Raw genomic sequence first — 56887 nt, forward strand, 5'->3', positions numbered from 1 at the left:
CATGAGCGAGGCGAAGTCGAACGCTGCAACCAGCGAAACGCTGGTCAGCTTCCGTGGTGTGCAGAAGAGCTACGACGGCGAGTCGCTGATCGTCAAAGACCTCAACCTGGATATCCGCAAGGGCGAGTTCCTCACCCTGCTTGGCCCGTCCGGCTCGGGCAAGACCACCAGCCTGATGATGCTGGCCGGCTTCGAAACCCCCACCGCCGGTGAAATCCAGCTGGCCGGGCGCTCGATCAACAACGTGCCCCCGCACAAGCGCGACATCGGCATGGTGTTCCAGAACTACGCGCTGTTCCCGCACATGACCGTGGCCGAGAACCTGGCCTTCCCGCTGACCGTGCGCAACCTGAGCAAGACCGACATCAGCGAGCGGGTCAAGCGGGTGCTGAACATGGTCCAGCTCGATGCCTTCGCCAAGCGTTACCCCGGCCAGCTGTCCGGCGGCCAGCAGCAGCGTGTGGCCCTGGCCCGCGCACTGGTGTTCGAGCCGCAGCTGGTGCTGATGGACGAACCGCTGGGCGCGCTGGACAAGCAGCTGCGCGAGCACATGCAGATGGAGATCAAGCACATCCACCAGCGCTTGGGCGTGACCGTGGTGTACGTGACCCACGACCAGGGCGAAGCGCTGACCATGTCCGACCGGGTGGCCGTGTTCCACCAGGGTGAAATCCAGCAGATCGCCGACCCGCGCACGCTGTACGAAGAACCCTGCAACACCTTCGTCGCCAACTTCATCGGCGAGAACAACCGCATCAACGGCACCTTGCTGGCCAGTGATGGCAAGCGCTGCCAGGTGCAGTTGCCGCGCGGCGAGCGGGTCGAGGCGCTGGCGGTGAATGTCGGCCAGGCCGGCGAGCCGGTGACCCTGTCGATCCGCCCGGAGCGCGTGCGCCTGAACGGCCACAGCGAAAGCTGCGTGAACCGCTTCTCGGGCCGGGTGGCCGAATTCATTTACCTGGGCGACCACGTGCGGGTGCGCCTGGAAGTTTGCGGCAAGGGCGACTTCTTCGTGAAACAGCCGATTGCCGAGCTCGACCCGGCCCTGGCCGTGGGCGATGTGGTACCGCTGGGCTGGGAGGTGGAGCACGCCCGCGCGCTCGATCCTATTGCCGAAGCCCATTGATGGATTGCTTCACCAACCCTGTACTGTGGAGAGAATAATAATGCGCAAGCAGTTGAAACTGACCGCCCTGGCCCTGGGGTTGTTCGCCGCTGGCCAGGCCATGGCCACAGACCTCACCGTGGTCTCGTTCGGCGGTGCCAACAAGGCGGCCCAGGTCAAGGCGTTCTACGAACCGTGGGAGAAGGCCGGCAAGGGCAAGATCGTTGCAGGCGAGTACAACGGCGAGATGGCCAAGGTCAAAGCCATGGTCGACACCAAGAGCGTGTCCTGGAACCTGGTGGAAGTTGAGTCGCCAGAATTGGCCCGCGGCTGTGACGAGGGCATGTTCGAAGAACTCGACCCGGCCCTGTTCGGTAATGAGGCCGACTATGTGCCGGGTGCCATCCAGCCATGCGGCGTGGGCTTCTTCGTATGGTCCACGGTGCTGGCCTACAACGCCGACAAGCTGAAGACCGCACCGACCAGCTGGGCCGATTTCTGGGATACCAAGAAATTCCCGGGCAAGCGCGGCCTGCGCAAGGGCGCCAAGTACACCCTGGAATTCGCCCTGATGGCCGACGGCGTGGCGCCGAAGGACGTGTACCAGGTGCTGGGCACCAAAGAGGGCGTGGACCGCGCCTTCAAGAAACTCGACGAACTCAAGCCAAGCATCCAGTGGTGGGAAGCTGGCGCCCAGCCGCCGCAGTACCTGGCCTCGGGTGACGTGGTCATGAGCTCTGCCTACAACGGCCGCATCGCTGCGGTGCAGAAAGAGAGCAACCTGAAGGTGGTGTGGAACGGCGGCATCTACGACTTCGACGCCTGGGCCATCCCGAAAGGCGCCAAGGATGCCGAGGAGGCGAAGAAATTCATCGCCTTCAGCGTGCAGCCCGAGCAGCAGAAGACCTACTCCGAGAACATCGCCTACGGCCCGGCCAATTCCAAGGCCGTGAGCCTGCTGTCGGACGCGGTGAAGAAGGACATGCCGACCACGCCTGAAAACATCGCCAACCAGGTGCAGATCGACGTGGCCTTCTGGGCTGACAACAGCGAGCAGCTGGAGCAACGCTTCAACGCCTGGGCGGCGAAGAAGTAAACGACCAGTGTGTGGGGCTGCATTGCAGCCCCCATTTCAGCCTGTATCGCGGAGTTCGCCATGGCCATTGCAGTGCCCCTCAAAGAAGGCGCAGGTCCAAGTCTCAAGCAGCGCCTCAAGCACGCCGAGCGGGTCAACCGCTGGAAGGCGCAGGCGTTGATCGCGCCGCTGGCGCTGTTTCTCCTGCTGGTGTTCCTGGTGCCGATCGCGGCGCTGCTGTACAAGAGCGTCGGCAACCCGGAAGTGGTTGGCGGCCTGCCGCGCACCGTGGGCGTCATCACCCAGTGGGATGGCAAGAGCCTGCCGGGCGAGGACGTGTACAAGGCGTTGAGCCAGGACCTGGCCGAGTCGCGCAAGAACCAGACCCTGGGCGACCTTTCCAAGCGCCTGAACATGGAGCTGGCCGGTTACCGCAGCCTGTTGGCCAAGACCGCGCGGGCGCTGCCGTTCAAGAGCGAACCCGCTTCCTATAAAGATGCCTTGCAGGCCCTCGACGAGCGTTGGGGCGACCCGGCCTACTGGCAGGCGATCCGCCGCAACACCAGTACGGTCACCTCGTTCTACCTGCTGGCTTCGCTCGACCACCGCATCGATGACCTTGGCGAACTGGCCAAGGCCACCCCGGACCAGGCCATCTACCTGGATATCTTCGCCCGCACCCTGTGGATGGGTGTGGTGATTACCGCCATCTGCCTGGTGCTGGCCTACCCGTTGGCCTACCTGCTGGCCAACCTGCCGACCCGGCAGAGCAACCTGCTGATGATCCTGGTGCTGCTGCCGTTCTGGACCTCGATCCTGGTGCGGGTGGCGGCGTGGATCGTGCTGCTGCAGTCGGGTGGCCTGATCAACAGCGCGCTGATGGCCATGGGCATCATCGACCAGCCGCTGGAACTGGTGTTCAACCGCACCGGCGTGTACATCTCGATGGTGCACATCCTGTTGCCGTTCATGATCCTGCCGCTGTACAGCGTGATGAAGGGCATTTCGCCAAGTTACATGCGTGCGGCGATCTCGCTGGGCTGCCATCCGTTCGCCAGTTTCTGGCGGGTCTACTTCCCGCAGACCTACGCCGGGGTTGGCGCTGGTTGCCTGCTGGTGTTCATCCTGGCCATCGGCTACTACATCACCCCGGCACTGCTGGGCAGCCCGAATGACCAGATGGTCAGCTACTTCGTGGCCTTCTACACCAACACCAGCATCAACTGGGGCATGGCCACCGCGCTGGGCGGGCTGTTGCTGCTGGCGACCGTGCTGTTGTACCTGATCTATAGCTGGCTGGTCGGCGCCAGCCGCCTGCGCCTGAGCTGAGGAGCCTTGTCATGCTGAGCCCTTACATGTCGCCCGTGGAGCGGGTGTGGTTCTACAGCCTGCGCATTCTTTGCGGCTTGATCCTGCTGTTCCTCATATTGCCGGTGCTGGTGATCGTGCCGCTGTCGTTCAACAGTGGCAGTTTCCTGGTGTACCCGCTGCAGGGCTTCTCGCTGCAGTGGTACCAAGACTTCTTCGGCTCGGCCGAGTGGATGCGGGCCTTGAAGAACAGCATCATCGTCGCCCCGGCAGCCACGGTGCTGGCCATGGTGTTCGGCACCCTGGCGGCCATCGGCCTGACCCGTGGGGACTTCCCGGGCAAGTCGCTGGTGATGGCGCTGGTGATTTCGCCGATGGTGGTGCCGGTGGTGATCATCGGTGTGGCCAGCTACCTGTTCTTTGCCCCGCTGGGCATGGGCAACAGCTTCACCTCGCTGATTCTGGTGCATGCGGTACTGGGCGTGCCGTTCGTCATCATTACCGTGTCGGCGACCTTGCAGGGCTTCAACTACAACCTGGTGCGCGCGGCAGCCAGCCTGGGCGCCTCGCCGCTGCTGACTTTCCGCCGGGTGACCCTGCCGCTGATCGCGCCCGGGGTGATTTCGGGGGCATTGTTCGCCTTTGCCACGTCGTTCGACGAAGTAGTGGTGACCCTGTTCCTGGCCGGGCCGGAGCAGGCGACCCTGCCGCGACAGATGTTCAGTGGTATTCGCGAGAACCTGAGCCCGACCATTGCCGCGGCGGCGACCTTGCTGATTGCCTTCTCGGTGGTATTGCTGCTGACCCTGGAGTGGTTGCGTGGGCGTAGCGAGAAGCTGAGGACCCAGCAGCCTGGTTGACCGGTGGGAGGGCTTTGCCCTCCTTTCGCGACACAAGGCCGCTCCTACAGGAGGCCGCGATCCCCTGTAGGAGCGGCCTTGTGTCGCGATCGGGGCGCAAAGCGCCCCCCCATGTGTCGGACACCAATTGATACCAATCAGCCTTCATCCGCTTCCCTGGGTTACAATGCGCGCCACCGTGATTCTGCCAACAGGTGCGCCATGCAGCCCTACGCTATTGCCCCCTCCATTCTCTCCGCCGATTTCGCCCGACTGGGCGAGGACGTCGACAAGGTATTGGCCGCGGGTGCCGACATCGTCCACTTCGATGTCATGGACAACCACTACGTCCCCAACCTGAGCATCGGCCCGATGGTCTGCACCGCCCTGCGCAAGTACGGCGTCACCGCCCCGATCGACGTGCACCTGATGGTCAGCCCGGTCGACCGCATCATCGGCGACTTCATCGAAGCTGGTGCCACCTACATCACCTTCCACCCGGAAGCCTCGCAGCACATCGACCGTTCGCTGCAGCTGATCAAGGACGGTGGCTGCAAGGCCGGCCTGGTATTCAACCCGGCCACCAGCCTGGACGCGCTGAAGTACGTGATGGACAAGGTCGACATGGTGCTGCTGATGAGCGTCAACCCGGGCTTCGGCGGGCAGAAGTTCATCCCTGGCACCCTCGACAAGCTGCGCGAGGCGCGTGCGCTGATCGACGCCAGCGGCCGTGATATCCGCCTGGAAATCGACGGTGGCGTCAACGTCAACAACATCCGCGAGATCGCTGCCGCTGGCGCCGACACCTTCGTGGCCGGCTCGGCAATCTTCAACGCCCCGGACTACCAGGAAGTCATCGCCAGGATGCGTGCCGAACTGGCTCAGGCCCGCCCATGAGCGGCTTCGAGCAGCTGTTCCCGGGGGCGCTGCCCAGGCTGGTGATGTTCGATCTGGACGGTACCCTGATCGATTCCGTGCCAGACCTGGCCGCCGCCGTGGACCGCATGCTGCTCGAACTGGGGCGTCCGCCTGCCGGCCTGGAGGCGGTGCGCCACTGGGTGGGCAACGGTGCCCAGGTGCTGGTGCGCCGGGCGCTGGCCGGTGGCATCGACCACGCTGCCGTGGACGATGCGCTGGCCGACCAGGCGTTGGCGCTATTCATGGACGCCTATGCCGAAAGCCACGAACTGACCGTGGTCTACCCCGGTGTGCAGGACACCCTGCGCTGGCTGCGCAAGCAGGGCGTGGAAATGGCGCTGATCACCAACAAGCCCGAGCGCTTCGTTGGCCCGCTGCTGGACCAGATGAAGATCGGCAACTACTTCCGCTGGATCATCGGCGGTGACACCTTGCCGCAGAAAAAGCCCGACCCTGCGGCGCTGCTGTTCGTCATGCAGATGGCCGGTGTCACCCCGCAGCAGTCGCTGTTTGTCGGCGATTCACGCAGTGACGTGCTGGCGGCCAAGGCGGCTGGTGTGCAGTGCGTGGGCCTGACCTACGGCTACAACCACGGCCGGCCGATCCACGACGAAGCCCCCAGCCTGGTGATCGACGACCTGCGCGCATTGCTGCCCGGTTGCGCAGACCCGGCCACTGGGATAACGTTGGCGGACCTTCAAGCCTCACAAGACAGAGAGTCCACCGTGGCGGTTACCGGCAAATTCTGGATGAAAGTCATCAAGGCCCTGGCCCGTTGGCGTTGGCGCGCCTGACTTCAGCCTGCCGGCGCGTGCCGGCCCGTCCGTTTGCCTGACCTATTGCTGCTTGCCACGAGGCTACCCATGACCCGCGAAGAATTCCTGCGCCTGGCCGCTGCCGGCTACAACCGCATTCCCCTGGCCTGCGAAACCCTGGCCGACTTCGACACGCCGCTGTCGATCTACCTGAAACTGGCCGACCAGCCCAACTCGTACCTGCTCGAATCGGTGCAGGGCGGCGAGAAATGGGGCCGTTACTCGATGATCGGCCTGCCATCGCGCACGGTGATGCGTGTGCACGGCTACCACGTCAGCATCCTGCAGGATGGCGTGGAGGTGGAAAGCCACGATGTCGAAGACCCGCTGGCCTTTGTCGAAACCTTCAAGGACCGTTACAAGGTCGCCGATATCCCTGGCCTGCCGCGCTTCAACGGCGGCCTGGTCGGCTACTTCGGCTACGACTGCGTGCGCTATGTGGAAAAGCGCCTGGGCGCCAGCCCCAACCCAGACCCGCTGGGTGTGCCGGATATCCTGCTGATGGTGTCCGATGCGGTGGTGGTGTTCGACAACCTGGCGGGCAAGATGCACGCGATCGTGCTGGTCGACCCGGCTGAAGAGCAGGCTTTCGAACAGGGCCAGGCACGCCTGCAAGGCCTGCTGGAAACCCTGCGTCAGCCGATCACCCCACGCCGTGGCCTGGACCTGAGTGGCCCGCAGGCTGCCGAGCCGGAATTCCGCTCCAGCTATACCCGCGAGGATTACGAGAACGCCGTCGGCCGCATCAAGGAATACATCCTGGCCGGTGACTGCATGCAGGTGGTGCCGTCGCAGCGCATGTCGATCGACTTCAAGGCTGCGCCAATCGACCTGTACCGCGCGCTGCGCTGCTTCAACCCGACGCCGTACATGTATTTCTTCAACTTTGGCGACTTCCATGTGGTCGGCAGCTCGCCCGAGGTGCTGGTACGCGTCGAGGACAACCTGGTCACCGTACGCCCGATTGCCGGCACCCGCCCGCGTGGCGCTACCGAAGAGGCCGACCGTGCGCTGGAAGACGACCTGCTGTCGGACGACAAGGAAATTGCCGAGCACCTGATGCTGATCGACCTGGGCCGTAACGACGTCGGTCGCGTGTCCTCGACCGGCAGCGTGCGCCTGACCGAGAAGATGGTGATCGAGCGTTACTCCAACGTGATGCACATTGTGTCCAACGTCACTGGCCAGCTGCGCGAAGGGCTGACGGCGATGGACGCACTGCGGGCGATCCTGCCGGCCGGTACGCTTTCGGGTGCGCCGAAGATTCGCGCGATGGAGATCATCGACGAGCTGGAGCCGGTCAAGCGTGGGGTTTACGGTGGTGCCGTCGGTTACTTCGCGTGGAACGGCAACATGGATACCGCCATTGCCATCCGTACCGCGGTAATCAAGGACGGTGAGCTGCATGTGCAGGCCGGGGGTGGCATCGTTGCCGACTCGGTGCCGGCGCTGGAGTGGGAAGAAACCATCAACAAGCGCCGGGCAATGTTCCGCGCGGTGGCGTTGGCTGAGCAGACTTCGGCCAAGTAATTCAGTGGGCATTGGGGCTGCTTTGCAGCCCATCGCGACACAAGGCCGCTCCTACAGGGAAACACGATCGCCTGTAGGAGCGGCCTTGTGTCGCGAAGGGCCGCAACGCGGCCCAATCAATTCAAAAGTCGACGCTGACGCCCAAACTCACCCCCTGCTGCGTCAACTCATCACTCTTGCGCCAGTTGTAGTTACCGCGCAAATGCACCCCCGCCACCACTTCATGGCTCACCCCCAGGCTCGCCCGGGTCAGGTCGCTGTGCGGCGTATACCCGGTCAGGGTGAAGTCATTTGCCGGCAGGCTGGTCAGGTGCATCGTCACATCCTGCTGGTCATCCTCGAACTCGTGCTCCTGCGCCACCTCGGCGAACAGCCGGGTACTCGGCAGCACCTGCACACTGCCCAGCAATCCCACACCCAAACGGCGTGATGTACGTTCCTGGTCATCGAAGCCCAGCGCCGTCGAGCGCCCGCTTTTCTCGTCATAGCCATCCACCTTCACCCGCGCATAGTCGGCGCTGATGAACGGCGCCAGCTGCCAGCTGCTGCTCTCGGCCGCCAGGTTGTAGCCCAGCCGCCCCGACACCGCCCAGGCCTCGCCATCGGTATCGCCCTTTTCGCTGCGGTCGTTCACGCCAAGGGCGAAGGTGCGCTTGAGGTCGCTGTAGTCCAGGTGCCCGGCGGTCAGCGCCGCGTCGGCCCACCAGCGGTCCTGGCGGTATTGGGCGAAGGCGCTGGCAAGGTAGCTGTCCAGCTTGTAGTCCGAGTCCTGTGCGCCGGCTTCCAGCTTCTGCCGGTACACGCCGCCGGCCAGGCCCAGGCGCCATGCATCGTTCAGGCGGTAGCTGCCGCCCAGGGTCAGGTTGTAGCCGCGGCCATCGCCGCTGGCCGCGCTGCGCTGGCCGTCGAAGTCCAGGTCCTGGGCGCCGGTGGCAACGAAGGCTTGCCACTGGCCAACTGCCTGCCAGGGTGTCTGCCACTGGTTGCGCAGTTCGTCCTGGTGGGAACGCAGGCTGGCGTGGGCCATTTCCGGAAGCAGGGTCAGTTCCCAGGGGGCGGCGATAATCGAATAGGCGTAGTCGGCAATCAGTTGCTGGCCGGCGATGGTCGGGTGCACCGAGTCGTTGAACAGCAGCTTGGTCGGGTCTGGCGTGGCGCCGTTGATGCCATACACCGGGTTTTCCACGCAGCCTTCGCCGCTGTAGCAGGTGCCGACCAGGTTCTGGCCGCTGGCCAGGCCGAACTGCTCGGGGCTGGCCAGCGCTTCGCTCAGCAGCACGGGAATGTTCAGCGGAATGATTTCGGCATCGATCTGCCCCAGCTGGCTGAGCAGGGACTGGTTGAACGCGCCGGATAGCAGCGACAGCGGGTTTTGTTGCGGCGTACCGCTGAAGTTCGGTGTCTGCCCGAGGTCGGGCAGCAGCCAGACCATGATGTAGCGGGCGCCGCCTTGCTGCAGGGCCTGGGCGCTGGCAGCCAGGCGGGCGCCAGCGGCCACGGCATCGGCCGGGCTGTTGACCAGGCCTTGCAGGAAGTCATTGCCGCCGCCAGTCAGGTAATACAACGCGTCGGGGTCGGCGCGCAGGCCGTTGGCCAGGTAGCCCGGTTTATCACGCAGTACCAGCCCGGCGCCGGGGCGCCCTGGCGGGATGACGGTCTCGGAGGTAGTGGTGATCGAATCCAGGATCTGCTGGGTGGTGTAGCCACCGACTGCCCAGTTGTTGCCGTCGGGAAGGCCCAGCACCGGATTGACCGGGGAGGTGGAAGGGCCAAGCTCGGTCGGGCTCACACCGAGCCGCCCGCCCAGGATCATCGGTGACACTGGCGCATAATTGCCATTGGCATCGCGGTTGGTGAAGCGCACCCCGCCAAACTGCCCGGCATCGCTGAGGCTGTCGCCAAACACGATCATGTTGGAGTAGGGCGAGGGTGCTGCGAACGCCTGGGTGCAGGCCAGTGCCAGTGAGGCAACGGTAAAGCGCAATAACGGTGCTTTTCGCATCGGTGAACATCCTTTTCTTTGTTTTTATGAAGGACAACCCGATCGACCTTAGCAAATCGCAGTGCATCCCTCCCAAGTCCATTCGTTTCCCCGTGTTTACAGGCATATTGCGCCCGCCGCCCCGGTAGGCTACTGTGCCGGGACGTATGAGCGAGACCTATCCTGTGTTGATCGTCAGCAAACTCTTGATGCGCGTAATCAAGGCCCACGCCCGTTGGCGTTGGCGCGCCTGACTTTATCCCCTGCCGGCCCGTCCGGCCCGCCCCCGTTTGCCTTCCTGTCTACCGCCCCTTGTGGCAAAGCCGCGCCTGTTGGCTGGTGCAGAAAGGTTCGAATTCTGAAGTCAGTAGATTCAAGAGGTTTAACCCGATGTTACTGATGATCGACAATTACGACTCATTCACTTACAACGTCGTTCAGTACCTTGGCGAGCTGGGTGCCGAGGTAAAGGTCATTCGCAATGACGAAATGACCATCGCCCAGATCGAAGCCCTCAACCCCGAGCGCATCGTCGTATCTCCAGGCCCGTGCACGCCGAGCGAGGCAGGCGTGTCCATCGAGGCCATCCTGCACTTTGCCGGCAAGCTGCCGATCCTTGGCGTATGCCTGGGCCACCAGTCCATCGGCCAGGCCTTTGGTGGTGATGTGGTACGTGCCCGCCAGGTGATGCACGGCAAGACCAGCCCGGTACACCATCGTGACCTGGGCGTGTTCGCCGGCCTCAACAACCCGTTGACCGTGACCCGTTACCACTCGCTGGTGGTAAAGCGCGAAACCTTGCCCGAGTGCCTGGAAGTGACCGCCTGGACCGCCCATGCTGACGGTTCGGTCGACGAGATCATGGGCCTGCGCCACAAGACGCTGAATATCGAAGGGGTGCAGTTCCACCCCGAGTCGATCCTGACCGAACAGGGCCACGAACTGTTCGCCAACTTCCTCAAGCAGACCGGCGGCCGCCGCTAAGGATCGAACATGGATATCAAGAGTGCGTTGAGCCGTATCGTCGGCCAGCTGGACCTTTCAACCGAAGAAATGCGCGACGTCATGCGCCAGATCATGACTGGCCAGTGCAGCGAAGCGCAGATCGGCGCCTTCCTGATGGGCATGCGCATGAAGAGCGAAAGCATCGACGAGATCGTCGGTGCGGTGTCGGTGATGCGCGAGCTGGCCGACAAGGTCGAACTGCAGAGCCTCGATGGTGTGGTCGATATCGTCGGTACCGGCGGTGATGGCGCCAACATCTTCAACGTGTCCACCGCCTCGTCGTTCGTCCTGGCGGCTGCAGGTTGCACCGTGGCCAAGCATGGCAACCGCGCGGTATCGGGCAAGAGCGGCAGTGCCGACCTGCTGGAGGCCGCCGGTATCTACCTGAACCTGACGCCCACCCAGGTGGCCCGCTGCATCGACAGCCTGGGCATCGGCTTCATGTTCGCGCAAAGCCATCATTCGGCCATGAAGCACGCTGCCGGCCCGCGTCGCGACCTGGGGCTGCGCACCCTGTTCAACATGCTCGGCCCGCTTACGAATCCGGCCGGGGTGAAGCACCAGGTGGTCGGTGTATTCGCCCAGACCCTGTGCCGCCCGTTGGCTGAAGTACTGCAGCGCCTGGGCAGCAAGCACGTGCTGGTGGTGCACTCCAAGGACGGCCTGGACGAGTTCAGCCTGGCTGCGCCGACCTTCGTCGCCGAACTGAAAAATGGTGAAATCACCGAATACTGGGTAGAGCCGGAAGACCTCGGCATGAAGAGCCAGAGCCTGCACGGCCTGGCCGTCGAGAACCCGCAGGCGTCGCTGGAGCTGATCCGCGATGCGCTAGGCCGACGCAAGACCGAAAACGGCCAGAAGGCCGCCGAGATGATCGTGCTCAATGCGGGCGCGGCGCTGTATGCCGCTGACCATGCCATGAGCCTGAAAGCCGGTGTGGAACTGGCCCACGACGTACTGCACACCGGGCTGGCCTGGGAGAAGCTGCAGGAGCTGGGTGCCTTTACTGCAGTATTCAAGGTGGAGAACGAAGCATGAGTGTGCCAACGGTGCTGGAAAGGATCATTGCCCGCAAGTTTCAGGAAGTGGCCGAGCGCAGCGCGCGCGTCAGCCTCGCCGAACTGGAGGCCCTGGCCAAGGCTGCCGACGCCCCGCGTGGCTTTGCCAAGGCCCTGATCGAGCAAGCCGCGCGCAAGCAGCCGGCGGTGATTGCCGAAATCAAGAAGGCCTCGCCGAGCAAGGGCGTGATTCGCGAGCATTTCGTGCCGGCGGAAATCGCCGTCAGCTACGAGAAGGGCGGGGCGACTTGCCTGTCGGTGCTGACCGATGTGGACTACTTCCAGGGCGCCGACGAGTACCTGCAGCAGGCCCGCGCGGCGGTGTCGCTGCCGGTGATCCGCAAGGACTTCATGGTCGACCCGTACCAGATCGTCGAGGCCCGGGCACTGGGCGCGGACTGTGTGCTGCTGATCGTGTCGGCGCTGGATGACGTGAAGATGGCCGAACTGGCGGCCACGGCCAAGGATGTCGGCCTCGACGTGCTGGTGGAAGTGCACGACGGCGATGAGCTGGAGCGCGCGTTGAAAACCCTGGATACACCGCTGGTAGGGGTGAACAACCGCAACCTGCACACCTTCGAGGTCAGCCTGGAAACCACCCTCGACCTGCTGCCGCGTATTCCGCGTGATCGCCTGGCGATTACCGAGAGTGGCATCTTGAACCGGGCCGATGTGGAGCTGATGGAGATCAACGAGGTCTACTCCTTCCTGGTCGGTGAGGCGTTCATGCGCGCCGAGCAGCCGGGGCTGGAGCTGCAGCGGTTGTTCTTCCCGGAACAGGTGAAGAAGACTGTTCAGCAACTGGACTGATCAGATGAAGCCGGCGTTATTGCCGGCTTTTTTGTATGCCTGCCATGGCCTTTTCGCGGGCATGCCCGCTCCCACAGGATGATCACTGCCTTTGGCATCTGTGGAATCCATGTGGGAGCGGGCGAGCCCGCGAAGAGGCCGGTGAAAAAAACGACATAGGTGGATCAATGACCGATCAACCCCTGGCCCTGACCGTAGAACAAGGCCTGCACGCCGAACAGGAATTGCTGGCCGCCGTCTGCCGCGGCGAGCGCGACAGTGGCGTGCTGTTCTGGCGCCCGACCGACCACGCCCTGGTCATGCCCCGGCGCATGAGCCGTCTGGACAATTTCGAAGCCGCCTGTTCGGAGCTGGCGATTGCCGGCTGGCCGGTGCTGCTGCGCGAAACCGGCGGCGAGCCGGTGCCGCAATCACACGCCACGGTGAACGTTGCTCTGGTCTATGTTGCCCCCCGCAGCGAAGGCGACCACGGCCGTATCGAAAACGCCTACGAGCGCCTGTGCCTGCCGCTGTGTGACGTGCTGCGCGAGTGGGGTGGGGTGGCGTCGGTGGGCGAAATCGACGGTGCCTTCTGCGATGGCCGCTACAACGTCAACCTCAATGGCCGCAAACTGGTGGGCACCGCCCAGCGCTGGCGCCAGGGGCTGGGTGGCAAGCGCCCGGTGGTGCTGGTGCACGGTGCGCTGCTGCTGGACAACGAGCGTGAATCGATGGTGGCGGCGGTCAACCGCTTCAACGAGTGCTGCGAGCTGGAACAGCGCTGCCGCGCTGATGCGCACATCGCCTTGCACGAAGTGGCGCCTGCGGCCCCATGGTTCGAGCGGCTGTCGCAGGCCTATGCCAAGGTACTGGCCGACCTGCCCAGGGACTAGCGGGTACCGTACACCACCATGGTCTTGCCTTTGACCTGCACCAGGCTGCGTTCTTCAAGGTCCTTGAGGACGCGGCCGACCATTTCCCGTGAGCAACCGACGATGCGGCCGATTTCCTGACGAGTGATCTTGATCTGCATGCCGTCGGGGTGGGTCATGGCGTCGGGTTGCTTGCACAGTTCCAGCAGGCAGCGGGCGACACGCCCGGTAACGTCGAAGAACGCCAAGTCGCCGACCTTGCGCGTGGTGTTGCGCAGGCGCTGGGCCATCTGGCTGCCCAGGGCATAGAGGATTTCCGGGTCCTGGCGCGCCAGTTCGCGAAACTTCTCATAACTGATTTCGGCTACTTCGCATTCGGTCTTGGCGCGCACCCAGGCACTGCGCTGCTGTTCACCCTCGACCGGTTCGAACAGGCCCAACTCGCCGAAGAAGTCGCCATTGTTGAGGTAGGCGATGATCATTTCATGGCCGTCATCGTCCTCGATGAGGATGGTGACCGAACCCTTGATGATGAACGACAGTGTCTCGGCCCGGTCGCCGGCGCAGATGATGTTGCTTTTGGCGGTATAGCGACGGCGCTGGCAGTGCACCAGCAGCTTGTCGATGTTCTTGATCTTGGCGGGTAGGCCGGAAGCAACCATCACGAAATCCTGTTCGATATGACGCATAGGCTTTTTATAAAGGTCGGCTGGCGGGAAGCGCCAGTCATTTGGCGCCAGCTTATCAGACACTACAGGATGTTTCGGTACTAAACCGACACGACTCGTGCTTTTCCCACGGCCGCACAAGGTCTAAGCTGACACCCTTTTCCGAAAATCAGGAGTCCGGGTAGATGAAGGCACGTATCCAGTGGGCCGGTGAGGCGATGTTCCTCGGCGAATCGGGGAGCGGCCATGTCGTCGTGATGGACGGCCCGCCCGAGGCCGGCGGCCGTAACCTGGGCGTGCGCCCGATGGAAATGCTGTTGCTGGGCCTGGGTGGCTGCAGCAGCTTTGACGTGGTCAGCATTCTGAAGAAGTCGCGCCAGGCGGTGGAAAGCTGCGAGGCGTTCCTGGAGGCCGAGCGTGCCAGCGAAGACCCGAAGGTGTTTACCAAGATCCACATGAACTTCGTGGTGAAGGGGCGTGGGCTGAAGGAGGCCCAGGTCAAGCGTGCGGTGGAGCTGTCGGCGGAGAAGTATTGCTCGGCTTCGATCATGCTCGAGCGTGCCGGGGTTGAGATTACCCACGGGTACGAGATTGTAGAGCTGGGTCAAGGCTGACATTTTGGGGCCGCTTTGCGCCCCATCGCGACACAAGGCCGCTCCTACAGGGGATCGCGTACGACCTGTAGGAGCGGCCTTGTGTCGCGATGGGGCGCAGAGCGGCCCCGACAATTTCAGCTGCGAAGCGCCGGCAGTGCAGCCCGCACCCACCCCGGCAAACAACCGCGCATCACCCGGCTCAACCGCTCCCGCCGCTTCTGGTAAACCAGCCCCAGCCCGATAACCCCCAGCCCTATCAAGGTCACCACCACCGGGAACAGCAGCGAGTCGGCAAACACCTCGTACGACAGGTACCCCAGGTAAGCCGCCACGCCCAACGCCCCGAAAACCATGAACACCGGCCGACGCAACAGCACCGCCATACCCATCAGGGCAATATTGATCAAGCAGTACAGGGCCTTGCCCAGCTCGCTGCCACTGTCTACCAGCGTCAGCCCGCCCCAGAATGCCGCCAGCCCGGCCAGGTAGCCCCAGTGGGCGTAGTCTTCGCGGGTGCGGCCGTCCACCCCGACGAACACCACCAGCAACCCGAGCCCGAACCACAGCGAAACCTCGCGGCGCTGTTCCCAGCTGAATGGCGAGCCGAAGAACCATTCGCTCAGGTCCATCGACATGAACCACAAGGCCACGGCAATCGGCATGACGATGAACGGGTAGGGGATCAGCCTCAGCATCAACAGCCCGGCAAGCACCGTGGCTGCTTCCATTGCCAGCCAGCCGCCCTGCACGTAGGTGTAGTACTGGTGATAGTTTGCCTGCGCATCATCCATTGGCCACCAGCCGGCCAGCCGTTCGATGGCGAACGTCGCCAATGGCACGATGCTGACCGCGACTGCCGCCAGCACGCCGGCCGCGACGGGCTGTACGCGCCGTTGCAGGTTAACGGCGAACAGCGTGAGCAGCAGGATATAGAGGCTGGCGATGACCAGCAGTGCCCAGTCGCCGATGCGCATCCAGGCTTCGGTGAGCAGCCAGCCCATGGCTGCCATGATCAGCATGGCGCCGAAGTAGAAAGCCACATGGGCCAGCTGGAAGCTGCCGCGCTGTGCCGGCTGCTGGTGCAGGAAAGCCAGCAGGGCCTGGTCCTGGCCCGGCTGGAGAATGCCGGCTTGCACGGCGCGCGCCAGGTCCTTGGCGTCGAAACGGTCCGTCATGGTGATGCCTTCAGATACGGTAGGTGCTCTTGGTCATGACCTTGGCCAACAGGCTCATGCCAAAGCGAACAGGCGCGGGGAAGCGATAACCGCCGGCTTCCAGTGCAGACTCGGCGTGCTGTTCCTCATCGATGCGCATCTGCTCGAGGATGGCCCGGGACTTTTCGTCTTCCTGCGGGATCTGCTCCAGGTGCTCGTCGAGGTGCTTGCACACCTGGTGCTCGGTGGCGGCGACGAAGCCCAGGCTGACCTTGTCGCTGACCAGCCCGGCGAGTGCGCCGATACCGAACGACATGCCGTAGAACAACGGGTTGAGCACGCTGGGGTGGCTGTTCAGCTGGCGAATGCGCTGTTCGCACCAGGCCAGGTGGTCCACTTCTTCCTCGGCGGCGTGTTCCATGGCCTTGCGCACTTCGGGCAGCTTGGCGGTCAGGGCCTGGCCCTGGTACAGCGCCTGGGCGCACACTTCACCGGTGTGGTTGATACGCATCAGCCCGGCAACATGACGAGCCTGCTGTTCGTCCAGGTCGACGTCCGGCTGGACGATGGCCGGCGATGGGCGGGCGGGTTGGCCGCTGAAGGGCAGCAAGGTGCGCATGGCGGTATCGGCCTGCAGCAACAAGCGGTCGAGCGGCGAGTAGTGACGTTCGGTAGCCATCGGGCACCTCCGCAAGAATGTGCCCGACAGTTTACCGCAATAGTGGCAGGGTCGCTTGCCGTGGATCAGCCCGGTGGCCAGTGCATCTGGCGCTGGCCAAGCACGTGCATGTGGATGTGGTAGACGGTCTGGCCGCCTTGCTCGTTACAGTTCATCACTACGCGGAAGCCTTCCTCGCAGCCAAGTTCCTTGGCCAGACGCTGGGCGGTGAACAAGATGTGACCAGCCAAGCCTTTGTCTTCTTCGGTCAAGTCATTGAGGGTGCGGATGTGCTTTTTCGGGATGACCAGAAAATGCACGGGCGCCTGGGGGGCGATATCGTGGAACGCCAGAACCTGGTCGTCCTCGTAGATGATCTTCGCCGGGATCTCCCGGTTGATGATCTTGATGAATAAATCGTCCACAGCACTTGCTCCATGGTGAGGGTCGGGCCGAGTGTACTCAGCCGGGCGCCGCTCGCCCAGTGGCTATTCCATGCCGACCGGGCAATAGCGGCGGTGGATGGCCCCGGCCAGCTTGCGCACCAGCCAGCGCGGCAGCAGGCGCGGGGCGAACGCCAGCAAGCGGTTGCGACGGCCGGGCAGTATCAGTGCACGGTTCTTGTCCAGCGCGCGCACGGTGTACAGCGCCACTTCCTCAGGGCTGAGGCAGCGTGGCTTGCCATCCAGCCGCGGAATGCGCCGGCGCGAGGAGCGCACCGGGCCGGGGCACAGTACCGAAACCTTGATGCCGGTGCGCTTGAGTTCTTCACGCAAGGCCTGGGAGAAGCTCAGCACATAGGCCTTGCTGGCGGCATAGGCGGCCATCCACGGGCCAGGCGCCACCCCGGCCAGGCCGGCGACATTGAGGATCTGCCCGCCGCCCTGCACGGCCATCAGGTTACCGATGGCGTGGCACAGGCGGCTCAGGGCCAGCACGTTGACTTCAAGCAGGTCCTGTTCGTCGGCCCACTCATGGGCCAGGAATGGCCCGTAGGTGCGCAGGCCGGCACAATTGACCAGCAGGTCGATGCGCCGCTCGCCTTCCTCCAGCTCCAGCACAAAGCCCGACAGGCGCAACGGCTGGCTGAGGTCGCAGGCACGGAACAGCACCTCGACACCGAAGCGTTGGGTCAGCTCGATGGCCACCGGTTCCAGCGTTTCACGCTGGCGTGCCACCAGAATCAGATTGCGCCCGCGCCGCGCCAGGGCTTCCGCCAGGGCCAGGCCCAGGCCGCTGGAAGCACCAGTGATCATGGCGTAACGGGTCATGCAAGGCTCCTGGGGGCTGAAGAGGGCGCCTAGTGTACAGCTTGGCCGGGCAAGGTGTTGCCTTTTGCTACAGGGTGCGGGCGTGCAGGGCCTGGCAGCGTTCCAGGGCGTCCCGGTACTCGTCATGCAGCCGTCCGATCAGCGCGCTGGCGCTGGGCAGGTCGTCTATACCGCCGACCCCCTGGCCCGCCGACCACACGGTCTTCCAGGCCTTGGCTTCGTCGTCGATCGGCTTGAGCTTGCCTTGCTCATGGCCGCCCTTGATGGCGTTCATGTCATAGCCGGCCTGTTCCAGGCTCTGGCGCAGGAAGCTGGCGGGGACGCCGGACACCGCCGGGGTGTGGACGATGTCGGCGGCATGGGAATCGAGCAGCATCTGCTTGTAGGCGCTCGGGGCCTGGCTTTCTGCGGTGGCGATGAAGCGGGTGCCCATGTACGCAAGGTCCGCACCCAGCATTTGCGCGGCGAGGATCTCGTGGCCGTGGTTGAGGCAGCCGGCCAGCAGCAGGGTCTTGTCGAAGAACTGGCGAATCTCCGCGGCCAGGGCGAACGGGCTCCAGGTGCCCGCATGGCCGCCTGCGCCTGCAGCAACGGCGATCAGGCCATCGACACCGGCTTCGGCGGCTTTCTCGGCATGGCGGCGGGTGGTGACATCGTGGAACACCAGGCCGCCGTAGCCATGCACGGCATCGACCACTTCCTTCACCGCGCCGAGGCTGGTGATGACGATCGGCACGCGGTGTTCCACGCACAACGCCAGGTCGGCCTGCAGGCGCGGGTTAGTCGGGTGGACGATCAGGTTGACGGCATAGGGGGCTGGCGCCTGCAACTGTGCGAGGCCTGCCTCGATTTCCTCCAGCCAGGCCTTGAAGCCGGCGCTGTCGCGCTGGTTCAGGGCCGGGAGGCTGCCGACCACGCCGCTGGAGCAGCAGGCCAGTACCAGCCTGGGGTTGGAGATCAGGAACATCGGAGCGGCAACCACGGGCAGGCGCAGGCGTTGTTCGAGGGAGGCAGGTAACGACATGGCAAGGCTCCTTGAGCGGGTGGCTATGTCAGAACGGTTTGACCACCACCAGAATTACGATACCCAGCAGGAACAGCACGGGCACTTCGTTGAACCAGCGATAGTAGACGTGGCTGCGGGTGTTGCTGCCGCTGGCGAAGCGCTTGCGCTGGGCGCCGCACATGTGATGGTAGACGGTCAGCAGGATGACCAGGGTCAGCTTGGCATGCAGCCAGCCCTGGCTGAGCCAGCCGGGCGTGAGGTAGAGCATCCACGCGCCGAACACGTAGGTGGCGATCATCGCCGGGTTCATGATGCCGCGAAACAGCTTGCGCTCCATGGTCACGAAGCGTTCCTGGCTGATGCTGTCCTGGCTTTGGGCGTGGTAGACGAACAGCCGCGGCAGGTAGAACAGGCCGGCGAACCAGCAGACCACGCTGACGATATGCAGCGCTTTGATCCATAGGTAAAGCATGGGGGAGTTCCTTCAGGTATTCACGGTCGTCAGATAGTAGTGGTCAAGCGCCCGAAGGGTCACCCGAAGAGTTGTTACAGGCGCCTTGCGCCCCTATTATCGTGCGCTTTCCAGACGGCTCGTTGATAAGGGGCAAGCGTTATGATCAAGGTCGGTATCGTCGGCGGCACGGGTTACACCGGCGTCGAACTGTTGCGTCTGCTGGCACAGCATCCACAGGCCGAAGTGGCGGTCATCACTTCGCGCTCCGAGGCGGGCGTTGCAGTGGCGGACATGTACCCGAACCTGCGCGGCCACTATGACGGGCTGGCGTTCAGCGTGCCGGACAGCAAGACCCTGGCCGCCTGCGACGTGGTGTTCTTCGCCACCCCGCACGGTGTAGCCCACGCCCTGGCTGGCGAACTGCTGGCGGCCGGTACCAAGGTGATCGACCTGTCGGCCGACTTCCGCCTGCAGGACGCCGCCGAGTGGGGCAAGTGGTACGGCCAGCCGCACGGTGCGCCAGAGCTGCTCAAGGACGCGGTATACGGCCTGCCTGAAGTCAACCGCGAGAAGATTCGCCAGGCGCGCCTGATCGCTGTGCCGGGTTGCTACCCGACCGCTACCCAACTGGGCTTCCTGCCGCTGCTGGAAGCTGGCCTGGCCGACCCGTCGCGCCTGATCGCCGACTGCAAGTCGGGTGTCAGCGGCGCTGGCCGTGGTGCGGCGGTGGGCTCGCTGTTCTGCGAAGCTGGCGAAAGCATGAAAGCCTACGCAGTGAAGGGCCATCGCCACCTGCCGGAAATCAGCCAGGGCCTGCGCCTGGCCGCTGGCAAGGATATCGGCCTGACTTTCGTGCCGCACCTGACGCCAATGATTCGTGGCATCCACGCCACCCTCTACGCTACCGTCGCCGACACCTCGGTCGACCTGCAGGCGCTGTTCGAGAAGCGTTACGCCGATGAACCGTTCGTCGATGTGATGCCGGCTGGCAGCCACCCGGAAACCCGCAGTGTGCGCGGCGCCAACGTCTGCCGCATTGCCGTTCATCGCCCGCAAGGTGGTGACCTGGTGGTGGTGCTGTCGGTGATCGACAACCTGGTCAAGGGCGCGTCCGGCCAGGCGGTGCAGAACCTCAACATCCTGTTCGGCCTGGACGAGCGCATGGGCTTGTCACACGCGGGCCTGCTGCCGTAAGCCGCCAGCGTTCAAAAAGGCCCGCGTCGTGCGGGCCTTTTTGTAGGTCGCGACTAAAGCCGCACAATTCTTGACCGATTTTCTCGGGAAAGCGGATAATGCGCGTCATCGAGTTTTATGGCGGTTACCACGCCGGGAGAATCAACATGAGCGTCGAAACCTTCACCCCTACCGCTTTGGAATTCACCCACGGCGCTGCGCAAAAGGTGAAGAACCTGGTTTCCGAGGAAGGCAACGATCGTCTGAAGCTGCGCGTGTTCGTCACCGGTGGCGGCTGCTCGGGCTTCCAGTATGGCTTCACCTTCGATGAAGACGTGGCCGAAGACGACACCATCGTCGAGCGCGAAGGTGTTTCCCTTGTGGTCGACCCGATGAGCTTCCAGTACCTGGCCGGCGCTGAGGTGGATTACCAGGAAGGCCTGGAAGGCTCGCGCTTCGTGATCAAGAACCCGAACGCTGCCACCACCTGTGGCTGCGGCTCCTCGTTCTCGATCTGAGGCCTGGCCATACGAAAACGCCGCGCAATTGCGCGGCGTTTTGCTTTCTGGCGTAACGTTCAGGCCGGGTAGATTGCGCCGAGTACGCGCAGGCCCTTGGCCGCTGTCACGCTAGGGCGATTGGCAGCGATGCCTTCCAGGCAACAGTGGGCCAGCCAGGCGAAGGCCATGGCTTCGACCCAGTCCGGGTCCACGCCATGGGCGCCGGTGCTGGCGACACGGGCGTCGGGCAGCAACTGGCCGAGGCGTGCCATCAGGGCGCCGTTGCGCGCACCGCCACCGCAGACCAGCAGCGCTTCGGTGCCTTGCTGGGCGTTGCTCAACGAGTCGATGATGCTGCGTGCGGTCAGTTCCAGCAATGTTGCCTGTACGTCCTCGTCGCGGTAAGCGGGCAGGCGGGTCAGGTGGCCATCCAGCCAGGGCAGGTTGAATACTTCGCGGCCGGTGCTCTTCGGGCCGCTGCCGGCGAAGAACGGGTCGGCCAGCAGCGCGCTGAGCAAGTCGGCTTGCACCACGCCCGAGGCAGCCCAAGCCCCATCCGCATCGTAGGCCTGGCCGCGCTTGCGTTCGATCCAGGCATCCAGCAGCACGTTGCCCGGGCCGCAGTCGAAGCCGTGGACTGGCTGGTCGTGTTCGATCAGGCTGAGGTTGCTGAAACCGCCCACGTTGAGAATGGCCAGGCGCTGGCCCAAGTGGCTGAACAGGGTTTCATGGAAGGCCGGCACCAGTGGCGCACCTTGGCCACCGGCGGCCACATCGCGACGGCGGAAGTCGGCGACCACGCTGATACCGGTAAGCTCGGCCAGCAGCGCCGGGTTGCCGATCTGCACGGTAAAGCCGCGTGCAGGTTCGTGGCGGATGGTCTGGCCGTGGCTGCCGATGGCGCGGATGGCTCCGGCCTGCAGCCCTTGCCTGGCCAGCAGTTGGCGGATGCCTTCGCCTGCCAGGCTGGCCCAGCGGTTTTCCGCCAGTGCAGCGCGGGCGATCTCGTCAGGGCCGCTGCTGCAAAGGCCCAGCAGTTCCTGGCGCAGGTCGCCGGGCATGGGCAGGTAGTGGGTGGCGAGCAGTTCGAGTTGCTCGCCTTGTTCGATCAAGGCGATGTCCAGGCCATCGAGGCTGGTGCCGGACATCACCCCCAGGTAGAGCGCCATGGGCTTAGCGCTTGTTCGCTGCGAGCAGGGTGGCCTTTTCCTGATCCATGCGGGCGATCAGGGGTTGGCTCTGCTGCAGGAAACGCTGGCGCTCGTTCCTGGCGATCGGGTCGGCCATCGGCACTTTCTGGCTCAGCGGGTCGACGTGCACACCATTGACCTGGAACTCGTAGTGCAGGTGCGGACCGGTGGACAGGCCGGTGGTGCCGATGTAGCCGATGATCTGGCCCTGCTTGACCGAGCCGCCGGTCTTGATGCCCTTGGCAAAGCCCTGCATGTGGCCGTACAGCGTCTTGTAGCGGTTACCGTGCTGGATGATCACGGTGTTGCCGTAACCACCGCGGCGCCCGGCCAGCTCAATGCGGCCGTCACCGGCTGCCTTGATCGGAGTGCCGCGCGGGGCGGCGTAGTCGACGCCTTTGTGGGCACGGATCTTGTTCAGGATCGGGTGCTTGCGGCCGGCGGAGAAGCGCGAGCTGATGCGGGCGAAGTCGACCGGGGTGCGGATGAAGGCCTTGCGCAGGCTGTTGCCATCGGCGGTGTAGTAGCTGGTGTTGCCCTGCTTGTTGGTATAGCGCACCGCGGTGTAGGTCTTGCCGCGGTTGGTGAAGCGCGCGGACAGGATGTTACCGGTGCCGACGACCTTGCCGTCCATTACCTTCTGCTCGTAGACCACGTCGAATTCATCGCCCGGGCGAATGTCCTGGGCGAAATCGATGTCGTAACCCAGCACGCGGGCCATGTCCATGGTCATGCTGTGGGACAGGCCGGCGCGCTGGGCCGAGGCCGACAGCGAGCTTTTGATCACGCCGTGGGCGTAGGCGGTACGCACTACCGGCTTGCTGATTTCGCGGTTGAAGGTATAGCCCTTGTCGGTCTTGGTCAGGCGAATGGTTTCGAGGTTGCTGACCTTGCTGTGCAGGCTGGCCAGCTGGCCGTCCTTGTCGAGCTCGAACTGCAGCACCTGGCCGTGCTTGAGCTGGCTGAACTGCTTGGCCTGCTTGTTGCTGGCCAGCAGGTCGTGCACCGCATTGGTCGGTAAGCCGACCTTGGCGAACAGGGTGGACAGGGTATCGCCCCGGGCCACGGTGACTTCACGGTGGCTGGGTTGCTTGGCGGCTTCGACGACCGGTTCGGCGGCAGGGGCTTCCTGCTCGGCCTTCTGGGTCTCGGGGGTGGCCTCTTCGATCTGGGCGAATGGCGAGCCTTGCTCACCTTCTGCCTGCACCAGGGGCGCAGCGCGGGATTCGTCCTTCAACTGCTCGGCAGGGCTCTCCAGCTCGAGGTTGAGGGTGGTTTTCTTGGCTTCCACTTCGCTGGAGGGAAATACCAGCAGGGCCAGGCTGAGCAGGGCGGCGATGCCGCTGGCGGCCAACAGATGGCTTTTCGGATAAAGCGGGGGCGCTTTAGGCGGTTCGTTGGTCATGGGCAAGGTGACTTTGAAAAAGGTGAAATGGAAAAGATGAATGACATGATGAAGATGAAATAACTGTATAAAATATAACCAAATCCATTTTCACGCAAGGGCGCGTAGACGCCGCAAGCCCATGTTCGGGTCACATTCCTTTGCGAAACTTGTAATTGACGGCCGATCTTGTATGGTTGGCTCCCCCTGAATCTGAGCCTTGCGGGTTTGTCTATGAAGTCGGTTGAAGAGCAGCTGGCGCTTATCAAGCGCGGTGCGGAAGAAGTACTGGTCGAGTCGGAACTGGTGGAGAAGCTCAAGCGCGGCCAGCCTCTGCGCATCAAGGCCGGCTTCGACCCGACCGCGCCTGACCTGCACCTTGGGCACACGGTGCTGATCAACAAGCTGCGCCAGTTCCAGGACCTGGGGCACCAGGTCATCTTCCTGATCGGTGACTTCACCGGCATGATCGGTGACCCGAGCGGCAAGAGCGCCACGCGCCCGCCGCTGACCCGCGAGCAGGTGCTGGAAAACGCCGAGACCTACAAGCAGCAGGTGTTCAAGATCCTCGATCCAGCCAAGACCGAGGTCGCGTTCAACTCCACCTGGATGGACAAGCTGACCCCGGCCGACTTCATTCGCCTGGCATCGCAGTACACCGTGGCGCGCATGCTCGAGCGCGATGACTTCGACAAGCGCTACACCACCAACCAGCCTATTGCCATCCATGAGTTCCTGTACCCGCTGGTGCAGGGTTATGACTCGGTGGCGCTGAAGGCGGATGTCGAGCTGGGTGGTACCGACCAGAAGTTCAACCTGCTGATGGGGCGTGAGCTGCAGCGCGCCTATGGCCAGGAAGCGCAGAACATCGTGACCATGCCGCTGCTCGAAGGGCTCGACGGCGTGAAGAAGATGTCCAAGTCGCTGGGTAACTATGTAGGTATCCAGGAAGCGCCGGGGGTGATGTACAGCAAGCTGGTGTCGATCCCGGATACCCTGATGTGGCGCTACTTCGAACTGCTGAGCTTCCGTTCGATGGAAGAGATCGAGCAGTTCCGTGCCGACGTCGCCAATGGTGCCAACCCGCGCGACATCAAGATCAAGCTGGCGGAAGAGATCGTTGCGCGCTTCCATGGAGAGGAGGCTGCGGCCAATGCTCACCGTGCCGCAGGTAACCGTATGAAGGAAGGCGAGCTGCCGGAAGATCTGCCGGAAATCGAAGTGGCTGCGGGCGAAAGCCTGCCGATTGCTGCTGTACTGAACCGGGCTGGCCTGGTGAAGAACTCGGCGCAGGCGCGGGACTTGCTGAGTGGTGGTGCGGTGAAGGTCGATGGTGCGGTGGTTGATCGTGACTTCATGTTTGCGCTGGGTGCTACCCATGTGTGCCAGGCGGGCAAGAAGTCGTTCGCCCGGGTTACCCTCAAGGCTGAGTGATAGTCGGTAGGTGTAGCTATATAGAAGCGGGGAGGCCGACAGGCCTCCCCGCTTTGTTTTTGGGGTTTGGCTTTTGGTTGTTGGGTGCGTCAGGGCGGCTATGGGCCTGTCTTGAGATGGTATTGGCTTTGAGAGGTGCCTGCCTTGTGTTTTCTGGCGCCTATGAGATCGAGCGCCGCCCGCGCGGCGCTTCGCAGCACAAGGCTGCTCCTACATCTGTTTCGGGCCAATTATTCCTGCGCCATTGGCGCGCGCACCCTGGGTGCATGGCTGGAGATTGATGAAGAGCAGCAGGCGCAACCTTCGATATTGAATGGAACAGACAAGGCGGTCGCGCGCACCAGGCACAGGAGAGACTGGCCCGAAACAGATGTAGGAGCAGCCTTGTGCTGCGAAGCGCCGCGCGGGCGGCGCTCGATCTCATAGGCGCAGAAGGTGTTGTGGCGAACACCTGGTGGCCTTGATGTGGTCTTTTCCCCTGATATTTCAATTTCTTGAAATTAAAGGTTGACGCCCCTTCGAATCCCCTTATAATGCGCCCCACTTCCAGCGACATCGGAACGACAAACTTCTTGAAATTCAATAAGTTAGGTTGTTCGGAAAGAGCTGAAAGGGCTACGATCGAATGATCGATAGCGGTTGAGATGGTGGTTGACAGCGCTTCTAAACGCTGTATGATTCGCCTCCCGCTACGAGAGATCGCAGCGAGTCAAGTGTTTGAAGCTAAACGAGTTTCTCGCAAAAAACTTCAAAATAAACGCTTGACAGCAAATGAGGAAAGCGTAGAATGCGCGCCTCGGTTGAGACGAAAAGCTCTTAACCAAACGCTCTTTAACAAATCGAATCAAGCAATTCGTGTGGGTGCTTGTGAGTACGGACTGATAGTCACAAAGATTATCAGCATCACAAGTGACCATGCGAGAAATCACATAGTCATTTGAGATTGCTGAGCCAAGTTTAGGGTTTCTTAAAAACCCAAGCAGTATTGAACTGAAGAGTTTGATCATGGCTCAGATTGAACGCTGGCGGCAGGCCTAACACATGCAAGTCGAGCGGATGACGGGAGCTTGCTCCTTGATTCAGCGGCGGACGGGTGAGTAATGCCTAGGAATCTGCCTGGTAGTGGGGGACAACGTTTCGAAAGGAACGCTAATACCGCATACGTCCTACGGGAGAAAGCAGGGGACCTTCGGGCCTTGCGCTATCAGATGAGCCTAGGTCGGATTAGCTAGTTGGTGGGGTAATGGCTCACCAAGGCGACGATCCGTAACTGGTCTGAGAGGATGATCAGTCACACTGGAACTGAGACACGGTCCAGACTCCTACGGGAGGCAGCAGTGGGGAATATTGGACAATGGGCGAAAGCCTGATCCAGCCATGCCGCGTGTGTGAAGAAGGTCTTCGGATTGTAAAGCACTTTAAGTTGGGAGGAAGGGCAGTAAGTTAATACCTTGCTGTTTTGACGTTACCGACAGAATAAGCACCGGCTAACTCTGTGCCAGCAGCCGCGGTAATACAGAGGGTGCAAGCGTTAATCGGAATTACTGGGCGTAAAGCGCGCGTAGGTGGTTCGTTAAGTTGGATGTGAAAGCCCCGGGCTCAACCTGGGAACTGCATCCAAAACTGGCGAGCTAGAGTACGGTAGAGGGTGGTGGAATTTCCTGTGTAGCGGTGAAATGCGTAGATATAGGAAGGAACACCAGTGGCGAAGGCGACCACCTGGACTGATACTGACACTGAGGTGCGAAAGCGTGGGGAGCAAACAGGATTAGATACCCTGGTAGTCCACGCCGTAAACGATGTCAACTAGCCGTTGGAATCCTTGAGATTTTAGTGGCGCAGCTAACGCATTAAGTTGACCGCCTGGGGAGTACGGCCGCAAGGTTAAAACTCAAATGAATTGACGGGGGCCCGCACAAGCGGTGGAGCATGTGGTTTAATTCGAAGCAACGCGAAGAACCTTACCAGGCCTTGACATGCAGAGAACTTTCCAGAGATGGATTGGTGCCTTCGGGAACTCTGACACAGGTGCTGCATGGCTGTCGTCAGCTCGTGTCGTGAGATGTTGGGTTAAGTCCCGTAACGAGCGCAACCCTTGTCCTTAGTTACCAGCACGTTATGGTGGGCACTCTAAGGAGACTGCCGGTGACAAACCGGAGGAAGGTGGGGATGACGTCAAGTCATCATGGCCCTTACGGCCTGGGCTACACACGTGCTACAATGGTCGGTACAGAGGGTTGCCAAGCCGCGAGGTGGAGCTAATCTCACAAAACCGATCGTAGTCCGGATCGCAGTCTGCAACTCGACTGCGTGAAGTCGGAATCGCTAGTAATCGCGAATCAGAATGTCGCGGTGAATACGTTCCCGGGCCTTGTACACACCGCCCGTCACACCATGGGAGTGGGTTGCACCAGAAGTAGCTAGTCTAACCTTCGGGAGGACGGTTACCACGGTGTGATTCATGACTGGGGTGAAGTCGTAACAAGGTAGCCGTAGGGGAACCTGCGGCTGGATCACCTCCTTAATCGACGACATCAGCCTGCTGATGAGCTCCCACACGAATTGCTTGATTCATTGTAAAAGACGATGCTGTAACGCGACCCTGTTATAGGTCTGTAGCTCAGTTGGTTAGAGCGCACCCCTGATAAGGGTGAGGTCGGCAGTTCAAATCTGCCCAGACCTACCATTACATGGTTCAGCCGTAGAATACGGGGCCATAGCTCAGCTGGGAGAGCGCCTGCCTTGCACGCAGGAGGTCAGCGGTTCGATCCCGCTTGGCTCCACCACTTTCGCCGTACGCAGTAGCTTGTCAGAACTTAGAAATGAACATTCAGTTCGAATGTTGATTTCTGACTTTTGTCAGATCGTTCTTTAAAAATTCGGATATGTGATAGATATAGACTGATGGCCAGTTTCACTGCTGGTTAATCAGGCTAAGGTAAAATTTGTGAGTTCTGCTCGAAAGAGCAACATGCGAATTTTCGGCGAATGTCGTCTTCACAGTATAACCAGATTGCTTGGGGTTATATGGTCAAGTGAAGAAGCGCATACGGTGGATGCCTTGGCAGTCAGAGGCGATGAAAGACGTGGTAGCCTGCGATAAGCTTTGGGGAGTCGGCAAACAGACTGTGATCCAGAGATCTCTGAATGGGGGAACCCACTCAGCATAAGCTGAGTATCTTGTACTGAATACATAGGTGCAAGAGGCGAACCAGGGGAACTGAAACATCTAAGTACCCTGAGGAAAAGAAATCAACCGAGATTCCCTTAGTAGTGGCGAGCGAACGGGGACCAGCCCTTAAGTTGATTTGAGATTAGTGGAACGCTCTGGAAAGTGCGGCCATAGTGGGTGATAGCCCCGTACACGAAAATCTCTTGTCAATGAAATCGAGTAGGACGGAGCACGAGAAACTTTGTCTGAATATGGGGGGACCATCCTCCAAGGCTAAATACTACTGACTGACCGATAGTGAACCAGTACCGTGAGGGAAAGGCGAAAAGAACCCCGGAGAGGGGAGTGAAATAGAACCTGAAACCGTATGCGTACAAGCAGTGGGAGCCTACTTTGTTAGGTGACTGCGTACCTTTTGTATAATGGGTCAGCGACTTATATTCAGTGGCGAGCTTAACCGAATAGGGGAGGCGTAGCGAAAGCGAGTCTTAATAGGGCGTTTAGTCGCTGGGTATAGACCCGAAACCGGGCGATCTATCCATGGGCAGGTTGAAGGTTAGGTAACACTGACTGGAGGACCGAACCGACTACCGTTGAAAAGTTAGCGGATGACCTGTGGATCGGAGTGAAAGGCTAATCAAGCTCGGAGATAGCTGGTTCTCCTCGAAAGCTATTTAGGTAGCGCCTCATGTATCACTCCAGGGGGTAGAGCACTGTTTCGGCTAGGGGGTCATCCCGACTTACCAAACCGATGCAAACTCCGAATACCTGGAAGTGCCGAGCATGGGAGACACACGGCGGGTGCTAACGTCCGTCGTGAAAAGGGAAACAACCCAGACCGTCAGCTAAGGTCCCAAAGTCATGGTTAAGTGGGAAACGATGTGGGAAGGCTTAGACAGCTAGGAGGTTGGCTTAGAAGCAGCCACCCTTTAAAGAAAGCGTAATAGCTCACTAGTCGAGTCGGCCTGCGCGGAAGATGTAACGGGGCTCAAACCATGCACCGAAGCTACGGGTGTCATCTTTGATGACGCGGTAGAGGAGCGTTCTGTAAGCCTGTGAAGGTGAGTTGAGAAGCTTGCTGGAGGTATCAGAAGTGCGAATGCTGACATGAGTAACGACAATGCGAGTGAAAAACTCGCACGCCGAAAGACCAAGGTTTCCTGCGCAACGTTAATCGACGCAGGGTTAGTCGGTCCCTAAGGCGAGGCTGAAAAGCGTAGTCGATGGAAAACAGGTTAATATTCCTGTACTTCCAGTTATTGCGATGGAGGGACGGAGAAGGTTAGGCCAGCCTGGCGTTGGTTGTCCAGGTTTAAGGTGGTAGGCTGAAATCTTAGGCAAATCCGGGATTTCAAGGCCGAGAGCTGATGACGAGTTGCCGTTAGGCGACGAAGTGGTTGATACCATGCTTCCAAGAAAAGCTCCTAAGCTTCAGATAACTGGGAACCGTACCCCAAACCGACACAGGTGGTTAGGTAGAGAATACCAAGGCGCTTGAGAGAACTCGGGTGAAGGAACTAGGCAAAATGGCACCGTAACTTCGGGAGAAGGTGCGCCGGCGAGGGTGAAGGACTTGCTCCGTAAGCCCATGCCGGTCGAAGATACCAGGCCGCTGCGACTGTTTATTAAAAACACAGCACTCTGCAAACACGAAAGTGGACGTATAGGGTGTGACGCCTGCCCGGTGCCGGAAGGTTAATTGATGGGGTTAGCGCAAGCGAAGCTCTTGATCGAAGCCCCGGTAAACGGCGGCCGTAACTATAACGGTCCTAAGGTAGCGAAATTCCTTGTCGGGTAAGTTCCGACCTGCACGAATGGCGTAACGATGGCGGCGCTGTCTCCACCCGAGACTCAGTGAAATTGAAATCGCTGTGAAGATGCAGTGTATCCGCGGCTAGACGGAAAGACCCCGTGAACCTTTACTATAGCTTTGCACTGGACTTTGAATTTGCTTGTGTAGGATAGGTGGGAGGCTTTGAAGTGGGGACGCCAGTTCTCATGGAGCCATCCTTGAAATACCACCCTGGCAACTTTGAGGTTCTAACTCAGGTCCGTTATCCGGATCGAGGACAGTGTATGGTGGGTAGTTTGACTGGGGCGGTCTCCTCCCAAAGAGTAACGGAGGAGTACGAAGGTGCGCTCAGACCGGTCGGAAATCGGTCGTAGAGTATAAAGGCAAAAGCGCGCTTGACTGCGAGACAAACACGTCGAGCAGGTACGAAAGTAGGTCTTAGTGATCCGGTGGTTCTGTATGGAAGGGCCATCGCTCAACGGATAAAAGGTACTCCGGGGATAACAGGCTGATACCGCCCAAGAGTTCATATCGACGGCGGTGTTTGGCACCTCGATGTCGGCTCATCACATCCTGGGGCTGAAGCCGGTCCCAAGGGTATGGCTGTTCGCCATTTAAAGTGGTACGCGAGCTGGGTTTAGAACGTCGTGAGACAGTTCGGTCCCTATCTGCCGTGGACGTTTGAGATTTGAGAGGGGCTGCTCCTAGTACGAGAGGACCGGAGTGGACGAACCTCTGGTGTTCCGGTTGTCACGCCAGTGGCATTGCCGGGTAGCTATGTTCGGAAGAGATAACCGCTGAAAGCATCTAAGCGGGAAACTTGCCTCAAGATGAGATCTCACTGGGATCTTGAATCCCCTGAAGGGCCGTCGAAGACTACGACGTTGATAGGTTGGGTGTGTAAGCGCTGTGAGGCGTTGAGCTAACCAATACTAATTGCCCGTGAGGCTTGACCATATAACACCCAAGCAATTTGCGCGTAAGAAGCCAAATTGTGGTGGTGAAGACGAAACGAACCGAAAGTTCGCAACATCACAAATATCGCATATCCGAATTCGCTGGGCTGTCCATCTGGACATTCTGGCAACAGAATTTCTTGACGACCATAGAGCATTGGAACCACCTGATCCCATCCCGAACTCAGCAGTGAAACGATGCATCGCCGATGGTAGTGTGGGGTTTCCCCATGTGAGAGTAGGTCATCGTCAAGATTCATTTCGCAAAACCCCTATCTGCACATGCAGGTAGGGGTTTTGTCTTTCTGGCCCTGAAAATCCCTAGGCATACGCGGTTCCTGTGGGAGCGGGTTAACCCGCGAACACCGGCATAGTCGGTGCCATCCACCGCGTCGCCCGCTTCGCGGCTAAAGCCGCTTGTATGGTGATACTCGAAGGGGTGGTGGGACGAAAAAGCCGAATCTGACTGTTCACAGCAGTACAGACCGTGGGAGAACTCGCCCCACCCCTTCACCAAAGCGCCGATAAAGAATGCATCGTTTGCAAGCGACGATAGAAGCAAGCCAGCGCCTCTTGGTGAAACCCCTCCGAGCCCAAAAACCATACCGTGGGAGTTCAGGCGATGGCAATGCGAGTAGAGAAGTTCATCATTGGCGTCGATGTCGCCAAGGTCGAACTGGTCAGCTATTGCGAGGAAACCGCTCAACAACACTCGTTGAAAAATACAAAGCCTGAGATCCGCAAGTGGCTGGCACTTCAGCCAGCCAATACGGCTATCTGTGTTGAAGCCACCAACGTTTATCACCTGGACCTGGTGGAGATGGCTTACGAAAAGGGTTTTGCAGTCTATGTCGTTGATGGGTACCAACTCAGCAACTACCGAAAAGGGATTGGCGGGCGTGCCAAAACTGATGCATCTGATGCCTGCCTGCTAGCCCGTTTCCTGGATCGTGAGGGCAGCTTGCTTCGTCCTTGGTCACCCCCTCCAGCCGTCTACAGCAAGCTTCAGAGCCTTCTCCGACGCCGAGCAGCACTGGTGTCAGCGCGCACCAGTCTGACCCAGAGTTGGGGTAACGAAGCGTCCCTCAAGGACGCCTTCAATAGCTTCGCCAAACACTTTGAATCGCTTGATCTGCTGATTCAAAAGCGTTTGAAGACGCTGGTTAGAGAAGCGGGGCTGAGCGAGCAGGTTGCCCGCTGCCAGGCAGTTGAAGGCATTGGTTTTCTGACTGCCGTCGCTTTAGTCACCGCCTTCATCCGCGGCGACTTCAAGCGCAGCGATTCATTCATCGCTTTTCTAGGCATGGATCTGAAAGTTGCCGAATCAGGCCAGAAATCCGGACGCCGATGCTTAACCAAGCGAGGCTGCTCAGAAGTGCGCCGGCTACTGCACAATGCAGCCATGGCGGCTAGCAAGACAGCTGCGTGGAAAGAGGTGTATGAACATTATCGGAATACAGGTAAGGCAACCACTCAGGCCCTTGTCATCCTGTCCCGAAAGCTGGCCAGAATTGCATTCGCCTTGATGAAGACTCAAGGCGAATACATGAGCAAAGGGGGCAAAAAGCATTGCCCACAACCATAGAATCTCCCACAGGTATGGCGCGGGTCCAGGGTATGCTGCGGAAGTGGCCTTCACCCCGCCGGCAGCCCTTTTCCTATGCAAGCCAACAGCCCATAGCTATCATGCCTGCCTTATTCCAAGTCGAGACTGGCATGCTGAAGTTGTTGAATCTCCTCAAGGATGGTCGGTTCCATTCCGGAGAAGCTCTGGGGTCGGCCCTCGGGGTAAGTCGCAGCGCCGTTTGGAAGCAGCTGCAGCACCTGGAGAGCGAACTGAACCTCACCATTCACAAGGTTCGTGGGCGCGGCTATCAGTTGGCGGCGCCACTGGCTTTGCTCGATGCACAAGCGATTGCCGGGTTTGCTGAAGGCGAGCAGTGGCCCGTTTTCATCCACGAAACCATCGACTCGACAAATGCCGAAGGCCTGCGGCTCGCCGGGGAAGGGCAGAACGCTCCATTCCTGGTCCTGGCCGAGCGCCAGAGCGCCGGCCGTGGTCGTCGCGGTCGGCAGTGGGTCAGCCCGTTTGCCGAAAACCTCTATTACAGCCTGGTACTCCGTGTGGATGGCGGCATGCGCCAGCTCGAGGGCTTGAGCCTGGTGGTGGGGTTGGCGGTAATGCGTACCCTGCAGGCGTTTGGGGTTAAGGATGTGGGGCTCAAATGGCCCAACGATGTCCTCGTTCGCGGGCAGAAGATCACCGGTATCCTCCTGGAGTTGGTGGGTGACCCGGCAGATGTCTGTCATGTGGTGCTGGGTATCGGCATCAATGTGAACATGCAGGTCAACGATCAGGTCGACCAGGTGTGGACCTCGATGCGCCGCGAAGTAGGGGCGGCAGTCGACCGTAACCGGCTGGTAGCGTTGCTCAGTCAGCAATTGCAGCACGAATTGGCACGGCATCGTCGCTACGGGTTTGCCGCATTCCAGGAAGAATGGGAGCAGGCGCACCTCTGGCAGGGGCGCAATGTTTCTCTGGTTGCCGGTAGCACGCGTATTGATGGCGTGGTTCTTGGCGTCGACGGGCAGGGCGGCTTGCGCCTTGAGGTGGACGGGGTGGAAAAGAGCTTCAGTGGTGGTGAGCTCAGTTTGAGGTTGCGTGATGATTCTTGAGCTCGATTGCGGTAACAGCTTCATCAAGTGGCGGGTAATCCACGTCGCTGATGCAGCGATTGAACGCGGCGGTATCGTCGACTCCGATCAGGCGCTGGTGGCCGAAGTGGCTGCGCTGGCTTCGGTACGTCTGACCGGCTGCCGCATTGTAAGTGTGCGCAGTGAGGAAGAAACCGATGCGCTTTGCGCGCTGATTGCCCAGGCATTTGCCGTGCAAGCGCGCGTGGCGCACCCCGCCCAGGAAATGGCGGGTGTGCGCAATGGCTATGACGACTACCAGCGCCTGGGCATGGACCGTTGGTTGGCGGCGCTGGGAGCATTTCACCTGGCCAAGGGCGCTTGCCTGGTCATTGACCTGGGCACCGCTGCCAAAGCGGATTTCGTTGCGGCGGACGGTGAGCACCTGGGTGGCTACATCTGCCCAGGTATGCCATTGATGCGTAGCCAGTTGCGTACTCACACCCGGCGTATCCGTTATGACGATGCCTCGGCCGAGCGTGCATTGGCCAGCCTGGCGCCAGGTCGCTCGACGGTCGAGGCGGTCGAGCGCGGTTGCGTGTTGATGCTCCAAGGTTTTGCGCGTACCCAGCTCGAGCAGGCGCGTGCGTTGTGGGGGGAGGATTTCACGGTGTTCCTCACAGGTGGCGATGCGCCGCTGGTTAGGGAGGCCGTGCCCCAGGCGCGTGTCGTGCCTGACCTGGTTTTCGTAGGCCTGGCTATGGCCTGCCCATTGGATTGAGGTGCCTATGCGTTGGTTGTTTCTGCTGTTACTGGTGCTCAACGTCTTCTATTACGTGTGGCACCAGCAGGAAGCCCCGCTGAAGGTCAAGGAAGTCGCGCCCCTGTCGCTGTACAAGGGGAATCAGCAAGAAATCCGCCTGTTGCGCGAAACGGGGGTGTCGGCGCCACCCAAGCGCCGGGATGAGTGCCTGGTGGTCGGTGGCGTGATGGGGCAGGGCCAGCTCGATGCACTGCGTCAGCGCCTGTTGAGCCTGGATATTGCCACGCTGCCGGTGGTGGGGCAGCTGCCAGGGGCGGATGGTCGTTGGCTCAAGGTTGCCCCGGAAAGCGAGCGTTTGCTGGACCAAACCGTGCTCGCGACTCTTTCCAACGATTTCAAAGACTTAAAACACAAAATTATTTTCTGCCAGGGTATTGCAACTGGCGAATAGCTTGATAGAATGGCGCCCGCTTCACAGGGAACACCACTCAGGTGGCAGAACTGGAAGCGGTGTCAAAGCAGCTAAGTTTCAGATTTGATTGAAAAAATTTGAAAAAACGCTTGACACTAGGACGGCAGACAAATAGAATGCCGGCCACATCTGGAGGGATTCCCGAGCGGTCAAAGGGGACGGACTGTAAATCCGTTGCGAGAGCTTCGAAGGTTCGAATCCTTCTCCCTCCACCAGTTTTAGCGAGAGCCGCAAGCTCCGCGGGTATAGTTTAGTGGTAGAACCTCAGCCTTCCAAGCTGATGATGCGGGTTCGATTCCCGCTACCCGCTCCAAGTTTGCTGGATTTTGCACAAAGTGTTTCGCTCTTGTAGCTCAGTTGGTAGAGCACACCCTTGGTAAGGGTGAGGTCAGCGGTTCAAGTCCGCTCAAGAGCTCCATATAAACAAGGCAGATATGAAAATATCTGCCTTTGTTTTATCAGCGCAAGACTATTTCTTCTGCGGAGGATTGTATCGATGGCTAAGGAAAAGTTTGATCGTTCCCTTCCCCACGTTAACGTCGGCACTATCGGCCACGTTGACCACGGTAAGACCACTCTGACCGCAGCTCTGACTCGCGTCTGCTCCGAAGTTTTCGGTTCGGCAGTCGTTGAGTTCGACAAGATCGACTCGGCTCCGGAAGAAAAAGCGCGCGGTATCACCATCAACACCGCTCACGTCGAGTACAACTCGAACATTCGTCACTACGCTCACGTTGACTGCCCAGGTCACGCTGACTACGTGAAGAACATGATCACCGGTGCTGCCCAGATGGACGGCGCGATCCTGGTTTGCTCGGCCGCCGATGGTCCGATGCCACAAACCCGTGAGCACATCCTGCTGTCCCGTCAGGTAGGCGTTCCTTACATCGTGGTCTTCCTGAACAAGGCTGACCTGGTAGACGACGCTGAGCTGCTGGAACTGGTCGAGATGGAAGTTCGCGACCTGCTGTCCACCTACGACTTCCCAGGCGACGACACCCCGATCATCATCGGTTCGGCTCGTATGGCCCTGGAAGGCAAAGACGACAACGAAATGGGTACTACCGCTGTCAAGAAGCTGGTAGAAACTCTGGATGCCTACATCCCTGAGCCAGTTCGTGCCGTTGACCAGCCGTTCCTGATGCCGATCGAAGACGTATTCTCGATCTCGGGTCGTGGTACCGTTGTTACCGGTCGTATCGAGCGTGGTATCGTCCGCGTTCAGGATCCGCTGGAAATCGTTGGTCTGCGTGACACCACCACCACCACCTGCACCGGTGTTGAGATGTTCCGCAAGCTGCTGGACGAAGGCCGTGCTGGCGAGAACTGCGGCGTTCTGCTGCGTGGTACCAAGCGTGACGACGTTGAGCGTGGCCAGGTTCTGGTCAAGCCGGGTTCGGTCAAGCCGCACACCAAGTTCACCGCAGAAGTCTACGTTCTGTCGAAAGAAGAAGGCGGTCGTCACACTCCGTTCTTCAAGGGCTATCGTCCTCAGTTCTACTTCCGTACCACTGACGTGACCGGTAACTGCGAACTGCCGGAAGGCGTTGAAATGGTAATGCCAGGTGACAACATTCAGATGACTGTTACCCTGATCAAGACCATCGCAATGGAAGACGGTCTGCGCTTCGCTATCCGTGAAGGCGGTCGTACCGTCGGCGCCGGCGTCGTAGCAAAAATTATTGAATAAGTAGTTGATTTACTTGATCAGGCCGGTATAATGGCCGGCCTGATACAGCGTTACAGGTCAGTAGCTCAATTGGCAGAGCGACGGTCTCCAAAACCGTAGGTTGGGGGTTCGATTCCCTCCTGACCTGCCATTTCACCTCGGTGTGATGGCTTTCTTCTCACAGGATCCTCCTCGATGACTCCCAAAACTGAAGCCCAAGAATCGCGTTTTGATCTGTTCAAGTGGCTGGCTGTAGTGGCTTTGGTGGTTGTCGGCGTAGTGGGTAATCAGTATTACTCCGCCTCCCCGATCCTGTATCGCGTCCTCGCACTTCTCGTCCTGGCTGCTGTCGCGGGCTTTGTAGCTCTGCAGACTGCGAAGGGCAAGTCGTTCTTTGCGCTGGCGAAGGAAGCTCGTACCGAGATTCGTAAAGTCGTGTGGCCGACCCGCCAGGAAACCACCCAGACCACGCTGATTGTCGTGGCTGTCGTGCTGGTTATGGCACTGCTGCTGTGGGGTCTTGATTCCCTGCTCGGCTGGGCGGTCTCCTTGATCGTTGGCTAAAGGTGTCCCGTGGCTAAGCGTTGGTATGTTGTGCATGCTTACTCGGGTTACGAGAAGCATGTAATGCGCTCCCTGATCGAGCGCGTCAAGCTGGCTGGCATGGAAGACGGTTTCGGCGAGATCCTGGTCCCGACCGAAGAAGTCGTCGAAATGCGCAACGGCCAGAAGCGCAAGAGTGAGCGTAAATTCTTCCCTGGCTATGTACTGGTCCAGATGGAGATGAACGAAGGGACTTGGCACTTGGTCAAGGACACCCCTCGTGTGATGGGCTTTATTGGTGGTACCGCAGACAAGCCTGCGCCGATCACCGATAAAGAAGCAGAGGCTATCCTGCGTCGCGTTGCCGACGGTAGCGACAAGCCGAAGCCGAAGACGCTGTTCGAGCCGGGTGAAGTGGTTCGAGTCATTGATGGTCCGTTCGCTGACTTCAATGGTAGTGTCGAAGAGGTTAACTACGAAAAGAGTCGCCTGCAGGTAGCGGTGCTCATTTTCGGTCGCTCTACTCCGGTGGAGCTCGAGTTCAGCCAGGTCGAAAAGGTCTAGGCGGACGAAGCATCCCATACCCCGCAGCCCTGTGTGCTGCGGGGTTTTGTCGTCACTGGGATAAAACGCAAGTCATCCGGGGAGCCAACAGGCGTTCGTACCCGATTTTGGAGTAGCTCATGGCTAAGAAGATTCAGGCTTACATCAAGCTGCAAGTTAAGGCCGGCCAGGCCAACCCAAGCCCACCCGTTGGTCCAGCACTGGGTCAACACGGTGTGAACATCATGGAATTCTGCAAGGCCTTCAACGCCCGTACCCAGGGTCAAGAAGCCGGCCTGCCGACTCCTGTGATCATCACTGTCTACAGCGACCGTAGCTTCACCTTCGAGACCAAGAGCACCCCTGCCTCGGTTCTGCTGAAGAAAGCTGCTGGCCTGACCAGTGGTTCGGCTCGCCCGAACACCGTTAAAGTCGGTACCGTTACCCGTGCTCAGCTGGAAGACATCGCCAAAGCTAAACAGGCTGATCTGACTGCCGCTGACCTGGACGCTGCTGTACGCACCATCGCTGGCTCTGCCCGCAGCATGGGCCTGAACGTGGAGGGTGTGTAATGGCTAAGCTGACCAAACGCCAAAAGGCAATCGCCGAGAAAATCGAAGCAGGCAAGGCCTACAACTTCGAAGAAGCGGCCACTCTGCTGGCTTCGCTGCCGGCTGCCAAGTTCGTAGAATCCTACGACATCGCCGTTAACCTCGGTGTTGACCCGCGTAAATCCGACCAGGTCGTACGCAGCGCTACCGTGCTGCCGCACGGCACTGGCAAGACCGTTCGCGTTGCTGTCTTCACCCAGGGTCCAGCTGCTGAAGCCGCTCTGGCTGCCGGCGCTGACCGCGTAGGTATGGACGATCTGGCTGCCGAAATGAAAGGCGGCGACCTGAACTATGACGTCGTTATCGCATCGCCTGATGCCATGCGCGTTGTAGGTCAGCTGGGTCAGGTTCTGGGTCCTCGCGGCCTGATGCCTAACCCGAAAGTCGGTACCGTGACCCCAGACGTAGCCGGCGCCGTCAAGAACGCCAAGGCTGGTCAGGTTCGCTACCGTACCGACAAGAACGGTATCATCCACACCTCCGTTGGCAAGGTCGGCTTCGAAGCCGGCAAGCTGAAGGAAAACGTTGAAGCCCTGATCGCTGATCTGAAGCGTATCAAGCCAGCTTCCTCGAAAGGTATCTACGTCAAGCGCGTTACCCTGAGCACCACCATGGGCCCAGGTCTGGTCATCGATCAGAGCTCGCTGAACGTGTAAGAACATGGTGGCGCGACCTGTCGCGTCACCAGCAAAAATTGGGGTCCCTGCCTGGCGGGGGCTATCCAAGACCGTAGGCGGCGCAAGCCTTAAAACACCAGCCCACGCAGATGGTGCTCCCGATTCGTTACCGAATCAGACACCAAAACGACATCCGGCTCCGGCCAGATGAAACGGTAAAAACCAGGAGTAAACCCGTGGCAATTAAACTCGAAGACAAGAAGGCCATCGTCGCTGAAGTCAACGAGGCTGCCAAAGTCGCTCTGTCCGCTGTCGTGGCTGATGCCCGTGGTGTGACTGTAGGCGCAATGACCGGACTCCGTAAAGAGGCCCGCGAAGCTGGCGTTTACGTACGTGTCGTACGTAACACCCTGCTGAAGCGCGCTGTTGAAGGCACCGAATTCTCGATCCTCAACGACGCGTTCAAAGGCCCGACCCTGATTGCTTTCTCCAACGAACACCCGGGCGCTGCTGCTCGTCTGTTCAAAGAGTTCGCCAAGGGTCAGGACAAGTTCGAGATCAAGGCAGCTGCGTTTGACGGCAAGTTCCTTGCCGCTAACCAGATCGACGTGCTGGCAACCCTGCCAACTCGCGACGAGGCTATCGCACAGCTGATGAGCGTAATCCAAGGTGCAACCAGCAAGCTGGCTCGTACCCTGGCAGCTCTGCGCGACCAGAAAGAAGCTGCTGCTGCCTAAGGCACGCGCAACTCTTTCAAAATCATACGTTTAATTTGATGGCTGCGTAGGCTGTCACCCCAATACAGGATTGAAGTCATGTCTCTGACTAACGAGCAAATCATCGAAGCAATCGGCCAGAAAACTGTTCTGGAAATTGTTGAACTGATCAAAGCGATGGAAGAAACCTTCGGCGTTACCGCTGCTGCCGCTGTTGCCGCTGGCCCAGCCGCTGGCGCTGCTGCCGCTGTTGAAGAACAGACCGAGTTCAACGTCGTTCTGACCGAAGCTGGCGACAAGAAAGTAAACGTGATCAAGGCCGTTCGTGAACTGACCGGTCTGGGCCTGAAAGAAGCCAAAGAGAAAGTCGACGGCGCTCCTCAGGTTATCGCTGAAGGCGTTTCGAAAGAAGCCGCTGAAGACGCGAAGAAGAAGCTGGAAGAAGCTGGCGCTAAAGTCGAGCTGAAGTAATCTCGACCTTGCGACTCCAGTCCGAGCGTTGAGCGAAGGGCTGATGGCTGGTGGCTTATGCCACCGGCCTTTTTCCGTTATTGGTGGCCGGTCAGGCCGGCCCCGATAACAAGCTGCAAGACACCCATGTGGGTGGCGCAAACCAAGGGGTTTGCACGATTTTCTGGCTGCTCCCGCCGGGAGAAGCCAAACAAGCAGGTGACCAAGCTGGGGAACGCTGATGGCTTACTCATACACTGAGAAAAAACGTATCCGCAAGGACTTTAGCAAGTTGCCGGACGTCATGGATGTGCCTTACCTCCTGGCCATCCAGCTGGATTCGTATCGCGAATTCCTGCAAGCGGGAGCATCCAAGGATCAGTTCCGCGACGTCGGCCTGCACGCGGCCTTCAAATCGGTATTCCCGATCATCAGCTACTCCGGCAATGCTGCCCTGGAGTACGTAGGCTATCGCCTGGGCGAACCCGCCTTCGATGTGAAGGAATGTGTCCTGCGTGGCGTGACCTTCGCGGTCCCACTGCGGGTCAAGGTGCGCCTGATCATCTTCGACAAGGAATCGTCGAACAAAGCGATCAAGGACATCAAAGAGCAAGAAGTCTACATGGGTGAAATCCCCCTGATGACTGAGAACGGTACCTTCGTTATCAACGGTACCGAGCGTGTGATCGTTTCCCAGCTGCACCGTTCGCCTGGTGTGTTCTTCGACCACGACCGTGGCAAGACTCACAGCTCCGGCAAGCTGCTGTACTCCGCTCGCATCATCCCTTACCGCGGCTCCTGGCTGGACTTCGAGTTCGACCCGAAGGACTGCGTGTTCGTACGTATCGACCGTCGCCGCAAACTGCCGGCCTCGGTGCTGCTGCGTGCCCTGGGTTACAGCACTGAAGAAGTGCTGAACACCTTCTACACCACCAACGTGTTCCACATTTCCGGCGAGAAACTCAGCCTGGAACTGGTACCGCAGCGTCTGCGTGGTGAGGTTGCAGTCATGGATATCCATGACGAAACCGGCAAAGTCATCGTCGAGCAGGGCCGCCGTATTACCGCGCGCCACATCAACCAGCTCGAGAAGGCCGGCGTCAAGCAGCTGGACGTTCCTATGGAATACGTCCTGGGCCGCACTACCGCCAAGGCCATCGTGCATCCGGCTACCGGCGAGATCCTGGCCGAATGCAACACCGAGATGACCACCGAACTGCTGATCAAGGTCGCCAAGGCACAGGTTGTCCGTATCGAGACCCTGTACACCAACGACATCGATTGCGGTCCGTTCATCTCCGATACCCTGAAGATCGACACCACCAGCAACCAGCTGGAAGCCCTGGTCGAGATCTACCGCATGATGCGTCCTGGCGAGCCGCCAACCAAGGATGCTGCCGAGACCCTGTTCAACAACCTGTTCTTCAGCGCCGAGCGTTACGACCTGTCCGCCGTTGGCCGCATGAAGTTCAACCGTCGTATCGGTCGTACCGAGATCGAAGGTTCGGGCGTGCTGAGCAAGGAAGATATCGTCGAGGTTCTGAAGACCCTGGTCGACATCCGTAACGGCAAAGGCATCGTCGACGACATCGACCACCTGGGTAACCGTCGCGTACGTTGCGTCGGCGAGATGGCCGAGAACCAGTTCCGCGTTGGCCTGGTGCGTGTCGAGCGCGCGGTCAAGGAACGCCTGTCGATGGCGGAAAGCGAAGGCCTGATGCCGCAAGACCTGATCAACGCCAAGCCGGTTGCGGCGGCGGTGAAAGAGTTCTTCGGTTCCAGCCAGCTGTCCCAGTTCATGGACCAGAACAACCCACTCTCCGAGATTACCCACAAGCGCCGCGTCTCCGCACTCGGCCCAGGTGGTCTGACCCGTGAGCGTGCCGGCTTCGAAGTCCGTGACGTACACCCGACCCACTACGGCCGTGTGTGCCCGATCGAGACCCCTGAAGGTCCGAACATCGGTCTGATCAACTCCCTGGCTGCCTATGCCCGCACCAACCAGTACGGCTTCCTGGAAAGCCCGTACCGCGTGGTGAAGGAAGGCGTGGTCAGCGACGACATCGTGTTCCTGTCGGCCATTGAAGAAGCGGATCACGTCATCGCCCAGGCTTCGGCCGCGATGAACGAGAAGAAGCAGCTGATCGATGAGCTGGTAGCTGTTCGTCACCTGAACGAATTCACCGTCAAGGCGCCGGAAGACGTCACCCTGATGGACGTTTCGCCGAAGCAGGTTGTTTCCGTCGCTGCGTCGCTGATTCCGTTCCTCGAGCACGACGACGCCAACCGTGCATTGATGGGTTCGAACATGCAGCGTCAGGCTGTACCGACCCTGCGCGCCGACAAGCCGCTGGTAGGTACCGGCATGGAGCGCAACGTTGCCCGCGACTCCGGTGTCTGCGTGGTTGCTCGCCGCGGTGGCGTGATCGACTCGGTCGACGCCAGCCGTATCGTTGTTCGCGTTGCTGACGACGAAGTTGAAACCGGCGAAGCAGGTGTGGATATCTACAACCTGACCAAGTACACCCGTTCGAACCAGAACACCTGCATCAACCAGCGTCCGCTGGTGAGCAAGGGTGACAAGGTTCAGCGTGGCGACATCATGGCCGACGGCCCGTCCACCGACATGGGTGAACTGGCACTGGGTCAGAACATGCGCATCGCGTTCATGGCGTGGAACGGCTTCAACTTCGAAGACTCCATCTGCCTGTCCGAGCGTGTGGTTCAGGAAGACCGCTTCACCACCATCCACATCCAGGAACTGACCTGTGTGGCGCGTGACACCAAGCTTGGCCCAGAGGAAATCACTGCGGACATCCCGAACGTGGGTGAAGCCGCACTGAACAAGCTGGACGAAGCCGGTATCGTCTACGTGGGTGCCGAAGTCGGCGCTGGCGACATCCTGGTCGGCAAGGTAACGCCAAAAGGCGAAACCCAGCTGACTCCGGAAGAAAAACTGCTGCGCGCAATCTTCGGTGAGAAGGCCAGCGACGTTAAGGACACCTCCCTGCGCGTGCCAACCGGCACCAAGGGTACCGTCATCGACGTACAGGTCTTCACCCGTGATGGCGTCGAGCGCGACAGCCGCGCCCTGGCCATCGAGAAAATGCAGCTGGACGAGATCCGCAAGGACCTCAACGAAGAGTTCCGCATCGTCGAAGGTGCAACCTTCGAGCGTCTGCGTTCTGCCCTGAACGGCCAGGTGGTCGACGGTGGCGCGGGTCTGAAGAAAGGCACCGTGATCACTGACGAAGTACTGGACGGTCTGGAGCACGGCCAGTGGTTCAAACTGCGCATGGCCGAAGATGCACTGAACGAGCAGCTGGAAAAGGCTCAGCAGTACATCGTCGATCGTCGCCGTCTGCTGGACGACAAGTTCGAAGACAAGAAGCGCAAGCTGCAGCAGGGTGATGACCTGGCACCGGGCGTGCTGAAGATCGTCAAGGTTTACCTGGCAATCCGTCGTCGCATCCAACCGGGTGACAAGATGGCCGGTCGTCACGGTAACAAGGGTGTCGTCTCGGTAATCATGCCGGTCGAAGACATGCCGCACGACGCCAACGGTACTCCGGTCGATGTCGTACTGAACCCGCTGGGTGTACCTTCGCGTATGAACGTCGGTCAGATCCTCGAAACCCACCTGGGCCTGGCGGCCAAGGGGCTGGGCGAGAAGATCGACCGCATGATCGAAGAGCAGCGCAAGGCCGCTGAACTGCGCGTGTTCCTGACCGAGGTCTACAACGAGATCGGCGGTCGTCAGGAAAACCTGGACGAGTTCACCGACGAAGAGATCCTGGCCCTGGCCCACAACCTGAAGAAGGGCGTGCCAATGGCTACCCCGGTCTTCGACGGTGCCAAGGAGCGCGAGATCAAGGCCATGCTGAAGCTGGCCGACCTGCCAGAGAGCGGCCAGATGGTGCTGTTCGATGGCCGTACCGGCAACAAGTTCGAGCGTCCTGTGACCGTTGGTTACATGTACATGCTCAAGCTGAACCACTTGGTGGACGACAAGATGCACGCGCGTTCCACTGGTTCCTACAGCCTGGTTACCCAGCAGCCGCTGGGTGGTAAGGCGCAGTTCGGTGGTCAGCGTTTCGGGGAGATGGAAGTGTGGGCGCTGGAAGCATACGGCGCGGCATACACCCTGCAAGAAATGCTCACAGTGAAGTCGGACGACGTGAACGGCCGTACCAAGATGTACAAGAACATCGTGGATGGCGATCACCGTATGGAGCCGGGCATGCCCGAGTCCTTCAACGTGTTGATCAAAGAGATCCGTTCGCTCGGTATCGATATCGATCTGGAAACCGAATAACACGTGACGCGAAGGGGAGTGGGGCAGGTAATGCCCGCTCCCTGCTCCGCCAGGAGGAAAGGCCTTGAAAGACCTACTGAATTTGCTGAAAAACCAGGGTCAAGTCGAAGAGTTCGACGCCATCCGCATCGGTCTGGCGTCGCCTGAAATGATCCGTTCGTGGTCGTTCGGTGAAGTTAAGAAGCCGGAAACCATCAACTACCGTACGTTCAAGCCTGAGCGTGACGGCCTGTTCTGCGCCAAGATCTTTGGCCCAGTCAAGGACTACGAGTGCCTGTGCGGCAAGTACAAGCGCCTCAAGCACCGCGGCGTGATCTGCGAGAAGTGCGGCGTTGAAGTTGCCCTGGCAAAAGTTCGTCGTGAGCGCATGGCGCACATCGAACTGGCCTCGCCGGTTGCCCATATCTGGTTCCTGAAGTCGCTGCCGTCCCGTATCGGCCTGCTGATGGACATGACCCTGCGTGATATCGAGCGCGTGCTCTACTTCGAGAGCTACGTTGTTATCGACCCGGGCATGACCACCCTGGAAAAAGGCCAGCTGCTGAACGACGAGCAGTACTTCGAAGCGCTGGAAGAGTTCGGTGATGACTTCGACGCCCGCATGGGTGCCGAGGCTGTCCGCGAGCTGCTGCACGCTATCGACCTGGAGCACGAGATCGGTCGCCTGCGCGAAGAGATTCCGCAGACCAACTCGGAAACCAAGATCAAGAAGCTGTCCAAGCGCCTGAAGCTGATGGAAGCGTTCCAGGGTTCGGGCAACCTGCCTGAGTGGATGGTCCTGACCGTCCTGCCAGTGCTGCCGCCGGACCTGCGTCCGCTGGTACCGCTGGATGGCGGCCGCTTCGCGACCTCCGACCTGAACGACCTGTATCGTCGGGTGATCAACCGTAACAACCGTCTGAAGCGCCTGCTGGATCTGTCGGCGCCGGACATCATCGTGCGCAACGAAAAGCGCATGCTGCAGGAAGCGGTCGACGCCCTGCTGGACAACGGCCGTCGCGGTCGCGCCATCACTGGCTCGAACAAGCGTCCGCTGAAGTCCCTGGCCGACATGATCAAAGGTAAGCAAGGTCGCTTCCGTCAGAACCTGCTCGGTAAGCGTGTGGACTACTCTGGCCGTTCGGTAATTACCGTAGGCCCGACCCTGCGTCTGCACCAGTGCGGTCTGCCGAAGAAGATGGCCCTCGAGCTGTTCAAGCCGTTCATTTTCGGCAAGCTGGAAATGCGTGGTCTGGCGACCACCATCAAGGCTGCCAAGAAGATGGTCGAGCGCGAGCTGCCAGAGGTGTGGGACGTGCTCGCCGAGGTGATCCGCGAACACCCCGTGCTGCTCAACCGTGCACCGACCCTGCACCGTCTGGGTATCCAGGCATTTGAACCGGTTCTGATCGAAGGTAAGGCTATCCAGCTGCACCCGCTGGTCTGTGCCGCGTACAACGCCGACTTCGACGGTGACCAGATGGCCGTTCACGTGCCGCTGACCCTGGAAGCCCAGCTCGAAGCGCGCGCGCTGATGATGTCGACCAACAACATCCTGTCGCCAGCCAACGGTGAGCCAATCATCGTTCCGTCGCAGGACGTGGTACTGGGTCTGTACTACATGACCCGTGAGGCCATCAACGCCAAGGGCGAAGGTCGCGTGTTCGCCGACCTGCAGGAAGTCGACCGCGTATTCCGCGCCGGCGAGGCTGCCCTGCACGCGAAAATCAAGGTTCGTATCAACGAAACCGTGAAAGAGCGTGATGGTTCCGTGGTCAAGAACACCCGCATCGTCGACACCACCGTCGGCCGTGCGCTGCTGTTCCAGGTTGTACCGGCAGGCCTGCCGTACGACGTGGTCAACCAGCCGATGAAGAAGAAGGCGATCTCCAAGCTGATCAACCAGTGCTACCGCGTGGTTGGTCTGAAAGAGACCGTAATCTTCGCTGACCAGCTGATGTACACCGGTTTCGCTTACTCGACCATTTCCGGCGTTTCGATCGGTGTTAACGACTTCGTTATCCCGGACGAGAAAGCTCGCATCATCGGTACCGCTACCGACGAAGTGAAAGAAATCGAGAGCCAGTACGCCTCCGGCCTGGTAACCCAGGGCGAGAAGTACAACAAGGTCATCGACTTGTGGTCGAAGGCGAACGACGAAGTGTCCAAGGCGATGATGGCCAACCTCTCGAAAGAGAAGGTCATTGACCGCGAAGGCAAGGAAGTCGAGCAAGAGTCCTTCAACTCGATGTACATGATGGCTGACTCCGGTGCGCGGGGTTCCGCAGCCCAGATCCGTCAGCTGGCCGGTATGCGTGGCCTGATGGCCAAGCCGGACGGCTCCATCATCGAGACGCCGATCACTGCGAACTTCCGTGAAGGTCTGAGCGTTCTGCAGTACTTCATTTCGACCCACGGTGCTCGTAAGGGTCTGGCGGATACCGCACTGAAGACTGCGAACTCCGGTTACCTGACTCGTCGTCTGGTAGACGTTGCCCAGGATCTGGTGGTTACCGAGATCGACTGCGGTACCGACCAGGGTCTGCTGATGACTCCGCACATCGAAGGCGGCGACGTTGTAGAGCCGCTGGGTGAGCGTGTACTGGGTCGTGTTATCGCCCGTGACGTGTTCAAGCCAGGCACCGAGGACGTCATCGTTCCGGCCGGTACCCTGGTCGACGAGAAGTGGGTCGAGTTCATCGAGCTGAACAGCATCGACGAAGTGATCGTGCGTTCGCCGATCAACTGCGAAACCCGCTACGGCATTTGCGCCAAGTGCTACGGCCGTGACCTGGCTCGCGGTCACCAGGTGAACATCGGTGAAGCTGTCGGCGTTATCGCCGCCCAGTCGATCGGTGAGCCGGGTACCCAGCTGACCATGCGTACGTTCCACATCGGTGGTGCTGCAAGCCGTACTTCGGCTGCCGACAGCGTCCAGGTGAAGAACGGCGGTATGGTGCGTCTGCACAACCTCAAGCAGGTTGAGCGTGCCGATGGCAACCTGGTTGCCGTATCGCGTTCGGGTGAGTTGGCCATCGCCGACGAATTTGGCCGTGAGCGTGAGCGTTACAAGCTGCCTTACGGTGCGGTGATTTCGGTCAAGGAAGGTGACAAGGTCGAAGCTGGCGCCATCGTCGCCAAGTGGGACCCGCACACCCACCCGATCGTTACCGAGCTGAAAGGTACCGTGACCTTCGTGGGCATGGAAGAAAACATCACCATCAAGCGTCAGACCGATGAGCTGACCGGCTTGACCAACATTGAAGTACTGGACGTCAAGGATCGCCCTGCCGCAGGCAAGGAAATCCGTCCGGCAATCAAGATGGTCGACGCCGCTGGCAAGGACCTGTACCTGCCAGGTACCGACGTACCTGCCCAGTACTTCCTGCCGGCTAACGCCCTCGTCGGCGTGGCTGACGGTGCTCAGATCGGTGTTGGTGACGTTATCGCGCGTATCCCGCAAGAAACGTCGAAGACCCGTGACATCACCGGTGGTCTGCCGCGTGTTGCCGACCTGTTCGAAGCGCGCCGTCCGAAAGAGGCCTCGATTCTGGCTGAAGTCAGCGGCACCATCGCGTTCGGCAAGGAGACCAAAGGCAAGCGTCGTCTGGTCATCACCCCGACCGACGGTAGCGATCCGTACGAAGAGCTGATTCCGAAATGGCGCCACCTGAACGTCTTCGAAGGCGAACAGGTAAACCGCGGCGAAGTTATCTCCGACGGCCCGAGCGATCCGCACGACATCCTGCGTCTGCTGGGTGTGAGCGCGCTGGCGAAGTACATCGTCAACGAGATCCAGGACGTTTATCGTCTGCAAGGCGTTAAGATCAACGACAAGCACATCGAGACCATCCTGCGTCAGATGCTGCGCAAGGTCGAGATCTCCGAGTCGGGCGATTCCAGCTTCATCAAGGGCGACCAGATGGAACTGACCCAGGTACTGGTAGAGAACGAGCGTCTAGCCGCCGAGGACAAGTTCGTCTCCAAGTTCACCCGCGTGCTGCTGGGTATCACCAAGGCGTCGCTGTCGACCGAGTCGTTCATCTCCGCGGCTTCCTTCCAGGAAACCACCCGCGTACTGACCGAAGCGGCGGTAACCGGCAAGCGCGACTACCTGCGCGGCCTGAAAGAGAACGTGGTCGTGGGTCGTCTGATCCCGGCCGGTACTGGTCTGGCCTACCACAGCGAGCGCAAGCGTCGCCGTGATGCCGACAAGCCGCTGCGTGTGAGCGCCAGTGAGGTGGAAGCCGCACTGACCGAAGCGCTGAACTCCAGCGGTAACTAAGTACAGGGCAGGGCCCCGGCAAGCCCCGAGCGATCAGTGGCGACATGAAATGTTGCCGATGATCGGGCGGGGAGGGCCGGGGCCTCGTCTTGACTGGGTGCAAGATCCTCTTTAGACTTTTGTACCCTTAAATTTGGTGAGGCTCCGTCTCGCCAATTTTTGGCTTTCTTGCAAGACAATAGAGTCGCAAGACAATCAGTGGAGCTAGTAGATGGCAACTATCAACCAGCTGGTACGTCAGCCGCGTAAGCGTTCGGTCGAGAAGTCCGACGTTCCTGCGCTGCAGAACTGCCCGCAGCGTCGTGGCGTGTGCACCCGCGTGTACACCACCACGCCGAAAAAACCTAACTCGGCACTGCGTAAAGTATGCCGTGTGCGTCTGACCAACGGTTTCGAGGTTTCCTCGTACATCGGTGGTGAAGGCCACAACCTGCAAGAGCACAGCGTCGTCCTGATCCGTGGCGGCCGTGTAAAAGACTTGCCAGGTGTTCGTTACCACACCGTTCGCGGCTCTCTGGATACTTCGGGCGTTAAAGGCCGTAACCAGGGTCGTTCGAAGTACGGTACCAAGCGTCCGAAGTAATCGGCCGTTTGCAGACATCCATTTTTTTGAGTCGATAAGAGTAAGGTCGGGCGTAGGTCGAATGACCTGGTCCCGGGCTAACCTGAAGACCGTTTGAGGGCTTATCATGCCAAGACGTCGTGTAGCAGCAAAACGTGAGATCCTTGACGATCCGAAGTACGGATCCCAGATCCTCGCCAAGTTCATGAACCACGTGATGGAAAGCGGCAAGAAGGCCGTAGCCGAGCGCATCGTTTACGGTGCCCTGGATACCGTCAAAGCACGCAAGAACAGCGATCCCCTGGAAATCTTCGAGAAAGCTCTCGACGCCATCGCTCCGCTGGTCGAAGTTAAGTCCCGCCGTGTCGGCGGTGCCACTTACCAGGTTCCGGTTGAAGTTCGTCCATCCCGTCGTAACGCTCTGGCAATGCGCTGGCTCGTAGACTACGCCCGCAAGCGCGGCGAGAAGTCGATGGCTCTGCGCCTGGCCGGCGAGCTGCTGGATGCTGCTGAAGGCAAGGGTGCTGCAGTCAAGAAGCGTGAAGACGTGCACCGTATGGCCGAGGCCAACAAAGCGTTCTCGCACTACCGCTTCTAATTCAAGCATCAATCATTTTGCGAGGGCTTTATGGCTCGTACTACAGCAATTAACCGCTACCGTAACATCGGTATCTGCGCCCACGTTGACGCGGGCAAGACTACCACTACCGAGCGGATCCTGTTCTACACAGGTCTGAGCCACAAGATGGGCGAGGTGCACGACGGCGCCGCGACCACCGACTGGATGGTGCAGGAGCAGGAGCGCGGTATCACCATTACCTCCGCTGCCGTTACCACCTTCTGGAAAGGTTCCCGTGGTCAGTACGACAACTACCGCGTAAACGTCATCGATACCCCCGGCCACGTTGACTTCACCATTGAAGTAGAGCGTTCGCTGCGTGTACTCGACGGCGCGGTCGTTGTGTTCTGCGGTACCTCCGGCGTTGAGCCGCAGTCCGAAACCGTATGGCGTCAGGCCAACAAGTACGGCGTTCCACGTGTTGTATACGTGAACAAGATGGACCGTGCTGGTGCCAACTTCCTGCGCGTTGTCGGCCAGATCAAGAACCGCCTGGGTCACACCCCGGTTCCGGTCCAGCTGGCTATCGGTGCAGAAGACGACTTCCAGGGTCAGGTCGACCTGATCAAGATGAAAGCCATCTACTGGAACGAAGACGACAAGGGCACCACCTACCGCGAGGAAGAAATTCCTGCGGATATGGTCGAGCTGGCTAACGAGTGGCGCAACAACATGGTTGAAGCCGCCGCCGAAGCCAACGAAGAGCTGATGAACAAGTACCTTGAAGAAGGTGAGCTGACCGTCGAGGAAATCAAGGCAGGCCTGCGCGCGCGCACCCTGGCCAGCGAGATCGTTCCGGCTGTCTGCGGTTCGTCGTTCAAGAACAAGGGCGTTCCCCTGGTTCTCGACGCCGTGATCGACTTCCTGCCTGCTCCGACCGAAATCCCGGCGATCAAGGGTATCCACCCTGACCTGATCGACGTGCCGAAGGACGAAGTCAAGCCAGAGCAGTTCGACGAGCGTCACGCTGACGACAACGAGCCGTTCTCGGCTCTGGCGTTCAAGATTGCCACCGACCCGTTCGTTGGTACTCTGACCTTCGTTCGCGTTTACTCGGGCTTCCTGACCTCCGGTGACTCCGTCATCAACTCGGTCAAGGGCAAGAAAGAGCGCGTTGGTCGTATGGTGCAGATGCACGCCAACCAGCGTGAAGAGATCAAAGAAGTACGTGCGGGCGACATCGCCGCTCTGATCGGCATGAAGGACGTCACCACTGGTGACACCCTGTGCAACGCCGACAAGCCGATCATCCTCGAGCGTATGGACTTCCCAGAGCCTGTGATTTCGCTCTCCGTAGAGCCGAAAACCAAGGCTGACCAGGAGAAGATGGGTATCGCACTGGGCAAGCTGGCTCAGGAAGACCCGTCGTTCCGCGTCAAGACCGACGAAGAAACTGGTCAGACCATCATCTCCGGTATGGGTGAGCTGCACCTGGACATCCTCGTTGACCGCATGAAGCGCGAGTTCAACGTCGAAGCCAACATCGGCAAGCCGCAGGTTTCGTACCGCGAGAAGATCACCAAGTCCAACGTCGAGATCGAAGGCAAGTTCGTTCGTCAGTCGGGCGGTCGTGGTCAGTTCGGTCACTGCTGGATCCGTTTCTCGGAGCCGGATCAGGACGACAAGGGCAACATCACCGAAGGTCTGGTGTTTGCCAACGAAGTCGTTGGTGGTGTGATTCCTAAGGAATACATCCCTGCGATCCAGAAGGGTATCGAAGAGCAGATGAAGAACGGCGTTGTTGCCGGCTATCCTCTGATCGGCCTGAAGGCCGCGGTATTCGACGGTTCGTACCACGACGTCGACTCCAACGAAATGGCGTTCAAGATCGCTGCTTCGATGGCAACCAAGCAACTGGCCCAGAAGGGCGGTGGCGTGGTTCTCGAGCCGATCATGAAGGTCGAAGTTGTAACCCCGGAAGACTACCTGGGTGACGTGATGGGTGACCTGAACCGTCGTCGTGGTCTGGTCCAGGGTATGGATGAGTCGGTCTCTGGCCGTGTCGTCCGCGCTGAAGTTCCGCTCGGAGAAATGTTCGGTTACGCAACCGACGTTCGTTCCATGTCTCAGGGTCGCGCAAGCTACTCCATGGAATTCTCCAAATACGCCGAAGCTCCGTCGAACATCGTCGAAGCACTCGTTAAAAAACAAGGCTAATCCCCTTTAGGCAAGAGGTTCACTGTCGTGGCTAAAGAAAAATTTGATCGTTCCCTTCCCCACGTTAACGTCGGCACCATCGGCCACGTTGACCACGGTAAGACCACTCTGACCGCAGCTCTGACTCGCGTCTGCTCCGAAGTTTTCGGTTCGGCAGTCGTTGAGTTCGACAAGATCGACTCGGCTCCGGAAGAAAAAGCGCGCGGTATCACCATCAACACCGCTCACGTCGAGTACAACTCGAACATTCGTCACTACGCTCACGTTGACTGCCCAGGTCACGCTGACTACGTGAAGAACATGATCACCGGTGCTGCCCAGATGGACGGCGCGATCCTGGTTTGCTCGGCCGCCGATGGTCCGATGCCACAAACCCGTGAGCACATCCTGCTGTCCCGTCAGGTAGGCGTTCCTTACATCGTGGTCTTCCTGAACAAGGCTGACCTGGTAGACGACGCCGAGCTGCTGGAACTGGTCGAGATGGAAGTTCGCGACCTGCTGTCCACCTACGACTTCCCAGGCGACGACACTCCGATCATCATCGGTTCGGCTCGTATGGCCCTGGAAGGCAAAGACGACAACGAAATGGGTACTACCGCTGTCAAGAAGCTGGTAGAAACTCTGGATGCCTACATCCCTGAGCCAGTTCGTGCCGTTGACCAGCCGTTCCTGATGCCGATCGAAGACGTATTCTCGATCTCGGGTCGTGGTACCGTTGTTACCGGTCGTATCGAGCGTGGTATCGTCCGCGTTCAGGATCCGCTGGAAATCGTTGGTCTGCGTGACACCACCACCACCACCTGCACCGGTGTTGAGATGTTCCGCAAGCTGCTGGACGAAGGTCGTGCTGGCGAGAACTGCGGCGTTCTGCTGCGTGGTACCAAGCGTGACGACGTTGAGCGTGGCCAGGTTCTGGTCAAGCCAGGTTCGGTCAAGCCGCACACCAAGTTCACCGCAGAAGTCTACGTTCTGTCGAAAGAAGAAGGTGGTCGTCACACTCCGTTCTTCAAAGGCTACCGTCCTCAGTTCTACTTCCGTACCACTGACGTGACCGGTAACTGCGAACTGCCGGAAGGCGTTGAAATGGTAATGCCAGGTGACAACATTCAGATGACTGTTACCCTGATCAAGACCATCGCAATGGAAGACGGTCTGCGCTTCGCTATCCGTGAAGGCGGTCGTACCGTCGGCGCCGGCGTCGTAGCCAAAATCATCGAGTAATCACTCGACCGATTGAAAAAACCCCCGCTCAGCGGGGGTTTTTTTTATTGGGTTGACACTAAATTGGGGCGTCTATAGAATCACGCCTCCTTTTAGCGGGCGTAGTGCGTCCGTTGGGAACAGCCTGGAGTCTGAAATCCAATGCAAAATCAGCAAATCCGTATCAGGTTGAAGGCTTTCGACCATCGCCTGATCGACCAATCCACCCAGGAAATCGTGGAAACCGCGAAACGTACTGGTGCACAAGTGCGTGGTCCAATTCCACTGCCTACCCGCAAAGAGCGTTTCACCGTTCTGGTCTCCCCGCACGTCAACAAAGACGCGCGTGACCAGTACGAGATTCGCACTCATAAGCGTGTTCTGGACATCGTCCAGCCAACGGATAAAACCGTTGACGCGCTGATGAAGCTTGATCTGGCGGCAGGTGTGGAAGTACAGATCAGCCTCGGCTAAGACTTCGGTCTGGTCGTGTAACGCTCTGAAATGGGCGGCCATAGCGGGTGAAAGCCCCGTACACTCATGAGGTTTACAACATGACTATTGGTGTAATCGGTCGCAAGTGCGGTATGACCCGCATTTTCACCGAAGAAGGTGTCTCCATTCCGGTCACGGTCATCGAGATCGAGCCGAATCGTGTCACCCAGTTCAAAACTGAAGAAACCGATGGCTACCGTGCAGTGCAAGTCACTGTCGGCGAGCGTCGTGCTTCGCGTGTGACTGCCGCTCAGGCAGGTCACTTCGCCAAGGCCAACGTTGCCGCTGGTCGCGGTGTCTGGGAGTTCCGTCTTGAAGAAGGCGATTTCCAGGCTGGCGATCTGATCAAAGCTGAACTCTTCACTGCAGGCCAGCTGGTAGACGTTACTGGTCAGTCCAAAGGTAAAGGCTTCGCCGGTACCATCAAGCGCTGGAACTTCCGTGGCCAGGACAACACCCACGGTAACTCCGTGTCGCACCGTGTCCCAGGTTCCATCGGCCAGTGCCAGACTCCTGGTCGTGTGTTCAAGGGCAAGAAAATGTCCGGTCACATGGGCGCCGAGCGCGTGACTGTTCAGTCCCTGGAAGTAGTTCGCGTAGACGCTGAGCGCAACCTGCTGCTGGTCAAGGGTGCCGTTCCAGGCGCTACTGGCGGCGACGTGGTTGTACGTCCAGCTGTCAAGGCTCGCGGTTAAGGGGAAACTGACATGCAACTCAATGTAAATGACGCTCAGGCGATCGAAGTTTCCGAACTGACTTTCGGTGGCGAATTCAACGAGACGCTGGTACACCAAGCAGTCGTGGCCTACATGGCCGGCGGCCGTCAGGGCACCAAGCAGCAGAAGACCCGTTCCGACGTGGCTGGTGGCGGTAAGCGCCCATGGCGTCAGAAGGGTACTGGCCGTGCTCGTGCTGGTACCACTCGTGGTCCGATCTGGCGTGGCGGTGGTGTAACCTTCGCAGCTCGCCCTCAAGATCACTCGCAGAAGCTCAACAAGAAGATGTATCGCGCAGCCCTGCGCTCCATCCTCGCTGAGCTGGTGCGTAGCGACCGTCTGGTCGTGGTTCAGGACTTCGCTGTTGAAGCACCGAAAACCAAAGATCTGCTGAACAAGCTGAACGGCATGGGTCTGAACGACGTACTGATCGTTTCCGACGCTGTTGATCAGAACCTGTACCTGGCTGCTCGCAACCTGCCGCACGTCGACGTACGTGACGTACAAGGTTCCGACCCGGTCAGTCTGATCGCATACGAGAAAGTGTTGATCACTGTCTCGGCCGTGAAGAAATTCGAGGAGCTGCTGGGATGAACCAGGAACGCGTATTCAAAGTCCTCCTTGGCCCGCACGTTTCCGAGAAGGCTACCGTTCTGGCTGAGAAAAAAGGCCAGTTCGTATTCAAGGTTGCTACCGATGCAACCAAGCTGGAAATCAAGAAAGCTGTCGAAGGCCTGTTCAACGTAAAAGTTGAAAACGTGTCGACTGTTAACGTTCTGGGTAAAACCAAGCGTACCGCACGTGGTCTGGGCAAGCGCAATGACTGGAAGAAGGCGATCGTCTCCCTTCAGCCAGGCCAAGATCTCGATTTCAGCAGCAGTGCTGAGTAAGGAAGGGGTGCATCATGGCAATCGTTAAATGCAAACCGACTTCCCCTGGCCGCCGTTTCGTGGTCAAGGTGGTCAACCAGGAGCTGCACAAAGGCGCTCCTCACGCACCGCTGATCGAGAAGAAATCGAAGTCTGGTGGTCGTAACAACAATGGCCGCATCACCACTCGTCACGTTGGTGGTGGTCATAAGCAGCATTACCGTCTGGTCGACTTCCGTCGCAACGACAAAGATGGCATCCCAGCCACTGTCGAGCGTATCGAATACGACCCGAACCGTACTGCTCACATCGCCCTGCTGTGCTACGCAGACGGTGAGCGTCGCTACATCATCGCCCCTAAAGGCGTGAGCGCTGGCGACCAGCTGATCGCAGGTGCCCTGGCCCCAATCAAGGCCGGTAACTCCCTGCAGCTGCGCAACATCCCAGTAGGTAGCACCATTCACGGCATCGAACTGAAGCCGGGTAAAGGTGCTCAGATCGCTCGTTCCGCTGGTGCTTCGGCTCAGCTGATCGCTCGTGAAGGCGTCTACGTGACTCTGCGTCTGCGTTCCGGTGAGATGCGTAAAGTACTGGCTGAGTGCCGTGCGACCCTGGGCGAAGTCTCGAACTCCGAGCACAGCCTGCGTTCGCTGGGTAAAGCTGGTGCCAAACGCTGGCGCGGCGTTCGCCCAACCGTTCGTGGTGTTGCCATGAACCCGGTTGACCACCCACATGGTGGTGGTGAAGGTCGTACCTCCGGTGGTCGTCATCCGGTATCGCCATGGGGCTTCCCAACCAAGGGTGCGAAGACCCGTGGTAATAAGCGTACCGACAACATGATCGTCCGTCGTCGCAAGTAACTAGAGGGATACGACAGTGCCACGTTCTCTGAAAAAAGGTCCTTTTATCGATCTTCACCTGCTGAAGAAGGTCGAAGTGGCGGTGGAGAAGAACGATCGCAAGCCAGTTAAAACCTGGTCGCGCCGTTCGATGATCCTGCCACAAATGGTCGGTCTGACCATCGCGGTACACAACGGTCGTCAACATGTCCCAGTTCTGGTGAACGAAGACATGGTCGGCCACAAACTGGGCGAGTTCGCCGGTACCCGCACCTATCGCGGGCACGTGGCTGACAAGAAAGCCAAGCGTTAAGGGGTAAGGAAATGGAAGTAGCCGCTAAGTTGTCGGGCGCTCGCATCTCCGCCCAGAAAGCCCGCTTGGTCGCCGACCAGATCCGCGGGAAGAAGGTGGGCGAAGCGCTCAACCTGTTGGCCTTCAGCAGCAAAAAAGCCGCTGAAATCATGAAGAAAGTCCTCGAGTCGGCCGTTGCCAACGCCGAACACAACGAAGGCGCAGACGTTGATGACCTGAAGGTCTCCACCGTCTTCGTCAACGAAGGGCGTTCGCTGAAGCGCATCATGCCACGTGCCAAAGGCCGTGCTGATCGCATCGTCAAGCGGTCTTGCCATATCACTGTCAAGGTTGCGGACAAGTAACGGAGTCGATCAGATGGGTCAGAAAGTACATCCCACTGGCATTCGCCTGGGAATCGTCAAGGAGCACACCTCCGTCTGGTACGCAGACGGTGCTACTTACGCAGATTACCTGTTGAAGGATCTGAAAACGCGTGAGTACCTCCAGGACAAACTAAAAAGCGCGTCCGTAAGCCGTATCGATATTCATCGTCCGGCTCAAACTGCACGCATCACCATCCACACCGCTCGTCCCGGTATCGTTATCGGTAAGAAAGGTGAAGATGTCGAGAAGCTGCGTCAGGACCTGACCAAGCAGATGGGTGTGCCTGTGCACATCAACATCGAAGAGATCCGCAAGCCGGAACTCGACGCTATGCTGGTTGCGCAGAGCGTAGCTCAGCAGCTGGAACGCCGCGTAATGTTCCGTCGCGCCATGAAGCGCGCCGTACAGAACGCCATGCGTATTGGTGCCAAGGGCATCAAGATCCAGGTGA

At 59.8% G+C, this 56887-nt stretch carries 50 protein-coding genes, 6 tRNA genes and 3 rRNA genes (1 of these 59 only partly in view); 49 read left to right on the forward strand and 10 right to left on the reverse strand.

Annotation, left to right across the window (positions count from 1 at the left end):
• Position 1 precedes the first annotated feature (1 nt).
• The 7 genes from C163_RS02030 to trpE all read left to right on the forward strand — a co-directional run bounded on the left by C163_RS02030 (position 2) and on the right by trpE (position 7590).
• Positions 2–1126, forward strand: a complete 1125-nt coding sequence (locus tag C163_RS02030) for an ABC transporter ATP-binding protein (protein ID WP_012270208.1) — start codon at positions 2–4, stop codon at positions 1124–1126.
• Positions 1127–1166: 40 nt separating this feature from the next.
• The gene (locus tag C163_RS02035) at positions 1167–2201 is read left to right on the forward strand and encodes an ABC transporter substrate-binding protein (protein ID WP_025337468.1); all 1035 of its coding nucleotides are present in this window, start codon (positions 1167–1169) and stop codon (positions 2199–2201) included.
• A gap of 60 nt (positions 2202–2261) precedes the next feature.
• Positions 2262–3509, forward strand: coding sequence for an ABC transporter permease (locus C163_RS02040; RefSeq protein ID WP_013970602.1), 1248 nt, complete (start codon positions 2262–2264; stop codon positions 3507–3509).
• An 11-nt stretch (positions 3510–3520) separates the two neighbouring features.
• Entirely contained in the window at positions 3521–4348 is an 828-nt protein-coding gene (locus C163_RS02045; RefSeq protein ID WP_013970603.1) for an ABC transporter permease, read from the forward strand.
• A gap of 201 nt (positions 4349–4549) precedes the next feature.
• Complete coding sequence (gene rpe, locus C163_RS02050; protein ID WP_025337469.1) at positions 4550–5224, forward strand: ribulose-phosphate 3-epimerase; 675 nt, start codon at positions 4550–4552, stop codon at positions 5222–5224.
• Positions 5221–6039: a phosphoglycolate phosphatase gene (locus tag C163_RS02055; RefSeq protein ID WP_025337470.1), complete on the forward strand. Its 819-nt coding sequence runs from the start codon at positions 5221–5223 to the stop codon at positions 6037–6039. Before rpe ends, C163_RS02055 begins: the two co-directional genes overlap by 4 nt.
• Positions 6040–6108: 69 nt before the next feature.
• Positions 6109–7590, forward strand: coding sequence for an anthranilate synthase component I (gene trpE, locus C163_RS02060; protein WP_013970606.1), 1482 nt, complete (start codon positions 6109–6111; stop codon positions 7588–7590).
• A 121-nt stretch (positions 7591–7711) separates the two neighbouring features.
• Here trpE and estP read toward each other — a convergent pair whose 3' ends face one another.
• Positions 7712–9592 (reverse strand): esterase EstP, encoded by a 1881-nt coding sequence (gene estP, locus C163_RS02065; RefSeq protein ID WP_025337471.1) that lies wholly within the window; start codon positions 9590–9592, stop codon positions 7712–7714.
• 369 nt (positions 9593–9961) lie between these two features.
• Between estP and C163_RS02070 the strand changes: the two genes are divergently transcribed.
• The 4 genes from C163_RS02070 to C163_RS02085 all read left to right on the forward strand — a co-directional run bounded on the left by C163_RS02070 (position 9962) and on the right by C163_RS02085 (position 13316).
• Positions 9962–10555: an aminodeoxychorismate/anthranilate synthase component II gene (locus C163_RS02070; protein ID WP_003259809.1), complete on the forward strand. Its 594-nt coding sequence runs from the start codon at positions 9962–9964 to the stop codon at positions 10553–10555.
• A 9-nt stretch (positions 10556–10564) separates the two neighbouring features.
• The gene (trpD, locus tag C163_RS02075; RefSeq protein WP_013970609.1) at positions 10565–11614 is read left to right on the forward strand and encodes an anthranilate phosphoribosyltransferase; all 1050 of its coding nucleotides are present in this window, start codon (positions 10565–10567) and stop codon (positions 11612–11614) included.
• Positions 11611–12444 (forward strand): indole-3-glycerol phosphate synthase TrpC, encoded by an 834-nt coding sequence (gene trpC, locus C163_RS02080; RefSeq protein ID WP_025337472.1) that lies wholly within the window; start codon positions 11611–11613, stop codon positions 12442–12444. The genes trpD and trpC overlap by 4 nt, the downstream gene beginning before the upstream one ends.
• 167 nt (positions 12445–12611) lie before the next feature.
• A complete protein-coding gene (locus C163_RS02085) occupies positions 12612–13316 on the forward strand; it encodes a lipoate--protein ligase family protein (RefSeq protein ID WP_025337473.1) in 705 nt (234 codons plus the stop codon).
• Here the strand turns inward: C163_RS02085 and crp are convergent.
• Complete coding sequence (gene crp / locus C163_RS02090; protein WP_025337474.1) at positions 13313–13957, reverse strand: cAMP-activated global transcriptional regulator CRP; 645 nt, start codon at positions 13955–13957, stop codon at positions 13313–13315. The genes C163_RS02085 and crp overlap by 4 nt on opposite strands.
• A gap of 191 nt (positions 13958–14148) precedes the next feature.
• Here crp and C163_RS02095 point away from each other — a divergent pair, with 191 nt between their 5' ends.
• Positions 14149–14577, forward strand: a complete 429-nt coding sequence (locus C163_RS02095) for an OsmC family protein (protein WP_025337475.1) — start codon at positions 14149–14151, stop codon at positions 14575–14577.
• Positions 14578–14693: 116 nt separating this feature from the next.
• Here the strand turns inward: C163_RS02095 and C163_RS02100 are convergent, their stop codons facing one another.
• From C163_RS02100 to hemJ, 6 genes are all read right to left on the reverse strand, one after another.
• Positions 14694–15734 (reverse strand): hypothetical protein, encoded by a 1041-nt coding sequence (locus C163_RS02100; protein WP_025337476.1) that lies wholly within the window; start codon positions 15732–15734, stop codon positions 14694–14696.
• A gap of 10 nt (positions 15735–15744) precedes the next feature.
• Positions 15745–16392 (reverse strand): 2-polyprenyl-3-methyl-6-methoxy-1,4-benzoquinone monooxygenase, encoded by a 648-nt coding sequence (coq7, locus tag C163_RS02105; RefSeq protein ID WP_025337477.1) that lies wholly within the window; start codon positions 16390–16392, stop codon positions 15745–15747.
• 65 nt (positions 16393–16457) lie between these two features.
• The gene (locus C163_RS02110) at positions 16458–16796 is read right to left on the reverse strand and encodes a histidine triad nucleotide-binding protein (RefSeq protein WP_013970615.1); all 339 of its coding nucleotides are present in this window, start codon (positions 16794–16796) and stop codon (positions 16458–16460) included.
• A gap of 63 nt (positions 16797–16859) precedes the next feature.
• Positions 16860–17642 (reverse strand): SDR family oxidoreductase, encoded by a 783-nt coding sequence (locus C163_RS02115; RefSeq protein ID WP_025337478.1) that lies wholly within the window; start codon positions 17640–17642, stop codon positions 16860–16862.
• A gap of 67 nt (positions 17643–17709) precedes the next feature.
• Positions 17710–18666 carry a nitronate monooxygenase family protein gene (locus C163_RS02120; protein ID WP_025337479.1) on the reverse strand — a complete coding sequence of 319 codons (957 nt, stop codon included), beginning with the start codon at positions 18664–18666 and terminating at the stop codon, positions 17710–17712.
• Positions 18667–18694: 28 nt separating this feature from the next.
• Positions 18695–19120: a protoporphyrinogen oxidase HemJ gene (gene hemJ, locus C163_RS02125; protein WP_003258833.1), complete on the reverse strand. Its 426-nt coding sequence runs from the start codon at positions 19118–19120 to the stop codon at positions 18695–18697.
• Positions 19121–19261: 141 nt separating this feature from the next.
• Here hemJ and argC point away from each other — a divergent pair, with 141 nt between their 5' ends.
• Together argC and erpA are read left to right on the forward strand one after the other, a co-directional pair.
• On the forward strand, positions 19262–20296 hold the full coding sequence (gene argC / locus C163_RS02130; protein ID WP_025337480.1) for an N-acetyl-gamma-glutamyl-phosphate reductase: 1035 nt from the start codon (positions 19262–19264) through the stop codon (positions 20294–20296).
• A gap of 146 nt (positions 20297–20442) precedes the next feature.
• The gene (gene erpA / locus C163_RS02135; RefSeq protein WP_015268740.1) at positions 20443–20793 is read left to right on the forward strand and encodes an iron-sulfur cluster insertion protein ErpA; all 351 of its coding nucleotides are present in this window, start codon (positions 20443–20445) and stop codon (positions 20791–20793) included.
• Between the two features lie 59 nt (positions 20794–20852).
• Here erpA and C163_RS02140 read toward each other — a convergent pair whose 3' ends face one another.
• Both C163_RS02140 and C163_RS02145 read right to left on the reverse strand, forming a co-directional pair.
• Positions 20853–21944, reverse strand: a complete 1092-nt coding sequence (locus C163_RS02140; protein ID WP_025337481.1) for an anhydro-N-acetylmuramic acid kinase — start codon at positions 21942–21944, stop codon at positions 20853–20855.
• 4 nt (positions 21945–21948) lie between these two features.
• On the reverse strand, positions 21949–23370 hold the full coding sequence (locus C163_RS02145) for a peptidoglycan DD-metalloendopeptidase family protein (RefSeq protein WP_025337482.1): 1422 nt from the start codon (positions 23368–23370) through the stop codon (positions 21949–21951).
• A 213-nt stretch (positions 23371–23583) separates the two neighbouring features.
• On the opposite strand from C163_RS02145, the gene tyrS reads away from it, so the two are divergent.
• From tyrS to rpsC, 35 genes are all read left to right on the forward strand, one after another.
• Positions 23584–24783 carry a tyrosine--tRNA ligase gene (gene tyrS, locus C163_RS02150; RefSeq protein WP_025337483.1) on the forward strand — a complete coding sequence of 400 codons (1200 nt, stop codon included), beginning with the start codon at positions 23584–23586 and terminating at the stop codon, positions 24781–24783.
• Positions 24784–25770: 987 nt separating this feature from the next.
• A 16S ribosomal RNA gene (locus tag C163_RS02155) occupies positions 25771–27307 on the forward strand.
• An 85-nt stretch (positions 27308–27392) separates the two neighbouring features.
• A tRNA-Ile gene (locus C163_RS02160) sits at positions 27393–27469 on the forward strand.
• A 24-nt stretch (positions 27470–27493) separates the two neighbouring features.
• A tRNA-Ala gene (locus C163_RS02165) sits at positions 27494–27569 on the forward strand.
• A gap of 243 nt (positions 27570–27812) precedes the next feature.
• Positions 27813–30704, forward strand: a 23S ribosomal RNA gene (locus tag C163_RS02170).
• Between the two features lie 138 nt (positions 30705–30842).
• Positions 30843–30958, forward strand: a 5S ribosomal RNA gene (gene rrf / locus C163_RS02175).
• The 16S, 23S and 5S rRNA genes sit together here with 2 tRNA genes alongside, the layout of an rRNA operon.
• 367 nt (positions 30959–31325) lie before the next feature.
• Positions 31326–32288: an IS110 family transposase gene (locus C163_RS02180; RefSeq protein ID WP_025337484.1), complete on the forward strand. Its 963-nt coding sequence runs from the start codon at positions 31326–31328 to the stop codon at positions 32286–32288.
• Positions 32289–32419: 131 nt separating this feature from the next.
• A complete protein-coding gene (gene birA, locus C163_RS02185; RefSeq protein WP_025337485.1) occupies positions 32420–33379 on the forward strand; it encodes a bifunctional biotin--[acetyl-CoA-carboxylase] ligase/biotin operon repressor BirA in 960 nt (319 codons plus the stop codon).
• Entirely contained in the window at positions 33369–34118 is a 750-nt protein-coding gene (locus tag C163_RS02190) for a pantothenate kinase (RefSeq protein WP_025337486.1), read from the forward strand. The genes birA and C163_RS02190 overlap by 11 nt, the downstream gene beginning before the upstream one ends.
• Positions 34119–34125: 7 nt before the next feature.
• Positions 34126–34551 (forward strand): hypothetical protein, encoded by a 426-nt coding sequence (locus tag C163_RS02195; RefSeq protein WP_025337487.1) that lies wholly within the window; start codon positions 34126–34128, stop codon positions 34549–34551.
• A 152-nt stretch (positions 34552–34703) separates the two neighbouring features.
• Positions 34704–34787: transfer RNA gene (locus C163_RS02200), tRNA-Tyr, on the forward strand.
• A gap of 24 nt (positions 34788–34811) precedes the next feature.
• Positions 34812–34885, forward strand: a tRNA-Gly gene (locus tag C163_RS02205).
• A gap of 29 nt (positions 34886–34914) precedes the next feature.
• Positions 34915–34990 (forward strand) — tRNA-Thr (locus C163_RS02210).
• Between the two features lie 78 nt (positions 34991–35068).
• Positions 35069–36262 carry an elongation factor Tu gene (gene tuf, locus C163_RS02215; protein ID WP_013970626.1) on the forward strand — a complete coding sequence of 398 codons (1194 nt, stop codon included), beginning with the start codon at positions 35069–35071 and terminating at the stop codon, positions 36260–36262.
• Positions 36263–36316: 54 nt separating this feature from the next.
• A tRNA-Trp gene (locus C163_RS02220) sits at positions 36317–36392 on the forward strand.
• A gap of 44 nt (positions 36393–36436) precedes the next feature.
• Positions 36437–36805, forward strand: coding sequence for a preprotein translocase subunit SecE (secE, locus tag C163_RS02225; RefSeq protein ID WP_003257081.1), 369 nt, complete (start codon positions 36437–36439; stop codon positions 36803–36805).
• Positions 36806–36814: 9 nt separating this feature from the next.
• Entirely contained in the window at positions 36815–37348 is a 534-nt protein-coding gene (gene nusG, locus C163_RS02230) for a transcription termination/antitermination protein NusG (RefSeq protein ID WP_003255501.1), read from the forward strand.
• A 119-nt stretch (positions 37349–37467) separates the two neighbouring features.
• Entirely contained in the window at positions 37468–37899 is a 432-nt protein-coding gene (rplK, locus tag C163_RS02235) for a 50S ribosomal protein L11 (RefSeq protein WP_003255500.1), read from the forward strand.
• Positions 37899–38594 (forward strand): 50S ribosomal protein L1, encoded by a 696-nt coding sequence (gene rplA, locus C163_RS02240; RefSeq protein WP_013970629.1) that lies wholly within the window; start codon positions 37899–37901, stop codon positions 38592–38594. Before rplK ends, rplA begins: the two co-directional genes overlap by 1 nt.
• A 197-nt stretch (positions 38595–38791) precedes the next feature.
• Positions 38792–39292, forward strand: coding sequence for a 50S ribosomal protein L10 (gene rplJ / locus C163_RS02245; protein WP_003257082.1), 501 nt, complete (start codon positions 38792–38794; stop codon positions 39290–39292).
• Between the two features lie 78 nt (positions 39293–39370).
• Positions 39371–39742, forward strand: a complete 372-nt coding sequence (rplL, locus tag C163_RS02250) for a 50S ribosomal protein L7/L12 (RefSeq protein WP_013970630.1) — start codon at positions 39371–39373, stop codon at positions 39740–39742.
• A gap of 220 nt (positions 39743–39962) precedes the next feature.
• Entirely contained in the window at positions 39963–44036 is a 4074-nt protein-coding gene (gene rpoB, locus C163_RS02255; protein WP_013970631.1) for a DNA-directed RNA polymerase subunit beta, read from the forward strand.
• Positions 44037–44100: 64 nt separating this feature from the next.
• The gene (gene rpoC / locus C163_RS02260; RefSeq protein ID WP_025337488.1) at positions 44101–48300 is read left to right on the forward strand and encodes a DNA-directed RNA polymerase subunit beta'; all 4200 of its coding nucleotides are present in this window, start codon (positions 44101–44103) and stop codon (positions 48298–48300) included.
• A 211-nt stretch (positions 48301–48511) separates the two neighbouring features.
• The gene (gene rpsL / locus C163_RS02265) at positions 48512–48883 is read left to right on the forward strand and encodes a 30S ribosomal protein S12 (protein ID WP_003255492.1); all 372 of its coding nucleotides are present in this window, start codon (positions 48512–48514) and stop codon (positions 48881–48883) included.
• A 106-nt stretch (positions 48884–48989) separates the two neighbouring features.
• Complete coding sequence (rpsG, locus tag C163_RS02270; protein ID WP_003246741.1) at positions 48990–49460, forward strand: 30S ribosomal protein S7; 471 nt, start codon at positions 48990–48992, stop codon at positions 49458–49460.
• Between the two features lie 30 nt (positions 49461–49490).
• Entirely contained in the window at positions 49491–51638 is a 2148-nt protein-coding gene (fusA, locus tag C163_RS02275) for an elongation factor G (protein WP_025337489.1), read from the forward strand.
• Positions 51639–51665: 27 nt separating this feature from the next.
• Positions 51666–52859, forward strand: coding sequence for an elongation factor Tu (gene tuf, locus C163_RS02280; protein ID WP_013970626.1), 1194 nt, complete (start codon positions 51666–51668; stop codon positions 52857–52859).
• A 141-nt stretch (positions 52860–53000) separates the two neighbouring features.
• On the forward strand, positions 53001–53312 hold the full coding sequence (gene rpsJ / locus C163_RS26115; protein WP_003186070.1) for a 30S ribosomal protein S10: 312 nt from the start codon (positions 53001–53003) through the stop codon (positions 53310–53312).
• A gap of 80 nt (positions 53313–53392) precedes the next feature.
• Positions 53393–54028, forward strand: a complete 636-nt coding sequence (rplC, locus tag C163_RS02290; protein WP_003257089.1) for a 50S ribosomal protein L3 — start codon at positions 53393–53395, stop codon at positions 54026–54028.
• A 12-nt stretch (positions 54029–54040) separates the two neighbouring features.
• The gene (gene rplD / locus C163_RS02295) at positions 54041–54643 is read left to right on the forward strand and encodes a 50S ribosomal protein L4 (RefSeq protein ID WP_008089819.1); all 603 of its coding nucleotides are present in this window, start codon (positions 54041–54043) and stop codon (positions 54641–54643) included.
• Positions 54640–54939, forward strand: coding sequence for a 50S ribosomal protein L23 (gene rplW, locus C163_RS02300; protein WP_003255484.1), 300 nt, complete (start codon positions 54640–54642; stop codon positions 54937–54939). Before rplD ends, rplW begins: the two co-directional genes overlap by 4 nt.
• 14 nt (positions 54940–54953) lie before the next feature.
• Positions 54954–55778 (forward strand): 50S ribosomal protein L2, encoded by an 825-nt coding sequence (gene rplB / locus C163_RS02305; protein ID WP_015268750.1) that lies wholly within the window; start codon positions 54954–54956, stop codon positions 55776–55778.
• A gap of 16 nt (positions 55779–55794) precedes the next feature.
• Positions 55795–56070, forward strand: coding sequence for a 30S ribosomal protein S19 (gene rpsS / locus C163_RS02310; RefSeq protein ID WP_003255482.1), 276 nt, complete (start codon positions 55795–55797; stop codon positions 56068–56070).
• Between the two features lie 11 nt (positions 56071–56081).
• The gene (gene rplV, locus C163_RS02315) at positions 56082–56414 is read left to right on the forward strand and encodes a 50S ribosomal protein L22 (protein WP_003103908.1); all 333 of its coding nucleotides are present in this window, start codon (positions 56082–56084) and stop codon (positions 56412–56414) included.
• Between the two features lie 13 nt (positions 56415–56427).
• Positions 56428–56887: the 5' portion of a 30S ribosomal protein S3 gene (gene rpsC, locus C163_RS02320; RefSeq protein ID WP_003255481.1), read on the forward strand. The gene runs 227 nt beyond the window's last position; only the first 460 of its 687 coding nucleotides appear in the window; the start codon lies at positions 56428–56430; its stop codon lies beyond the right edge, outside the window.

The organism is Pseudomonas sp. FGI182, from assembly GCF_000511325.1.
GTDB classification, from domain to species: domain Bacteria; phylum Pseudomonadota; class Gammaproteobacteria; order Pseudomonadales; family Pseudomonadaceae; genus Aquipseudomonas; species Aquipseudomonas putida_Z.

Bases quoted from the DNA above. Each gene is read 5' to 3' on its own strand.
- C163_RS02030 (WP_012270208.1), top strand. From the start codon at position 2: ATGAGCGAGGCGAAGTCGAACGCTGCAACCAGCGAAACGCTGGTCAGC.
- C163_RS02035 (WP_025337468.1), top strand. From the start codon at position 1,167: ATGCGCAAGCAGTTGAAACTGACCGCCCTGGCCCTGGGGTTGTTCGCC.
- C163_RS02040 (WP_013970602.1), top strand. From the start codon at position 2,262: ATGGCCATTGCAGTGCCCCTCAAAGAAGGCGCAGGTCCAAGTCTCAAG.
- C163_RS02045 (WP_013970603.1), top strand. From the start codon at position 3,521: ATGCTGAGCCCTTACATGTCGCCCGTGGAGCGGGTGTGGTTCTACAGC.
- rpe (WP_025337469.1), top strand. From the start codon at position 4,550: ATGCAGCCCTACGCTATTGCCCCCTCCATTCTCTCCGCCGATTTCGCC.
- C163_RS02055 (WP_025337470.1), top strand. From the start codon at position 5,221: ATGAGCGGCTTCGAGCAGCTGTTCCCGGGGGCGCTGCCCAGGCTGGTG.
- trpE (WP_013970606.1), top strand. From the start codon at position 6,109: ATGACCCGCGAAGAATTCCTGCGCCTGGCCGCTGCCGGCTACAACCGC.
- estP (WP_025337471.1), bottom strand. From the start codon at position 9,592: ATGCGAAAAGCACCGTTATTGCGCTTTACCGTTGCCTCACTGGCACTG.
- C163_RS02070 (WP_003259809.1), top strand. From the start codon at position 9,962: ATGTTACTGATGATCGACAATTACGACTCATTCACTTACAACGTCGTT.
- trpD (WP_013970609.1), top strand. From the start codon at position 10,565: ATGGATATCAAGAGTGCGTTGAGCCGTATCGTCGGCCAGCTGGACCTT.
- trpC (WP_025337472.1), top strand. From the start codon at position 11,611: ATGAGTGTGCCAACGGTGCTGGAAAGGATCATTGCCCGCAAGTTTCAG.
- C163_RS02085 (WP_025337473.1), top strand. From the start codon at position 12,612: ATGACCGATCAACCCCTGGCCCTGACCGTAGAACAAGGCCTGCACGCC.
- crp (WP_025337474.1), bottom strand. From the start codon at position 13,957: ATGGTTGCTTCCGGCCTACCCGCCAAGATCAAGAACATCGACAAGCTG.
- C163_RS02095 (WP_025337475.1), top strand. From the start codon at position 14,149: ATGAAGGCACGTATCCAGTGGGCCGGTGAGGCGATGTTCCTCGGCGAA.
- C163_RS02100 (WP_025337476.1), bottom strand. From the start codon at position 15,734: ATGACGGACCGTTTCGACGCCAAGGACCTGGCGCGCGCCGTGCAAGCC.
- coq7 (WP_025337477.1), bottom strand. From the start codon at position 16,392: ATGGCTACCGAACGTCACTACTCGCCGCTCGACCGCTTGTTGCTGCAG.
- C163_RS02115 (WP_025337478.1), bottom strand. From the start codon at position 17,642: ATGACCCGTTACGCCATGATCACTGGTGCTTCCAGCGGCCTGGGCCTG.
- C163_RS02120 (WP_025337479.1), bottom strand. From the start codon at position 18,666: ATGTCGTTACCTGCCTCCCTCGAACAACGCCTGCGCCTGCCCGTGGTT.
- hemJ (WP_003258833.1), bottom strand. From the start codon at position 19,120: ATGCTTTACCTATGGATCAAAGCGCTGCATATCGTCAGCGTGGTCTGC.
- argC (WP_025337480.1), top strand. From the start codon at position 19,262: ATGATCAAGGTCGGTATCGTCGGCGGCACGGGTTACACCGGCGTCGAA.
- erpA (WP_015268740.1), top strand. From the start codon at position 20,443: ATGAGCGTCGAAACCTTCACCCCTACCGCTTTGGAATTCACCCACGGC.
- C163_RS02140 (WP_025337481.1), bottom strand. From the start codon at position 21,944: ATGGCGCTCTACCTGGGGGTGATGTCCGGCACCAGCCTCGATGGCCTG.
- C163_RS02145 (WP_025337482.1), bottom strand. From the start codon at position 23,370: ATGACCAACGAACCGCCTAAAGCGCCCCCGCTTTATCCGAAAAGCCAT.
- tyrS (WP_025337483.1), top strand. From the start codon at position 23,584: ATGAAGTCGGTTGAAGAGCAGCTGGCGCTTATCAAGCGCGGTGCGGAA.
- C163_RS02180 (WP_025337484.1), top strand. From the start codon at position 31,326: ATGGCAATGCGAGTAGAGAAGTTCATCATTGGCGTCGATGTCGCCAAG.
- birA (WP_025337485.1), top strand. From the start codon at position 32,420: ATGCTGAAGTTGTTGAATCTCCTCAAGGATGGTCGGTTCCATTCCGGA.
- C163_RS02190 (WP_025337486.1), top strand. From the start codon at position 33,369: ATGATTCTTGAGCTCGATTGCGGTAACAGCTTCATCAAGTGGCGGGTA.
- C163_RS02195 (WP_025337487.1), top strand. From the start codon at position 34,126: ATGCGTTGGTTGTTTCTGCTGTTACTGGTGCTCAACGTCTTCTATTAC.
- tuf (WP_013970626.1), top strand. From the start codon at position 35,069: ATGGCTAAGGAAAAGTTTGATCGTTCCCTTCCCCACGTTAACGTCGGC.
- secE (WP_003257081.1), top strand. From the start codon at position 36,437: ATGACTCCCAAAACTGAAGCCCAAGAATCGCGTTTTGATCTGTTCAAG.
- rplK (WP_003255500.1), top strand. From the start codon at position 37,468: ATGGCTAAGAAGATTCAGGCTTACATCAAGCTGCAAGTTAAGGCCGGC.
- rplA (WP_013970629.1), top strand. From the start codon at position 37,899: ATGGCTAAGCTGACCAAACGCCAAAAGGCAATCGCCGAGAAAATCGAA.
- rplL (WP_013970630.1), top strand. From the start codon at position 39,371: ATGTCTCTGACTAACGAGCAAATCATCGAAGCAATCGGCCAGAAAACT.
- rpoB (WP_013970631.1), top strand. From the start codon at position 39,963: ATGGCTTACTCATACACTGAGAAAAAACGTATCCGCAAGGACTTTAGC.
- rpsL (WP_003255492.1), top strand. From the start codon at position 48,512: ATGGCAACTATCAACCAGCTGGTACGTCAGCCGCGTAAGCGTTCGGTC.
- rpsG (WP_003246741.1), top strand. From the start codon at position 48,990: ATGCCAAGACGTCGTGTAGCAGCAAAACGTGAGATCCTTGACGATCCG.
- fusA (WP_025337489.1), top strand. From the start codon at position 49,491: ATGGCTCGTACTACAGCAATTAACCGCTACCGTAACATCGGTATCTGC.
- rpsJ (WP_003186070.1), top strand. From the start codon at position 53,001: ATGCAAAATCAGCAAATCCGTATCAGGTTGAAGGCTTTCGACCATCGC.
- rplC (WP_003257089.1), top strand. From the start codon at position 53,393: ATGACTATTGGTGTAATCGGTCGCAAGTGCGGTATGACCCGCATTTTC.
- rplD (WP_008089819.1), top strand. From the start codon at position 54,041: ATGCAACTCAATGTAAATGACGCTCAGGCGATCGAAGTTTCCGAACTG.
- rplW (WP_003255484.1), top strand. From the start codon at position 54,640: ATGAACCAGGAACGCGTATTCAAAGTCCTCCTTGGCCCGCACGTTTCC.
- rplB (WP_015268750.1), top strand. From the start codon at position 54,954: ATGGCAATCGTTAAATGCAAACCGACTTCCCCTGGCCGCCGTTTCGTG.
- rplV (WP_003103908.1), top strand. From the start codon at position 56,082: ATGGAAGTAGCCGCTAAGTTGTCGGGCGCTCGCATCTCCGCCCAGAAA.